Origin of the sequence: Streptomyces afghaniensis (genome assembly GCF_044327915.1) — a bacterium.
GTDB classification, from domain to species: Bacteria; Actinomycetota; Actinomycetes; order Streptomycetales; family Streptomycetaceae; genus Streptomyces; species Streptomyces afghaniensis.
In genome coordinates, this window is record NZ_JBIRGJ010000015.1 from 1 (window position 1) to 46,264 (window position 46,264).

38 protein-coding genes and 5 pseudogenes are annotated in these 46,264 nt (G+C 69.0%); 19 read left to right on the forward strand and 24 right to left on the reverse strand.

Annotated features, from left to right (window positions below; genetic code table 11):
• Positions 1 to 132 precede the first annotated feature (132 nt).
• From ACH4G3_RS41485 to ACH4G3_RS41500, 4 genes and pseudogenes are all read right to left on the reverse strand, one after another.
• Positions 133 to 366: pseudogene (locus tag ACH4G3_RS41485) on the reverse strand (thiamine pyrophosphate-dependent enzyme); the annotation flags it as partial.
• Between the two features lie 375 nt (positions 367 to 741).
• On the reverse strand, positions 742 to 2,217 hold the full coding sequence (locus tag ACH4G3_RS41490; RefSeq protein ID WP_397629341.1) for a class I adenylate-forming enzyme family protein: 1,476 nt from the start codon (positions 2,215 to 2,217) through the stop codon (positions 742 to 744).
• 37 nt (positions 2,218 to 2,254) lie between these two features.
• Positions 2,255 to 3,178: an alpha/beta hydrolase gene (locus ACH4G3_RS41495; RefSeq protein WP_397629342.1), complete on the reverse strand. Its 924-nt coding sequence runs from the start codon at positions 3,176 to 3,178 to the stop codon at positions 2,255 to 2,257.
• A gap of 7 nt (positions 3,179 to 3,185) precedes the next feature.
• Positions 3,186 to 4,154 (reverse strand): enoyl-CoA hydratase/isomerase family protein, encoded by a 969-nt coding sequence (locus ACH4G3_RS41500; protein ID WP_397629343.1) that lies wholly within the window; start codon positions 4,152 to 4,154, stop codon positions 3,186 to 3,188.
• Positions 4,155 to 4,416: 262 nt separating this feature from the next.
• Between ACH4G3_RS41500 and ACH4G3_RS41505 the strand changes: the two genes are divergently transcribed.
• Positions 4,417 to 5,100, forward strand: a complete 684-nt coding sequence (locus tag ACH4G3_RS41505) for a TetR/AcrR family transcriptional regulator (protein ID WP_397629376.1) — start codon at positions 4,417 to 4,419, stop codon at positions 5,098 to 5,100.
• Between the two features lie 34 nt (positions 5,101 to 5,134).
• Here the strand turns inward: ACH4G3_RS41505 and ACH4G3_RS41510 are convergent, their stop codons facing one another.
• The 3 genes from ACH4G3_RS41510 to ACH4G3_RS41520 all read right to left on the reverse strand — a co-directional run bounded on the left by ACH4G3_RS41510 (position 5,135) and on the right by ACH4G3_RS41520 (position 8,218).
• Complete coding sequence (locus ACH4G3_RS41510; RefSeq protein WP_397629344.1) at positions 5,135 to 6,031, reverse strand: short-chain dehydrogenase/reductase; 897 nt, start codon at positions 6,029 to 6,031, stop codon at positions 5,135 to 5,137.
• A 316-nt stretch (positions 6,032 to 6,347) separates the two neighbouring features.
• Complete coding sequence (locus ACH4G3_RS41515) at positions 6,348 to 6,842, reverse strand: MarR family winged helix-turn-helix transcriptional regulator (protein ID WP_397629345.1); 495 nt, start codon at positions 6,840 to 6,842, stop codon at positions 6,348 to 6,350.
• Between the two features lie 149 nt (positions 6,843 to 6,991).
• Positions 6,992 to 8,218, reverse strand: a complete 1,227-nt coding sequence (locus tag ACH4G3_RS41520) for an acyl-CoA dehydrogenase family protein (protein WP_397629346.1) — start codon at positions 8,216 to 8,218, stop codon at positions 6,992 to 6,994.
• Positions 8,219 to 8,281: 63 nt separating this feature from the next.
• On the opposite strand from ACH4G3_RS41520, the gene ACH4G3_RS41525 reads away from it, so the two are divergent.
• Positions 8,282 to 9,109 carry an SDR family oxidoreductase gene (locus ACH4G3_RS41525; RefSeq protein WP_397629347.1) on the forward strand — a complete coding sequence of 276 codons (828 nt, stop codon included), beginning with the start codon at positions 8,282 to 8,284 and terminating at the stop codon, positions 9,107 to 9,109.
• Between the two features lie 347 nt (positions 9,110 to 9,456).
• Here the strand turns inward: ACH4G3_RS41525 and ACH4G3_RS41530 are convergent, their stop codons facing one another.
• A complete protein-coding gene (locus ACH4G3_RS41530) occupies positions 9,457 to 10,452 on the reverse strand; it encodes a LacI family DNA-binding transcriptional regulator (protein WP_397629348.1) in 996 nt (331 codons plus the stop codon).
• Positions 10,453 to 10,685: 233 nt separating this feature from the next.
• Between ACH4G3_RS41530 and ACH4G3_RS41535 the strand changes: the two genes are divergently transcribed.
• Genes ACH4G3_RS41535 through ACH4G3_RS41550 form a run of 4 tightly spaced genes read left to right on the forward strand, consistent with a single transcriptional unit; the run spans position 10,686 to position 15,715 of the window.
• Entirely contained in the window at positions 10,686 to 11,969 is a 1,284-nt protein-coding gene (locus ACH4G3_RS41535) for an MFS transporter (RefSeq protein ID WP_397629349.1), read from the forward strand.
• A 15-nt stretch (positions 11,970 to 11,984) separates the two neighbouring features.
• Positions 11,985 to 12,800, forward strand: coding sequence for an alpha/beta fold hydrolase (locus ACH4G3_RS41540; protein WP_397629350.1), 816 nt, complete (start codon positions 11,985 to 11,987; stop codon positions 12,798 to 12,800).
• Positions 12,801 to 12,813: 13 nt separating this feature from the next.
• Complete coding sequence (locus ACH4G3_RS41545) at positions 12,814 to 13,959, forward strand: serine hydrolase domain-containing protein (RefSeq protein WP_397629351.1); 1,146 nt, start codon at positions 12,814 to 12,816, stop codon at positions 13,957 to 13,959.
• A 58-nt stretch (positions 13,960 to 14,017) separates the two neighbouring features.
• Positions 14,018 to 15,715 carry a CocE/NonD family hydrolase gene (locus ACH4G3_RS41550; RefSeq protein ID WP_397629352.1) on the forward strand — a complete coding sequence of 566 codons (1,698 nt, stop codon included), beginning with the start codon at positions 14,018 to 14,020 and terminating at the stop codon, positions 15,713 to 15,715.
• Between the two features lie 221 nt (positions 15,716 to 15,936).
• On the opposite strand, the gene ACH4G3_RS41555 is transcribed toward ACH4G3_RS41550, so the two are convergent.
• Positions 15,937 to 16,446 carry a winged helix-turn-helix transcriptional regulator gene (locus ACH4G3_RS41555; RefSeq protein WP_397629353.1) on the reverse strand — a complete coding sequence of 170 codons (510 nt, stop codon included), beginning with the start codon at positions 16,444 to 16,446 and terminating at the stop codon, positions 15,937 to 15,939.
• 160 nt (positions 16,447 to 16,606) lie between these two features.
• Between ACH4G3_RS41555 and ACH4G3_RS41560 the strand changes: the two genes are divergently transcribed.
• Positions 16,607 to 17,620, forward strand: coding sequence for an NADP-dependent oxidoreductase (locus ACH4G3_RS41560; RefSeq protein ID WP_397629354.1), 1,014 nt, complete (start codon positions 16,607 to 16,609; stop codon positions 17,618 to 17,620).
• Positions 17,621 to 18,117: 497 nt separating this feature from the next.
• On the opposite strand, the gene ACH4G3_RS41565 is transcribed toward ACH4G3_RS41560, so the two are convergent.
• The 3 genes from ACH4G3_RS41565 to ACH4G3_RS41575 all read right to left on the reverse strand — a co-directional run bounded on the left by ACH4G3_RS41565 (position 18,118) and on the right by ACH4G3_RS41575 (position 22,071).
• The gene (locus tag ACH4G3_RS41565; RefSeq protein ID WP_397629355.1) at positions 18,118 to 20,007 is read right to left on the reverse strand and encodes a propionyl-CoA synthetase; all 1,890 of its coding nucleotides are present in this window, start codon (positions 20,005 to 20,007) and stop codon (positions 18,118 to 18,120) included.
• A 184-nt stretch (positions 20,008 to 20,191) separates the two neighbouring features.
• Positions 20,192 to 21,103 carry an alpha/beta hydrolase gene (locus ACH4G3_RS41570; RefSeq protein ID WP_397629356.1) on the reverse strand — a complete coding sequence of 304 codons (912 nt, stop codon included), beginning with the start codon at positions 21,101 to 21,103 and terminating at the stop codon, positions 20,192 to 20,194.
• Between the two features lie 362 nt (positions 21,104 to 21,465).
• Complete coding sequence (locus tag ACH4G3_RS41575; protein ID WP_397629357.1) at positions 21,466 to 22,071, reverse strand: CGNR zinc finger domain-containing protein; 606 nt, start codon at positions 22,069 to 22,071, stop codon at positions 21,466 to 21,468.
• Positions 22,072 to 22,134: 63 nt separating this feature from the next.
• On the opposite strand from ACH4G3_RS41575, the gene ACH4G3_RS41580 reads away from it, so the two are divergent.
• On the forward strand, positions 22,135 to 23,007 hold the full coding sequence (locus ACH4G3_RS41580) for an alpha/beta fold hydrolase (protein ID WP_397629377.1): 873 nt from the start codon (positions 22,135 to 22,137) through the stop codon (positions 23,005 to 23,007).
• A gap of 300 nt (positions 23,008 to 23,307) precedes the next feature.
• On the opposite strand, the gene ACH4G3_RS41585 is transcribed toward ACH4G3_RS41580, so the two are convergent.
• A complete protein-coding gene (locus ACH4G3_RS41585; protein ID WP_397629358.1) occupies positions 23,308 to 23,940 on the reverse strand; it encodes a TetR/AcrR family transcriptional regulator in 633 nt (210 codons plus the stop codon).
• A 91-nt stretch (positions 23,941 to 24,031) separates the two neighbouring features.
• On the opposite strand from ACH4G3_RS41585, the gene ACH4G3_RS41590 reads away from it, so the two are divergent.
• Both ACH4G3_RS41590 and lpdA read left to right on the forward strand, forming a co-directional pair.
• Entirely contained in the window at positions 24,032 to 25,210 is a 1,179-nt protein-coding gene (locus ACH4G3_RS41590) for a saccharopine dehydrogenase NADP-binding domain-containing protein (RefSeq protein ID WP_397629359.1), read from the forward strand.
• Between the two features lie 187 nt (positions 25,211 to 25,397).
• Positions 25,398 to 26,810: a dihydrolipoyl dehydrogenase gene (gene lpdA, locus ACH4G3_RS41595; RefSeq protein ID WP_397629360.1), complete on the forward strand. Its 1,413-nt coding sequence runs from the start codon at positions 25,398 to 25,400 to the stop codon at positions 26,808 to 26,810.
• Positions 26,811 to 27,264: 454 nt separating this feature from the next.
• Here lpdA and ACH4G3_RS41600 read toward each other — a convergent pair whose 3' ends face one another.
• Positions 27,265 to 27,870, reverse strand: coding sequence for a TetR/AcrR family transcriptional regulator (locus tag ACH4G3_RS41600; RefSeq protein WP_397629361.1), 606 nt, complete (start codon positions 27,868 to 27,870; stop codon positions 27,265 to 27,267).
• A 308-nt stretch (positions 27,871 to 28,178) separates the two neighbouring features.
• Between ACH4G3_RS41600 and ACH4G3_RS41605 the strand changes: the two genes are divergently transcribed.
• The gene (locus ACH4G3_RS41605; RefSeq protein WP_397629362.1) at positions 28,179 to 28,313 is read left to right on the forward strand and encodes a hypothetical protein; all 135 of its coding nucleotides are present in this window, start codon (positions 28,179 to 28,181) and stop codon (positions 28,311 to 28,313) included.
• Between the two features lie 29 nt (positions 28,314 to 28,342).
• The gene (locus ACH4G3_RS41610; RefSeq protein ID WP_397629363.1) at positions 28,343 to 29,194 is read left to right on the forward strand and encodes an alpha/beta fold hydrolase; all 852 of its coding nucleotides are present in this window, start codon (positions 28,343 to 28,345) and stop codon (positions 29,192 to 29,194) included.
• A 506-nt stretch (positions 29,195 to 29,700) separates the two neighbouring features.
• On the opposite strand, the gene ACH4G3_RS41615 is transcribed toward ACH4G3_RS41610, so the two are convergent.
• Complete coding sequence (locus tag ACH4G3_RS41615) at positions 29,701 to 29,841, reverse strand: hypothetical protein (RefSeq protein ID WP_397629364.1); 141 nt, start codon at positions 29,839 to 29,841, stop codon at positions 29,701 to 29,703.
• A gap of 1,085 nt (positions 29,842 to 30,926) precedes the next feature.
• Here ACH4G3_RS41615 and ACH4G3_RS41620 point away from each other — a divergent pair.
• The gene (locus ACH4G3_RS41620) at positions 30,927 to 31,793 is read left to right on the forward strand and encodes an alpha/beta fold hydrolase (RefSeq protein WP_397629365.1); all 867 of its coding nucleotides are present in this window, start codon (positions 30,927 to 30,929) and stop codon (positions 31,791 to 31,793) included.
• 270 nt (positions 31,794 to 32,063) lie between these two features.
• On the opposite strand, the gene ACH4G3_RS41625 is transcribed toward ACH4G3_RS41620, so the two are convergent.
• Entirely contained in the window at positions 32,064 to 32,657 is a 594-nt protein-coding gene (locus ACH4G3_RS41625; RefSeq protein WP_397629366.1) for a TetR/AcrR family transcriptional regulator, read from the reverse strand.
• Between the two features lie 215 nt (positions 32,658 to 32,872).
• On the opposite strand from ACH4G3_RS41625, the pseudogene ACH4G3_RS41630 reads away from it, so the two are divergent.
• Positions 32,873 to 33,130: pseudogene (locus tag ACH4G3_RS41630) on the forward strand (AMP-binding protein); the annotation flags it as partial.
• Positions 33,131 to 33,339: 209 nt separating this feature from the next.
• Here the strand turns inward: ACH4G3_RS41630 and ACH4G3_RS41635 are convergent.
• From ACH4G3_RS41635 to ACH4G3_RS41650, 4 genes are all read right to left on the reverse strand, one after another.
• Positions 33,340 to 33,660 (reverse strand): nuclear transport factor 2 family protein, encoded by a 321-nt coding sequence (locus ACH4G3_RS41635; protein WP_397629379.1) that lies wholly within the window; start codon positions 33,658 to 33,660, stop codon positions 33,340 to 33,342.
• A gap of 124 nt (positions 33,661 to 33,784) precedes the next feature.
• Entirely contained in the window at positions 33,785 to 34,498 is a 714-nt protein-coding gene (locus tag ACH4G3_RS41640) for an SDR family NAD(P)-dependent oxidoreductase (protein WP_397629367.1), read from the reverse strand.
• A 206-nt stretch (positions 34,499 to 34,704) separates the two neighbouring features.
• Entirely contained in the window at positions 34,705 to 35,772 is a 1,068-nt protein-coding gene (locus tag ACH4G3_RS41645) for an alkene reductase (RefSeq protein WP_397629368.1), read from the reverse strand.
• A 204-nt stretch (positions 35,773 to 35,976) separates the two neighbouring features.
• Positions 35,977 to 36,816: an alpha/beta fold hydrolase gene (locus tag ACH4G3_RS41650; protein WP_397629369.1), complete on the reverse strand. Its 840-nt coding sequence runs from the start codon at positions 36,814 to 36,816 to the stop codon at positions 35,977 to 35,979.
• Between the two features lie 129 nt (positions 36,817 to 36,945).
• Between ACH4G3_RS41650 and ACH4G3_RS41655 the strand changes: the two genes are divergently transcribed.
• Positions 36,946 to 37,554: a TetR/AcrR family transcriptional regulator gene (locus ACH4G3_RS41655; RefSeq protein WP_397629370.1), complete on the forward strand. Its 609-nt coding sequence runs from the start codon at positions 36,946 to 36,948 to the stop codon at positions 37,552 to 37,554.
• Between the two features lie 398 nt (positions 37,555 to 37,952).
• Here ACH4G3_RS41655 and ACH4G3_RS41660 read toward each other — a convergent pair whose 3' ends face one another.
• A complete protein-coding gene (locus tag ACH4G3_RS41660; protein WP_397629371.1) occupies positions 37,953 to 38,783 on the reverse strand; it encodes an enoyl-CoA hydratase/isomerase family protein in 831 nt (276 codons plus the stop codon).
• A 257-nt stretch (positions 38,784 to 39,040) separates the two neighbouring features.
• Positions 39,041 to 39,739 carry an SDR family oxidoreductase gene (locus ACH4G3_RS41665; RefSeq protein ID WP_397629372.1) on the reverse strand — a complete coding sequence of 233 codons (699 nt, stop codon included), beginning with the start codon at positions 39,737 to 39,739 and terminating at the stop codon, positions 39,041 to 39,043.
• A 472-nt stretch (positions 39,740 to 40,211) separates the two neighbouring features.
• On the opposite strand from ACH4G3_RS41665, the pseudogene ACH4G3_RS41670 reads away from it, so the two are divergent.
• A pseudogene (locus tag ACH4G3_RS41670) lies at positions 40,212 to 41,087 on the forward strand (UvrD-helicase domain-containing protein); the annotation flags it as partial.
• Positions 41,088 to 41,264: 177 nt separating this feature from the next.
• Positions 41,265 to 41,792, forward strand: a complete 528-nt coding sequence (locus ACH4G3_RS41675; RefSeq protein ID WP_397629373.1) for a hypothetical protein — start codon at positions 41,265 to 41,267, stop codon at positions 41,790 to 41,792.
• 46 nt (positions 41,793 to 41,838) lie between these two features.
• Here the strand turns inward: ACH4G3_RS41675 and ACH4G3_RS41680 are convergent.
• Positions 41,839 to 43,041, reverse strand: a pseudogene (locus tag ACH4G3_RS41680) (IS110 family transposase); the annotation flags it as partial.
• 603 nt (positions 43,042 to 43,644) lie between these two features.
• Between ACH4G3_RS41680 and ACH4G3_RS41685 the strand changes: the two are divergent.
• Positions 43,645 to 43,857, forward strand: coding sequence for a hypothetical protein (locus tag ACH4G3_RS41685; protein ID WP_397629374.1), 213 nt, complete (start codon positions 43,645 to 43,647; stop codon positions 43,855 to 43,857).
• A gap of 88 nt (positions 43,858 to 43,945) precedes the next feature.
• Positions 43,946 to 44,107: a hypothetical protein gene (locus ACH4G3_RS41690; RefSeq protein WP_397629375.1), complete on the forward strand. Its 162-nt coding sequence runs from the start codon at positions 43,946 to 43,948 to the stop codon at positions 44,105 to 44,107.
• Between the two features lie 171 nt (positions 44,108 to 44,278).
• Here the strand turns inward: ACH4G3_RS41690 and murJ are convergent.
• Positions 44,279 to 45,956 (reverse strand): annotated as a pseudogene (gene murJ / locus ACH4G3_RS41695) (murein biosynthesis integral membrane protein MurJ).
• Between the last annotated feature and the right edge of the window lie 308 nt (positions 45,957 to 46,264).

The window sequence follows — 46,264 nt, forward strand, 5'->3', positions numbered from 1 at the left end:
GCACCGCTCGCCGCAGTGCTGACGGACTTCTACCTCAAGATTCAGGAGGAGAGCAGGGAGAGCCCGTACCCGTTGAAGGCACTCCGCCGGGTCCTGGAAGCGGACAGGTCACGTCGTAGCTGAGCAGGCCTACGGCGCGGAAATCGCCCACTGATTGTTCTGGCAGAAGAAGACCACGGGGAGTTGCTGGGCGGCGGCCCATACGAACGCCTCGTTGGTCTCTCCCTCACTCAGCGCGCCGTCACCGAGGAAAACCAGCAAGGGCCACAGTCCAAGCTCGCCCTGCCGCTGCAGAGCGATCGCCTCGGTGTCCACCCTGCGCGCCAGCACCATGTCGCGGTAGGCCGAGCGCAGATCCAACGCCGCTTCTCCCGTCGGCACGCCGTCGGGTCGAGCACCGACCACAGATCGGCGGGCCTCCCATCGTCTGGAACGCAGTCACCGTGCCTCGGCTTCCCCCCTGGCCTCCGACCCGGTTTCCACCAGTCGTTGCTGAGGTTCCCCGACGGTATCCGACCTGGGAGCGAGCGCACCGGTCAGGCTGGGCGGCGACGGCCCTCACCGTCGCCGCCCAACCGCCAAGGGCCTGAGCCACCCTTGCGGGCAACTCCGCGGACGTCCCCGGCAGGCCGGGCACGTGGCGAAGCTCGCGCAGTTCCGGGGAGCCGGAACTGCCACTCGGCCCCTGGCACGGAGCTGAGGGCCGCCGCCGCAGACAGCCCACAGCGCCATCCATGGAGGTCAGGACCGCGCAGAGACCTCGGCGTGGGCAGCGCGCAGCGAGACCTTGTCGATCTTTCCGACCGCGTTCTTCGCGATGGCATCCACCACGAAGAACGCGGTCGGGCGCTTGAAGCCGGTGAGGCTGTGCGCGCAGAGCTCCTGCAGTGCCGTCGGATCGACGGTCCGGCCCGGTCGGGGCTGGACGTAGGCGACGACGACTTCTCCCCATTTCTCGTCGGGCACGCCGATCACGGCGGCCTCGAGCACCGACGGGTCACCGACGAGGACGTCCTCGATCTCCTTGGGGTAGATGTTCTCCCCACCCCGGATGATCATGTCTTTCGAACGTCCGACCAGGGTCAGGTATCCGTCGGCGTCGAGCCGGCCCACGTCGCCGGTGTGCAGCCAGCCGTCGACGATGACTTTGGCTGTTTCTTCCGGGCGGCCGAGATAGCCCCGCATGACGTTGGGGCCCCGCACGACTACCTCACCGTCCACGCCCGGCGGCACCTCGCTGCCGTCGGCGTCGACGATCCGGATCTCCTGGCCGGGGAAGGGCAGTCCCACGGTTCCGGCGCGTCGAGGGCCCGCGACAGGATTGATGGTGGATGCGCAGGTTCCCTCGGACAGGCCGTACCCCTCGACGAGCGGAAACCCGTAACGGGCCTCGAACCGGGTCAGCAACTCGGCGGAGGCGGGTGCCGCGCCGCAGACTCCGAAGCGCAGGGACGAAGTGTCGGGGCGGACCTGCTCGGGGAGCGCCGCGAGCATGGAGTAGATCGTCGGCACGGCGCTGAAGAAGGTGGGGCGCTCGCGCTCGACGACATCGAAGAAGGTCTCGGGATGGAACCGGTCGGCGATGACGACGCTCGCGCCCGCCAGCAACGGGATGAGAGTGCTGACCACGATGCCGTTGACGTGGAAGAGCGGCAGGATCAGCAGGCACCGGTCGGCCGGACCGACCTCCAGCGCCCGACGCCCCATGTCCGCCATGGCGTCGATGTTGGCGTGATCGAGCATCACCCCTTTGGGAACCCCGGTCGTGCCGCTGGTGTAGATGAGCAGGGCCAGCGCGGACGGGTCCGGAAGGAGGGCTTCATCCGTCTCCGCCGCTGCGTCGTCGTGCAGTTCGCCGACGGCGAGGACGGCGGTCCCGTCCGCCGCTGCGGTCCCGCCGTCCTCGCCCACCAGCAGGCGCGCGCCGGAGTCCTTGAGCTGTCGGGCCACTTCGACGTCGGTCATGCTCGGGTTGACCGGCGTGATGGTGGCCCCGAGCCGCCAGGCGGCGAACAGCAGGAGCACGAACTCGACGCGATTGGTCAGCTTGAGGGCCACGACGTCGCCGGGGCCGACCCCGAGGTCCTTCAGGTGACGTGCCGCCGCCTGGACGCGGCGCAGCAACTGGACGTTGGTGAGGGCCTGGCGGCCGTCCGAGACCGCGGCCCCATCGGGGTCGAGGGCCGCGCGGCGGTCGGGCAGAGATGCGAAATTCATGGCGAGGGCGTACCTGTCTCGGTGTGATGCGGTCCGGTCACGCAGCTGACGCGGCGGCTGCCGGGTTCAGCTGGCGGGTGAGGAACTCGATCTGGTCGCGCACCAGTACTTCGAAGGTCTCGCCGGTGTAGAAGTCGAAGTGGCCGGCGTCGTACCTCTTGATCTCTCCCTTGGGTGCGGTGCGCGCGTAGCGGAGGGTCTGGGCGGGAGGCGTGACGGAGTCGGTGTCGCTGACGCAGAAGAGGATCGGCATGGCGATCTTCTTGGCCGCGCGCCCGGGCCGGTAGGTGAGGATGGTCGGGATGACCCTCGCCGCCACCTCGTTGCGGAACGTCGTTCCCGGTGGCTGGAGCGCCTGGTATCCGGGCAGGGCGTCCGGGGCGTTCATGAGGGCCGACGAGCCGGGGGTGGCGGCGATCGGCACCATCACGGGCGGCTTTCCGCGGCCTCTGGCCGCCAGGTCGCGGGCGACCACGGGGAGGACCTTGAGTGAGGCGACAGGGCCCAGCGCGAGCGCGGAGGCGAGACCGTCGGTGAAGGGGCACTGAGACACTGCCGCGCGCAGTTCGGGATGGCGGGAGGCGACGGTGATGGCATGGCCGCCGCCGAACGAGCTGCCCCATACGGCGATGCGGGTGCGGTCGACGTCCGTGCGTGCCTTGACGTAGGCGATGGCGGCGTCCCAGTCGGCGAGCTGACGCCTGATCGACAGGAGCTGGCGAGGGTGGCCGCCGCTGTCGCCGAAGTGCCGGTAGGTGAAGGCCACCGCGGCGATGCCGGCCTGCGCGAAGCGCTCGGCGAAGGCGTCCAGGCGCATCTCGCGGACGGCGCCGAGGCCGTGCCCGAGGATGACGACGGGCGGAGACGTGACGCCTGTGGGGAGGTAGAGCCAGCCGGCGCAGTTGCTGTCGCCGGAAGGGAACGTGATGTCGTGACGGGTGAAGGACTGCTGAGTGGTCATCGTCGGTTCACCGCCCGCTCGTCGAGCGACGGCCCGGCACGCTGCCCGAGGCGAGGGCTCGTGCGTAGGTGCCCGGTGTGTAGAGCGGGAGTTCGCCGGTGGCGGCGGTTGTGGCCTGGTAGTCGAGCATCAGCCTCTGGCCTTCCTTCGACATGACCTGGGCGAAGAACTCGGCGCGTTCGACGTGCAGACCGTCCTCCAGTGACATCGAGCCGCCGAAGTACACCGACCTCTTGGCGGCCGCGACCGACGCCTTCGACCGCTTCCCGAAGTGCTCGGCGAGTTCGACCGCCTGCGCGACCACCTTGTCCTGCGCGACGACTTTGTCCACCGCCCCGTTGGCGAGGGCCTCCTCAGGCGTGAACGGCTTGCCTTCGAGGATCGCGGCCAGGGACCGGTGGGTGCCGATCAGGCGGGTCAGCCGCTGGGTGCCGCCTCCGCCCGGGATGATGCCGAGGAGGATCTCCGGCTGGCCGATGAAGAAGTCCCCGTCGGCCATGACCCGCAGATCGCACGCCCAGGCGAACTCCGCGCCGAGGCCGAGAGCGGAACCGTTGAGGGCGGCGACGTAGAGCACACCGCTGGCGTTCATCCGCAGAAAGGTCGTGTGCAGACGTTCCAGCTGCAGGGCACCGCGCATCGGGGTCCTGCGCATCAGGGGCCCGAGGAGGCGGGACCGGTCCACGTGCTTCGCCATGCGTACGACGGCCGCGGCACCGCGCCGGCCGACCGTGGGGCTCGCGGCGCCCTCCTCCTGCAGCCACCGGACCGCGGCATGGCTGACGAACCGCTCGGGATGCGCCCCGGTGAAGACGACGGCACGGACGTTCGGATCACCGTCGGCTCGGGCCACCACCTTCTCCAGCTGACGGGCGATGTCGAGGCCGAACTCCTGGTGCGGACCGCCGTCGACCCGGACGATCAGGACGGCACCGCGATCTTCGATCGTCAGACGGCCCTTGTCTTTGTATGGCATGAGTTCTGCTCCCGTGCTGAGTTCATGGGGGTGGGGAAGTGCGTGGGGACAGCCGCGGATGCGTGCCGCAGCGATGAGGTCGGGTTGGCCCCGACACGCTGTGCCCGCACGGGCGGCAGGAGACTGGACCAGCGCGTGATGACGTGTCCACGGGTGGACGCGTCTATCCGAGACGGCACGTCACGTGCGATGTGTACTATTGCCGTGAAGAATTACATAACCAAGTTATTTCGGGTGTGTCAACGGTGGAGGCGTGCGGGACATGGCAGGGCGGGCGAGAGTCGATGACGCACCGGAACGGCTTGTGCGGGCAGCCATCGGGCTACTGGCCGAGCAGGGTCCGTCGGCTCTGAAGGTGCGTGCGGTGGCGTCCGCGAGCGGACTGTCGACGATGGTGGTCTACAGCCACTTCGGCGGGATCCCCGAGCTGATGAGCGCTGTTGCCGACCACGGGTTCAAGGAACTCGGCGCAGCGTTTGGCAGGGTACCGGTGACGGAGGACCCGATCGCGGATCTCTTCGCCATGGCCTTGAGCTGCCGTCGGCAGGCCCGCGAGAACCCTCACCTCTACGACCTGATGTTCGGCCTGTCCACTCGGGCGACGTACCGGCCTCTGCCGGATACGGACCGTCGCCTGAGCGGGCATTCCCCGGCCTTTCGGGAAGCCCACGCCCATGTCACCGCGGCGTGCGAACGGCTCGTGCACTCCGGCAGGGTCGAGCGACAGGAACCCGAACTCATCGCCGCCCAGCTGTGGAGTTTCGTGCACGGTTACATCACCCTTGAACTGGCTGAACACTTCGTCGAGGTCGACGATGCCGTGGCGCAGGTGCTCCTGCCGATGGGCGTGAACTTCGCTGTCGGACTGGGGGACCAGCGGGAACGCGCCGTGGCCTCCCATGAGGCCGCCGCGCGCCTGTACGACTCGATCGTCCAAGGCCGCTGAGAAGCCGGGCGGTTGGGCGCTGCCCCGTGTGCGGCTAGGACGACCTGGTCTCCGCGGCAGGGGCATCTGCGCCCGGCGTGAGCTGGTCCTGCCTCCCCAGCGCCGCGACCTCCCGTTCGAGGGACGGCACCGCCCGGGCTGCGAAGCGCCTCGCCCAGGGCCAGGCCAGCGGTGAATTCAGCGCCGCTTTGGCCCAGTTGGCCACGGCGACCGCACGCGGGACGTACACGCGGCTGCGTCGGGGCACGAGCCCGTCGACGATCGCGGCGGCCGCCCGGTCGGAGCTCGTGGTGACATTGCCCGGATAGGGGAGTCGCGCGCGCAGGTCCTGGAACGAGGGGAGGTCCGCCTCGGCGCCTCGGACGAGGTCCGTGTCGATCCAGGAGGGGTGCACCACGCCGACCGTGACCCCGAGATGCGCCACCTCCTGACGGTAGGTCAGGGCGAGCAGCTCGGCCCCGGCCTTGCTCGCGCCGTAGGAGGCCATCGCGGCCAGCGGCATGAACGACAGCGCGGACGCCACGACCAGCACATGGCCCCGGCTGCGCTCCAGGTGCGGCGTCGCGTACTTGAGGGTGCGGAACACACCGTTCAGATTGATGTCCAAGACCCGCTCGAACGACGCCTCGTCCGTCTGCCGCACCGTCCCGTACGCCACGACGCCGGCGTTGGCGACCACGAGGTCGATGCCGCCCATGACCTCGGCGGCCTCGTCGATCGCCGATCGCAGAGCGGCCCCGTCGCGCACATCAGCCTCACGCCACGAAGCGGCGGGACCCAGCTCGTCGGCAAGAGCCCGCAACCGATCCGCTTCGAGGCCGATCACGGTCACTCGGGCCCCTCGGGCGGCGGCCAGGCGGGCCACCTTCTCGCCGATGCCGCGTGCCGCACCGGTGACAACCAGTTTTCTGCCCAGCAAGTCACGTTTCATGGCGGCAACATAACTTCGTTATTGATGGAGCACAAGAGACCGCGCACCTCGGTTACCTACGCCCGGACCGCGCGAAGTTGACGGGGCTCGCGGTCGGTGACGGCTGCATGGGCCTACGACGTGGCAACAGGGCGCTGAAGCCTGGGAGTTCGTCGCCGTCGTGACGACCTGGAAGCGGGCAGACTGCCTCGAAGCCGCCGACGACCGCGAAGGCGAGCGGCCTCGAATCAGTGGACCGGGGCGGCTGACTGGCCATGCAGCCCGGCCGTCACAGCCGAGGCGTATCGCCCCGGACTGTCGAGATCTCCTACTGCCGTTAAGCCCTTTTCGCGCCGCTCTGCTCGCGGACGGCATCGAACATGGCGGTGAGGGCGGGACTCCCGGCGAGGCTGCCCAGCAGGGCGTGGAGCGAGTGCCGCTCAGTGGTGCCCAGGTCGGCGAGGATTTCGCTGTCGAGACCGACGAGTGTGCGGTTGAGGTCGGCCAGGACCTTGCGCCCGTCGTCGGTGATGTCGACGGCGTACCGGCGTCGGTCCTGCGGATCGCGTGTCCGCTCGGCGTATCCGGCCCGCTCCAGGTCGTCGAGACTTGTCACCATCGTCGCCGGGTCGATGCGCAGGAACGAGCCGAGCGCCAGTTGCGGCATGGCTCCACTGTCGGCCAGGGCCTGCAGCACGCTGTAGTGACGCACTCGCAGGCCGGTACCGCTGAGGCCGTCCTCGGCGATCCTGAATGCCACCTGCCCGAGTTTGACCAGCAGGCAGATGGTGTGTTCGGCCACTGTCCCCGGTACCAGCGGAGCCTCGGACATCGTTTATCCCGCCTATGGTTAGCCCTGCGTATCGTCTGGGTCCATCGTACGAGAGGGCCTGAGGTGGCCGGACCCATGAGGTGACCGGACCGGGGCAGCGATCTCGGTGCGCTGAAGCGGGGCTCGAGGGCAGGGAATGCGCGGGGCCGTCAGCCGACGATGGTCCGGCCGAAGATCTGCCGGGCGATGACCCACTTCTGGATCTCGTTGGTGCCCTCGTAGATCTCACCGATCTTGCTGTCCCGGTAGATCGCCTCGACGGGGCCGGGGCTTCCGTCGGCGCCCAGTTCGCGCGCGAAGCCGAGGCCTCCGAAAGCCTGGACGGCGTCGCGCGCCATGTCCACCGACAGCTTGGTGGCGTAGTACTTCGCCATCGCGGCCTCCGGTTCCGGGGACGGGTTGCCGGCGTCCAGGCGCAGGGCGGCCTTGGTGACGAGGGTGCGGGCGTTGTCGATCTCGGTGGCCCGCTCGGCGAGCAGGAACTGCCAGTGCTGGTTGGCCGCCACCGGCTTGCCGAAGGCGTGTCGCGTCGACAGGTGGGCCACGGTGTGGTCGAAGGCGGCCTGTGCCATGCCGACCCCGGCGGCCGCGATGCCGATCCGGCCGTAGGTCAGTGTGGACAGTGCGTGGCGCAGTCCCTGTCCCTCGGCGCCGCCGAGGAGGTCGTCGTCGGACAGGTGTACGTCCGTGAAGCGGACGTCCGCGGTGAGCTGGCCGCGGTTGCCCATCTTGCGGTCGGCGAGGCCGACTTGAACGCCCGGAAGGGCTGTGTCGACGATGAACATGCTCAGCCGCTCGCCGGTACGGGCGAGAACTACCACGAAGGCGGCCACGGGCGAGTTGGAGATCCACCGCTTGTGGCCGTTCAGCACCCAACCGGTCTCGGTGCGTACGGCCTCGGTCTGAACGGCCTGCGGAGACAGGTCGCTGGAGGCGTCCGGCTCGGTGGTGGCGAACGCGCCGACCACTGAGCCCTCCGCGACCTTGGGCAGCCAGCGCCGCTGCTGCTCCTCGGTGCCCTGCCGCAGGGCGTTGCCCGCCAGGATGCAGTGCACGTCGAAGACGGCCGCGACGCTGCTGGAGTAGTAGGCCAGTTCTTCGATCGCCGCGGCGGTGGCGGTCGCCGGGTGGGTCAGACCGTCGCCGCCGACCTCGCCGGGGAAGGGGATCCGGAAGACCCCTGCCGATGCGAGCGCGTCGAACACCTGCCGGGGGAAGCCGTCGGTGCGCTCGTCGCCGTTCGCGATCGCTGCGGCGTGCGGAGCCACTTCTTGCTCCGCGATCCGGCGCACGGCGGCGCGCACGGACTGGGTCTCCTTGGGGGCGAGGAGCTCGTGGTAGAGCCGGTCGCTCTGGCGTGCGGGAGTGAAAGTCATGCGCGGACCATATCATTCGTACCACATATGATTAGTTCACCAACTTATTTTGGAGGTTCGACCATGACACGGACGCTGGCCGGCAAGACCGTCCTGATGTCGGGAGGCAGCCGCGGCATCGGACTCGCCATCGCCCTGCGCGCGGCCCGCGACGGTGCGAACGTGGTGATGCTCGCCAAGACCGCTGTACCGCACCCGAAGCTCGAAGGCACGGTCCACACCGCGGTCGAGGAGATCGAGCGCGCGGGCGGCAAGGGGCTGGCCGTCGTAGGTGACGTCCGCAACGAGGACGACGTACGCACTGCCGTCAACGCTGCGGTCAGTGCCTTCGGTGGCATCGACATCGTGGTCAACAACGCCAGCGCGATCGACCTGTCGTCGGCGGAGCAGCTGGAGATGAAGCGGTACGACCTGATGCAGGACATCAACACGCGAGGCACGTTCCTGCTGAGCAAGGCCGCGATCCCACACCTGCGCGCGGCGGACAACCCGCACATCCTCACGCTCTCGCCGCCGTTGAACCTGGCGCCGCGCTGGGTGGGCAAGCATCTGGGTTACACGCTGTCGAAGTACGGGATGAGTCTGTGCACCATCGGGCTCGCCGAGGAACTCGCCGCCGACGGCATCGCCGCCAACTCGCTGTGGCCGCGAACCCTGATCGACACAGCCGCCGTGCGCAACGTGGTCGGCGGCGCCGGACAGGCCCGCAGTCCGCAGATCATGGCTGACGCCGCGTACGCCGTCCTCACGCGTGACGCACGCACGTGCACCGCCAACCTGTTCATCGACGACGAGGTCCTGCTCGACGAAGGCGTCACCGACCTGTCCGTCTACAGCCCGGCCGGCTTCGAGGGCGATCTCGCGCTCGACATATTCGTCGATCCGGCCTGATCCGGCTCAGTTTCGAGGCGTGGGCGGGCCTCAATTCCCTTGTATCGCGCGAGGGCCGGCGCATAGCGCGGCGTCAAGCCGCAGCGGTGAGTCGGAGGAGAGCGCGGTGTTTTCGTCGAACAGGCTGCGGTGCTGGAGGCAGTGGTAGAGCTGGTCGAGCATGTGGTTGAAGGGCGAGCCCGTCACGGACGCCTCCCGCCCCTGACCTTGATCGGCAGGCGCCGCATCGATGCGGCGCCTGCCAATTCGGGGGACCGCGCCTGGATAACCGCTCGGCACTCGGCACGGACGAGAATGGACGTTCCCCTCACACCGGCCGGCGCTGTATCCCATGACAACGACCGCGGCTACGTCGTCTCGCGCTGGATGAGGGCGAGGATGTCGCCCGCGTCAGGCCGGCTCCCGACTGCCGGGGCCGCAGCTCCGACCGTTGAGAGGATGCCGGCGGTGAGATTGCCGGCCGCCGCGGTCAGGTCCATCCCTATGGTGGTCAGGGCCGGTACCGCGAGCGAGCTCACGGGCAGGTCGTCGACGCCGATGAGCGCCAGGTCGTCCGGCACGTCGATGTGCTGCGTGCGGCAGCTGGCCAGGACGGCGAGAGCGGTCAGGTCGTTGAACGCGGCGACCGCTGTGACCGGGGTGGCGCCCCGTGTCCACTCCGCGACGGCGTCCCGGGCGCTGGCCCGCGAGTAGCGCATGCTGACCACCTGCGGCGCGGGCAGTCCCAGATCACGGCAGGCCCGGGTGGCTCCCTCCAGGCGCGGCAGACAGAACGGCCGCTCCCGGGGGTCGTCCAGCGCGGCATAGCCGATGTGCCGGTGTCCTCGTGCCGCGAGATGCTCGATCTGCAGCCATCCGATGTCTTCCTGGTTCAGCCCGGTCAGGCCGGTGCCATCCGGGGTGAACACGCCATCCAGCAGGGGGATTTCCGCCCGGCGCAGCAACTGTGCGTCGGCAGGCGGCAGGCTGCCGAACGCGACGACCACCGCAGGCTGGACGTGCTGCCACAGCTCGGCCAACGGCGTGGCCGTCCCGGCGTGGTGCAGGTACACGCAGGCGTACCCGGCCTCGCCCAGCGACCGGCCGAGGGCCAGCTTGAACTGCTCCATGGCCTCCGCAACGGGGAAGTCAGGAACAACGCAGAGCACGACATTGCTGCGGCCCTTGCGCAGCGCACGGCCGGCCCCCGACGGTACGTAGCCCAGCCGCTCCGCCGTCTCCAGCACGCGACGACGGGTCTCCGCGGAGAGACCGTGCTCCTCCCTGCCGTTGAGCACGAAGCTCACGGTGGTCTGTGAGACCCCGGCCTCGCGCGCCACGTCCTTGCTGGTGACTCTCGGCAACGCCCCTCCCCGCCTCTTGCCACGACTTCCACCTCTTGCCACGACTTCACACACAGGCTACGGTACGGCGATCAGCGATCTAATACGTATTAGATTCCATTAGATCGCCGCATCGGTCGCCGCAATGGCCTGCCGGGGACACCCCGCACCCGTTTTGCCCGAGCCGCCCACCCCAGCCCATCGCCGCCTTCCTGCACGCCCACGGGGTGGATCCACACGAAGAGAGATCTGTCATGGACGACACGATCCCCGTCAGCACCGACACGACACCCGGCCGCGTTCTCGCCCCCGCCGATCCGGTCCGCCTGAGCCGCCTTCTCGCCTTCGTCTTCCCGGCGACCACCGCGATGTACGCCCTGTTCAACGGGATCGGGGTCATCCTGCTCCCCGCGCAGGTGGCCGACCTCGCGCCCGACTCCAAGGTCGGTGTGCTGGCGCTGCTGACGACACTGGGCGCGGTGGCCTCGATGATCGCGCTGCCCGCCGGCGGAGCGCTGTCGGACCGTACGCGCTCCCGGTTCGGACGGCGCGCCCCCTGGCTGGTGCTCATGGCGGGCGTGTCCGCGCTTCTGACGATCGCCATGGGTCTGAGCACCGGACTGGTCACTCTCGCGATCCTGGTCCCGATCCTGTGGTTCACCTCGAACTTCTACGGCGGGGCGATCTCGGCGATCCTGCCCGACCGCGTGCCCGTGGCCAGGCGGGGCATCGCCTCCGCTGTCATCGGTCTCGGCACCCCCGTCGGCATCCTCTTCGGCGTCAACCTGGCCGGCCGGGTCAGCCAGCTCTGGGCGTACACGGTGCTCGCGCTGGTGCTGTTCGTCACGACGCTTGCTCTCGTGGCCGGCGCGCGCGAACCGTCCTCCCTCGGCCTGGTGACAGAGAGACCGAAGGAGCGGGGCAACGTGGTCGCGGCCGTCCGCGCGTTCTTCCGCGCGTTCGGCCACCGGGACTTCGCCCTGGCCTTCGCCAGCAGGTTCGGTCTGTTCCTGGCCTACTTCACCGTCTCCGGCTACCTCTTCTTCGCCGTGCAGGACTACGTCGGCGCCGAGAACGTCCCCGGCGGCGATGTCGCCCTCGCAGTGAGCACTCTCTCGACCGTCTCGTTCGGCACCTGGATCGCCGTCGCCACACTCTGCGGCTGGCTCGCCGACAAGCTCGACCGACGCAAGCTGTTCATCGCGGTCAGCGCGATCGGCCTGGGCCTGTCCCAGGTCATACCGATCGTCAGCCACAGCTGGGGCGCGATGCTCGTGTACTCCGCGGTGTCGGGCGCTTCGCTGGGGACGTACTTCGCGGTCGACCTCGCCGTCATGTCGCTGGTCCTGCCTGACAAGGGGAGCGAAGGACGCGACTTCGCGATCCTCAATGTCGCCACCGGCCTGCCCCAGCTCGCGGCGCCTGCCATCGCGGGTTCCCTCATCGGGCTCGGCGGCTACGGCTCACTGTTCCTCGTCAGCGGCGTGTCCGCCCTGGTCGCCGGTGCGCTGGCCATGGCCATCCGTTCGATCCGATAACCGTAGGGACCCCCCATGACCATCGTCACCACACCCGCCGGGGTGACCCTCGACCACGACACCTTCGGCGACCCCGACCACCCTCCGCTGCTGCTGATCCAGGGCCTCGGGGCTCACATGCTCGGCTGGCGCGTGGACCTGTGCCGGCAACTCGCCGACCAGGGCTTCCACGTCCTCCGCTTCGACAACCGGGACGTCGGCCTGTCGCAGAAGTTCCCGCAGGGCGGCTACACCCTGGCCGACATGGCGAACGACACCGCGGGTCTCCTCACCGCGCTCGGCATTCCCGCGGCACACATCGTCGGACAGTCGATGGGCGGTATGGTCGCCCAGCAACTCGCCCTCGACCACCCCACGCGCGTGCTCACCCTGGCCCTGGTCTACACGGCTCCCAGCACGGCCTTCATCGCCGGCCGTGACCTGGTCGACGAGCGGACGCAACGCCCACCGGCCCGCAACCGCGACGAGGCGATCGCGCTGTACCTGGACAACGAAGCGGCGTGCGCCTCCCCCGGATACCCCCAGGACGTCGCCTGGCTGCGCGAGCTCGGAGGCCAGATGTACGACCGCGACTACGACCCCGACGGCATCCTGCGGCAGATGGAGGCGCTCGACAACTCTCCCGACCGCACACCTCGACTGCACCGCATCACCGCGCCCACCACGATCCTGCACGGTGACGGCGACCGTTTGATCGACCCCGAGGGGTCCAAGGTCCTGCACGAACTGATCGCGGACTCGAAGCTGACCCTCTACCCCGGCATGGGCCATGAGCTTCCCCAGCCGCTCTGGCCTCAGATCATCACCCAGATCCAGGACAACACGGCATGAAGGAGCGCCTGACATGCCAGCAGCACTGGTGAAAGGCCACGTGGCCGGCGGCTTCGAACCGGTCGCCGACGCCTTCGCCGACAACTTCCGCCACCGCGGCGACACAGCCGCCGCCTGTGTCGTGTACGCCGGGGGAGAGCCGGTGGTGGACATCTGGGCCGGGCGGACCGCCCGGGGCGCCTGGACGCCCGACGCCCGCACCGTCATGTTCTCGGTCAGCAAGGGCGTCACGACCGTCTGTCTGCTGATGGCCGCCGAGCGCGGCCTGATCGACCTCGACGCCCCGGTGGCGAAGTACTGGCCGGACTTCGCCGAGAACGGCAAGGGGGCGACGACGGTACGGCACCTGCTCGCACACCGGGCCGGCCTGGTGGCACCCGAGGCGGATCTGACGCTGGGGGATCTGCGTGCCTGGGAGCCGGTGGTGAACGCGCTGGCCCGGCAGGCGCCGGCCTGGGCGCCCGGGACGGCGTACGCCTATCACGCGCTCACGTTCGGCTGGCTGGCCGGCGAGGTGCTGCGCCGGGCCACGGGCCGGCGCCCCGGTCAGTGGCTGCGCGAGCACATCGCCGATCCACTCAGCCTGACGATGACGTACGGCGCCGATCCCGCGTCCGCCGACTTCCATCCCCTGGCGGACCCGCTGCCCAGCACCGACCCCGACGCCATCGCCATGATGGCCGAAGCCCTCGCCGCACCCATGGTCGAACGCTCCATCAGCCTGGGCGGACTCTACGACGTGACCCGGATCGCCGAGATAGCCAACACGGAAGCGTGGCTGTCGGTCGAGATACCGGCAGGCAACCTCGTGACCGACGCCCGCAGCCTGGCACGGCTGTACGCGGCCACCGTCGGCGAGGTCGACGGGGTCAGGCTGCTGGGCCCGGACATCGTCCGCGATGCCCTCGTGGTGCGCTCCGAAGGCCCTCCGTTCGTGGGCGCCGACGCGAACAGCGGCTGGGGCACCGGCTTCATGACCAGCTCCACCCACCGCCCGATGATCGGCCCCGGCAGCTTCGGCCACGACGGCCTGGGCGGCTGCCTCAGCTTCGCACACCTGGAATCAGAGATCGCCTTCGCCTACCAGACCGCACAGCCCGGCGGCCTCCCCGACGACCGGGCCAACGCACTCAGCCGCGCGCTGCGCGACTGCCTGTGACGCCCGACTCCGCCCCTTCACGCCCGAACCAGTCCACCGAAGAACCAGAAACCAGGACATGACCACGACACTTCCACGTCACACCACCTTGGCACCCCCGGGCCTGGCCGCCCGCACGGCCGACCGGCTCCTGACCCGCCTGATGCGGTTGCCGGGCACCCGGCACGGCTACCGGGTCGAGCGGAACCTGCCGACGCCCGCGCGCGACGGCGCTGTCCTGATGACGGACCACTATGCCCCCGTCACCGGCCGGCCGAAGGGCACCGTCCTCGTGCGCACACCGTACGGGCGCGGCTTCCCGCATGACCTGGAGGCAAGGGCCTACGCGGACCGCGGGTATCACGTCGTACTGCAGAGCTGCCGCGGCACCTTCGGCTCCACGGGAGCCTTCTACCCGATGGCGAACGAGGCCGACGACGCCCAGGACGCGGTGGCCTGGCTGCGGACCCAGCCTTGGTTCGACGCGCGGCTCGCGACCGCCGGGTCGTCCTATGTGGGCTGGACCCAGTGGGCGCTGCTGATGGATCCGCCCCCTGAGCTGCGGGCCTCCCTGATCGCCGTAGCCCCGCACGACGTGCACGACGCGGCCCACGGAAGCGGAGCGTTCCGCCTGGGTGACTTCCTGACGTTCGCGGAGATGGTGGTCAATCAGGAGAGATTCCCCGGGCTGCGGGGTGTGCCCCGGCTGCTCACTCTGAACCGGCGGCTGGCCCCGGTCTTCGGCGCCCTCCCGCTGGCAGACGCGGCCGACGAGGCGACCGGCCACCGTGCGCCGTGGTTCCGGGAATGGCTGACCACCCCGCAGCGAGACGACGCCGTGTGGGACCGGCTCACACTCGGCGACGCCCTTGAGCGGGCGAACGTCCCGGTGCGGCTCACCGCCGGCTGGCAGGACCTCTTCCTCGACCAGACCCTGCACCAGTACGAGTCGCTGCGTACCCGCGGGGTCGACGTCTCCCTCACCGTCGGCCCGTGGACCCATCAGGAACTGGGCCAGAAGAGCATGGGGCGTCTGCTCCGCGGCAATCTCGCATGGCTTGAGACGCACCTCGCGGACGAAGCGCCGGCACAGCCACGGTCCGCGCCCCCCGTCGAGGTGTACGTCACCGGGCAGGGCGCCTGGCGACACCTGCCCGAATGGCCACCAGCGACGGGCGAGACCGTGCGCTACCTGCAGCCGGGCGGCAGGCTCCTGGCCGACGAGCCGAGCGACGGAGCGCCGTCCACGTACGTCTACGACCCGGCGAACCCCACGCCGACGCTCGGCGGCCCGCTGCTCACCCTCGACGGCGGAAGCAAGGACAACGCGAGACTGGAGAGCCGCTCCGATGTACTCACCTTCACCACCGACCCACTGACCGCGCCGCTGGAGATCATGGGAACGCCCGTCGTCGAGCTGGCACACACCAGGAGCAACCCGCACGCGGATGTCTTCGTACGGCTCTGCGACGTCGACCTCGAAGGCGTGTCCCGCAACTTCGCCGAAGGATTCCTCCGGCTGGGCCCCACCTCGCCCCTCGACCAGGTGCAGTCCGTGCGCGTGCGGCTGGACGCCTGCGCACACGAGGTGAAGGCCGGACACCAGATACGCCTGCTGATAGCCGGCGGCTCCCACCCGCGGTACGCACGCAACGAGGGCACAGGTGCGGTGCCCGGCACCGGAAGCGAGCTGCGGTCGTGCACGCACACCATCCACCACGACACCGGCGCGGTGTCCCGCGTGGTCCTGCCGACACCGTCCGAGCCAGGGGATTGACAGCTGACCGCACTCTGCAGTTGCCCGGTGCACGCCGTTCCAGAGGGACTCTCCGGTGAAGAAAAGAACGGGGCGGGACTACGCGGAGCTGACGATGAACGAGATCGCGGCGCGAGCCGGAGTCACCCCGAAGCGACCGCCGAGCTGCGCGAGAGGTACATCGACGCCCAACGCGTCGGCGACTGAGCCCATCACGAGCTCCTGACACCACCGCGCTCGGTTCACTCGGCGGGCCTCAGACGAAAGGCCGGGCCGGGGATGCTCTCGATGTCTTCCGGCTGTACGGCGTGGCCCCGGTCGCAGCGGATCTGGGCGTCGACGTGCGCGCCGCATCCACGGTGCCTGGAGAGCATGGCCGGGCCCTCCGGGTCGGCGCGGTAGCGGTCGCCCCACTGCAGGAGCCCCATCACGGCCGGGACCAGATCCACACCCTTGGGGGTGATCACGTACTTCGGCCGGCTCCGCGAGCCCGGCTCCTTGTAGGTCTCGGTGGCCAGGATCCCTTCCTCCACGAGCATCTTGAGCCGCGCCGCGAGGAGGTTGCGGGGACAGCCGAGGACGCGTTCGAACTCGCTGAAACGGGACGAGCCGTACCAGACCTCGCGCAGGATCAGGATCGTCCACTTCTCGCCCACGACCTCAAGGGTCCGGGCGATCGAGCAGTTCGACGTGTCCCGGTCGAGACGGGGGTCCACGCCGGCGTCCTGCAGAGCTTCGGTCGTTGCGTCCATGGGGTGATTCTAACCTCATCTGAGTTTACTTTTCCATACTCAGCCAGTAGCGTCATGGGTGGCACATCAACCCGGCCGCACACGAGAAACGGGCGCGCAGGGGGACCTGCCGGAAGAATCACATCAACCACCCGGACACCCACACAGGAAGGCCGCCGGCATGAAGGCGTTCGTCGTCGAGAAGTACGGCAAGGACGGCGTACGCGCCGCAGAGGTACCCGAGCCCACCGTCGGAGACCGCGACGTCCTGGTCAGAGTGAGCGCCGCCAGCATCAACCCGCTGGACAAGATGGTCCGCAACGGGGAGTTCAAGCAGCTGCTGAAGTACAAGCTTCCGTTCGTGCTCGGCCACGACGTGGCCGGCGTCGTGACGCGGGTCGGTTCCGCCGTACGCGGCTTCGCGGTCGGCGACGAGGTCTACGCCCGTCCGCGCGACCTGCGGGTGGGGGGCTTCGCGGAGTTCATCGCGATCGACGCGGACGATGTCGCGCCCAAGCCGGCCTCTCTCTCCCTGGAGGAGGCAGCCGCGGTGCCGCTGGTGGCCCTGGCCGCCTGGCAGATCCTCGTCGAGCGCGCGCACGTGAAGCCGGGCCAGAAGGTGCTCATCCACGCCGGAGCCGGGGGGCTCGGGTCAACGGTCATCCAGCTCGCCAAGCACCTCGGCGCCACGGTGGCGACCACCGCGAACGCCAGGACCGAGGAGCTGGTCAAGAACCTCGGCGCCGACCTCGTCGTCGACTACACCAAGGAAGACTTCTCCAAGGTGCTCTCCGGCTACGACCTGGTGCTGGACTCCGTGGGCGGGGCGAACCTCGAGAAGTCGCTGACCGTGCTGAAGCCCGGCGGCCTGGCCATCAGTGTCGTCGGCCCGCCGGACGCCGGTTTCGCCAAGCAGCTCGGCGCCCCCGCCGTCATGGGTCTGGTCATGAGCACGCTCAGCCGCAAGATCCGCAAGCGGGCCAAGGCGCTGGGCGTGCGCTACGAGTTCCTCTTCATGGAGGCCAACGGCTCCCAGCTGCGCAAACTCGGCGCCCTCTACGACAGCGGGAAGCTCCGCCCGGTCATCGACAGCACCTTCCCCTTCGACCAGACGCTCGAGGCGATGGCATATGTCGAGCAGGGCCGCACCAAGGCCGGCAAGGTCGTGGTCTCAATGGTTCCCGACAACGACTGAGACCCGGCCGGCAACAGCCCCTCCGTTCCGGCACGGTCAGCGACTTCTCGAGGTTCGCCCCGCCCACGGAGTCCAGCACCAGGTCGAACCCGTACACCACTTCCCTGGAGACAACCTCACGCGCCACTCCGATCGCCTCAGTGCCGGGCGGCCCGCAGGACGGGGAGGTCGCCCCCGCGGGGCCGGGTGTGCGACAGCGCAGGGACGAGCGTTCGCGTTCCCGGCCCAGGAGCTCGGCGAACTTGATTGTGGTGAGGTCACCACCGCTCGCCCCATCGCCTGCGGCCCGACGGGCAATTGCATTTGATGGTGCGAGCAAGCACGAACCGTGCTGGGCGGAGTGACCTTGGTGGGCCGGATTGTCGATCAGCGGCCTAGTAGTACTTCGGCCGCGCAGCGGCAAGTTCCCGTCCGCTGATCCGGGTGGTGATCAATGTGTCCGGAGGCCGGTGGTGCGCCGATGCCCCGCCTGCGACCGGGCAGCCGTCAATCGATGGTCATACGGCGCGGCCTTCGCGTCGAAGGACAGGGCGCAGGGTTTCGATGACGCCGGGGTCGTCGACGGTGGAGGGGATGGGTTCTTCGTGGCCGTCGGCGATGCCGCGCATCGTCTTGCGCAGGATCTTGCCGGAGCGGGTCTTGGGCAGGGCGGCCACGACCGCGACGTTCTTGAGGGAGGCGACGGCGCCGATGCGCTCGCGTACGAGCTGGACGAGTTCGGCCTCGACCTCTGTCGCCTCGCGACTGATGCCGGCTTTGAGGACGACGAAACCGCGCGGTACTTGCCCCTTCAGAGTATCGGCGACGCCGATGACGGCGCATTCCGCGACATCGGGATGAGCCGCCAGGGCTTCCTCCATGCTGCCGGTGGACAGCCGGTGTCCGGCGACGTTGATGACGTCGTCGGTACGGCCCATGACGAAGACGTAGCCGTCGTCGTCGATGTGTCCGCTGTCGCCGGTGAGGTAGTAGCCGTCGAAGGCGGAGAGGTAGGAGGCGACGTAGCGTTCGTCGTCGTTCCAGAGGGTGGGAAGCGCGCCCGGCGGTAGGGGGAGTTTCACGACGATCGCGCCGTCGACGCCCGGGGGCACCGGCTCGCCCGAGGCGTCGAGGACGCGGACGTCCCAGCCCGGGAGCGGGCGGGTGGGGGAGCCGGGCTTGACCGGTGCGGCTTCGATGCCCACCGGGTTGGCGACGATGGGCCAGCCCGTCTCCGTCTGCCACCAGTGGTCGATCACCGGGATGTCCAGAAGGGCGCTCGCCCAGTGGTACGTCTCGGGGTCGAGGCGCTCGCCTGCGAGGAAGAGGTGGCGCAGGCCGGACAGGTCGTGGTCCGCGGTGAGCAGACCCTTGGGGTCCTCCTTGCGGATGGCCCGGAAAGCGGTGGGCGCGGTGAACATCGTCTTGACGCCGTACTCGGCGGCGACGCGCCAGAACTGGCCCGCGTCCGGGGTGCCGACGGGCTTGCCTTCGTACAGGACTGTGGTCGCGCCGACCAGCAGCGGGGCGTAGACGATGTACGAATGGCCGACGACCCAGCCGACGTCCGAGCCGGTGAACATCGTCTCGCCCGGGCCCACGTCGTACACGGCTCCCATCGACCAGTGCAGGGCTACCGCGTAGCCGCCGCTGTCACGGACCACTCCCTTCGGTTTCCCGGTCGTTCCGGACGTGTAGAGGATGTACAGAGGGGCGTTCGCCGGGACGGGAACGCAGTCGGCCGGTGGTGCCGCGGCGACCAGGTCGGTCCAGTCGAGATCGTCGGCCCCCAACTCGGCCCGCTCCTGGGGACGTTGCAGGATCACGCTCTTCTCCGGCTTGTGGACCGCGAGTTCGATGGCCCGGTCGAGCAGGGGCTTGTAGGCGATGACCCGCTTGCCCTCGATGCCGCAGGAGGCGGAGACGACGACCTTGGGGGTGGCGTCGTCGATGCGCAGGGCGAGTTCGTGCGGGGCGAACCCGCCGAAGACAACCGAGTGCACGGCGCCGATCCGCGCGCAGGCGAGCATCGCGATGGCGGCCTCGGGGACCATCGGCATGTAGATCACCACTCGGTCGCCCTGTTCCACACCGAGTTGCGCCAGCCCTCCGGCGAAGGCCGCCACCTCGTCCCTCAGTTGGGTGTAGGTGTAGGTGCGCCGGGTGCCGGTGACGGGTGAGTCGTAGACGAGCGCGGGTTGATCGCCGCGGCCCGCGTCGACGTGCCGGTCGAGCGCGTTGAAGCAGACGTTGAGCCGTCCGTCGGGAAACCAGCGGTAGAAGGGTGCGCTGGAGGCGTCCAGGGCGCGTTGCGGAGCGACATCCCAGTCGATGCTCTCCGCCGCCGTCAGCCAGAATTTCTCCGGGTCTTCGGTGCTGGCGCGGAAGACGTCCTTGTACTTTCCCATTGCGCACTCCTTTGTGGCATCCAGGGACCGGGGGAGGGGGCGGCGTGCAGAATGCCGCCTCAACGCATGCCTCAGGTTGGCCGAAGTGGCCGAGCCGGATGCCGAAGACCGGATTCCGGTCACCGGCATCGCGTCGCGTTGCTGTCGGCGAGCCCTGTGGGCGGGCCCCGTCCTCAGGCCCTGGTCAGGCGCCGAGGTGCGTGCGGAGCCACTGACCCATCCGCCCGATCGCCTCGTTCACCTCGGGCACGCGGCCCGCGCCCAGGACGAACGAGTGCTGACCCTCGGGAACCCCGTGGGTCTCGGAAGTGACCTTGAAGTCGGCGAGCCGGCGCCCGAGTTCGGCACCGTCGTCGGCAAGGGTCTCGTACTCGCCGTAGTAGACGAGCGTGGGTGGCAGGCCGGTCAGGTCGGCGTTGGCGATGCTGATCCGGGGGTCGGCGGGGTCGATGGCGGGGTCCTGAACCCAGGCTCCGCGGAAGAGCTCGAGGGTGGCGCGGCTGAGCATCTTGTCGTTCGCCTCGTTGGCGTCCACCGACTTGTTCTGGAGGGTGAGGTCGGTCCAGGGCGAGACGCTGACGATCGCACCGGGGGTGGGCTCGCCGTTGGCCAGCAGACGGAGCGCCAGCATGATCGCGAGCGTGCCGCCGATGGAGTGGCCGGTGCTGCCGATGTTGCGGGGCTCGTAGCCCTGGGAGAGCAGCCACCGGTAGGCCGTCTCGACGTCGTCGAGCTGAGCCGGATAGGGGTGTTCGGGTGCCAGGCGGAAGTCCACGACCAGCGAGCGGGCGCCGGCCGCCTTCGCGATGTGTCCCGCGGCCTTGCGGTCGGAGTGCATGGAGGCGGTGACGGATCCGCCGAAGTGGAAGTGCAGCAGCGCGCGGTCGGGATCGGCACCCTCGGGGATGGCCCACAGCGCGGGGACGCCGCCCGCGTCCACTTCGGCGTAGGTGACGCCTTCCGGCTCGCTCGACGCCTTGTGGTTGGAGTCGACGATGTCACGGATGACGGCCAGGTCGAGGCCCGGTGTCGACGACTTCGCGCTCACGCTCGCGAGGAACTCCGCGAACTCGTGTGCCTCTGGGCTTACTCCCATGGTGGTGCTCCTTCTCAGGCGGGTGCCGTGCCGGGTTCGCCTGCGGCAGCCGGGTCGATGTGCCGGTCATGACGCTACTGGCTGAGTATGGAAAAGTAAACTCAGATGCGTGATATCAGCCTCATGGATGCGAGGAAGCCCTTCAGGGCATCGGAGATGGGCCCTGTAGTCGTTGAGGTGCTCGGTCACAAGGCGGCTGCTGGAGGGAACGCCGATGACGAGAGCAGGATCGAAACCGGACGGGCGCAGGGCGAGCTGCCGTGTCGGCAGCCGAAGGACATCGAGAGCGTCCCCGGCCCAGCCTTTCGTCTGAGGTCTGCCGAGTGAACCGAGCGCGGTGGTGTCAGGAGCTCGTGATGGGCTCAGTCTGCCGGGGTGTGCTCACTCCGCCTGGCTCGGGCCTGGTGGAGGCGGACCTTTGTGCGGTTGCCGCAGCGGGACATGGAGCACCAGCGGCGGTTGCGGGCGGGGGAGCGGTCAACGAAGCGCAGGGCGCATTCGTCAGCGCCGCAGACGCGTACCCGCTGGATCTCGGCGGACAGGAGCAGTTCGACGGCGTCCTGGGCGATCAGCGCCAGAGCGGCTGAGGCATCGGTGGCGATGTTCGCGGTTCCGTCGGGCTCCAGGCGCCCGTCCGTGACGGCGATCTGCAAGGCGGGTCGAGGAGCCCTCGCTGCTGATCGGTTGAGCATGGTGATGTCGCCGGACAAGGGCAGCCGGTTGTCGGCGACCGCGAGTACGGCCCGGTCGACCGTCTCGCGCAGTCGTCGGCCCGACGCCAGGACGGCGGCAGCGCCGGGGTCTGGGATGTCCGGTGTGAGCAGGCCAGCCTGCTGAAGCCAGAGAGCCAGGTCGCCCGGATTCCGGAGAGTCTCCTCCGGCGTGGTCCGCCACCGGTAGCGGAGGGTGTTGGTGAAGTCCAGGCAGACCCGCCCGCCGTCCCAGATCCACATGTCGTCCGTTGCCACTCCTTCATTCTGCACGTTAGCTTAACCGTCTAAGACGGTTAGTCATGCCGAGGAGGCGCATTGATGGGACAGCCGACAGCGACGACCGGGGTGAAGCAGGTGGACGGGGTCCGCCTGCACTACGTCCGGGCGGGATCCGGCCCCCTGCTCGTGCTGCTCCACGGCTGGCCGCAGACCTCCGACTGCTGGCGGCCGGTGCTGGCGGATCTCGCGGCCGACCACACTGTTGTGGCGCCCGACCTGCGCGGCTACGGCCTGAGCGACAAGCCCACGGCGGGTTATGACAAGTGGCGCATGGCTGCCGACATCGCCGGTCTCGTTGAAGCGCTCGGCTTCGAGAAGGCCGCGGTCGTGGGGCACGACCGCGGCGCCCGTGTGGCGCACCGTTGGGCGCTGGATCGCCCGGAGCAGGTGGAGCGGCTGGCCGTACTCGACATCGTGCCCACCCGGGAGATGTTCCGTCGCTTGGATGCCTCCCTCGCCTCCGGGTACTGGCACTGGCTGTTCCAGATGCAACCCGACCTTCCAGAGCGCCTCGTGGGACGCGACATCCGCGGATATCTCGAGTACTTCTTCGAGCGGTGGACCTACAACCGCCACGGTCTGACATCCGAAGCAGTCGACGCCTACGTCCGGGCGTTCTCCCGTCCGGGTGCCCTGCGCGCGAGTTTCGACGACTACCGCGCCATGGAGCAGGACGTCGCCCTCGACGACATCGACGCCGCCGAGGGTCGTCGTCTCACGATGCCGGTACTGGCGCTGTGGGGTTCCGTGGGGCTGCCTTCCCGCCTGCCGACGCTGGAAATCTGGCGCGAGTACGCGGACGACGTCACCGGTGCCGAGATTGCGGAGTGCGGCCATTTCATCCCGGAGGAGCAGCCGACAGCGCTGCTGGCGCATCTGCGGCCTTTCCTGGCTGACGGAAGGGCTGTTTAGCGGTCAGCGCTTGGGGTGTCGGGTTCCCTGTGTGAGGTCTCGGGGAGGACGGCGATGCCGTAAGAGCTTCCTGCGCACAGGCCGATGCTTGCGCCCATGCCGAGACTGCCGCTGAGGAAGCCTACGAATACCGGGATGCCGGCGCGACCATGCGGCACCTCGCCGCGAAGAACGTGATGTTCCTCCGGCGGCCCATGCGGTCGGCCAGGGTTCGCGGACGAGGCGGCACGCTGACGACAGGCCACCGCGGCCGAGGCGGGTCGTCATACGCCGACGCCGCCCGTCAGGCCTCGGTTCAGGTCAACCGCGGGCGCTGATGTTGTCGGCCGCCAGGCCCGACATCAGCAGGGTGAGTGCATGGAATGTCCTGGTCAGGGCTTCCTCCCGGTCCGCCGAAGCGGCGATGATCTGGTTGCCCTCGCACAGGCCGGCCAGCAGCAGCCGGGCGACAGTGGCGACGGGAACGTCTGGTTGCAGTTCACCGCGTTCGGCCAGAACGGTCAGCAGCCGTTCGATCGGCGGCTGGGCGACAGTGTCGTTGATGTGCCGGTACTGCCCTCCCAGGACCGAGGGCGCCTGGGCCATCAGCTCCCGGTGCAGGGGGTCGTCGATGGTCCGCCGCAGGAAGGCGTGCGTGAGGTCGGCGACCGCGGTCATGGCGGGCTGGTTCGGCCTTGTCGCACGGATCGCCTCGCATGTCGAGTCGCTCAGGGTGCCGACCTGCTCAAGCAGCTCCGTGTAGAGCTCGGCGAACATCGCCTTCTTGTCCGGGAAGTGGCTGTAGAAGGTGCCCTTGCTCACCCGCGCCGCCCCGGTGATGGCCTCGACCGACGTGTTGGCGAACCCGTTGTCCACGAACAGTTTCCGTGCGGCCGTCACCAGGTCCGCCCGGGTCTGCTCCGCATACATCTGGCGTCGGTTTGGCCCTCGCATGCGCACCATCGTATATTCAATGACCCGAGGTCAGTGAATGACCTAGGGTCAGTGGAGTCGTGACAGTGCCCTCCGGAAGGCAGGCGGAGCCGTGGAAAAGCGCAGGATCGTGTTGCTGGGTGCGACGGGGTACACAGGGCAGCGCGTACTCCGGGAACTGCTCGCACGAGGCGAGAAGCCGACCTTGGTCGGGCGGAGCCGGACCAGGATGCTGGCCCTGGCCGACAGCTTCGAGGCGGACCTGCCGGTGGCCGAGGTCGACGTCACCTCGACGGCCGACCTCACGCGCCTCCTGGAGCCCAGCGATGTCGTCGTCTCCACGATCGGCCCGTTCATGCGGCTCGGTATGGCCGCGGTCACGGCTGCCGCGAGGGCGGGGGCCCACTACTTCGACTCGACAGGGGAGGGGACCTTCGCCCGCCGCGTCCTGCTTGAGCTGGACGCCGTCGCGGCCGTCCGGGGAGCGACCCTCGTCCCCGCGTTCGGCTACGACTACGTGCCGGGCAACCTCGCCGGCGCGCTCGCCCTGACGCGGGCGGGCGAGCGGGCACGCCACGTGGAGGCCGGCTACTTCATCACCCGCTCCGGACACGGGGACGAACTGCTCTACCGGAGCACCCTGCGCGACGCGTACACCCTGACCACGGGAGGCACACGTCAGACGCTGGTCGCCGCGGCGGCCGAGGACGGGTTCGCCTACCGCAGCCCGCGCCCCTGGGAAACCGCCCGTGTGGTCGACGAGCGCGTAGGCAAGCGGGTGCGTACCTTCCACTACGGCGGCGTGAAACGTGCGGCCATGACCGTCCCGGGCACGGAGCATCTCGGACTGCCGGAGGTCTTCCCCCAGTTGGAGAGCGTCGAGGTGGGCCTCGGGTGGTTCGGACGGTGGACGCGCCCGGTGCAGATCGCCGCCACGATCCAGGCACCCCTGCTTCGCTCGGCGAAGGTGCGGGCCGCCCTGGAGCGGTGGTCCGAGCGGCTCCCGGGATCCCAGCGCGAGCCGGACCCCGACGGGCGTTCCCTGGTGATCGCCGTCGCTCGCGACGGCCACGGCCGCCCCCTGGCCACGACGGCGCTCACCGGACCCGATCCGTACGAGATGACGGGATCCCTCCTGGCATGGGGCGCCGTCCACGCGGCTCAGCCGGATGCCGTCCTCAAGCCCGGTGCGCACGGCCCGGTCGCCGCCTTCGGCCTCGACACTCTCAGGCTCGGTGCCGCCGAGGCCGGAGTACACGAAGCCGACGGGGCGTCGGCCCGCCGTCGATGATGACTGGGCGGGCATAGATCGCCGCGCCGCGGCGCTGAAGCCGCTGCCGAGATGGATACGGTCGCCTCCACCGGTTCCTCGCGGCGGGCGGCGGCGGATGCCGCCGGCGTGTGATGAACAGATGGTTCGATCGGGAGCGCGTCCGCCCTCGCGGGGGCGGGCCGCCCAGGCGGAAAGGAAGCCGTCCATGGACGAGCAGGGTGAGCACTTCGACGTAGTCGTACTCGGCGCGGGCCCCGGCGGATACGTTGCCGCCATCCGGGCCGCCCAACTGGGCAAGAGCGTCGCGGTCGTCGAGGAGAAGTACTGGGGCGGCGTCTGCCTGAACGTGGGCTGTATCCCCACCAAGGCCCTGCTGCGCAACGCCGAGCTCGCGCACATCTTCACGCGCGAGGCGAAGACCTTCGGCATCAAGGTCGAGGGTGAGGTCTCCTTCGACTACGGGGAGGCCTTCCGCCGCAGCCGGAAGGTCGCGGACGGCCGAGTAAAGGGCGTCCACTACCTGATGAAGAAGAACAAGATCACGGAGATCAGCGGTCGCGGCACGTTCGTCGACCCGCACACGCTCCAGGTGGCCGACTTCGACGGCAACACCCGCACCATCGGCTTCGACCACTGCGTCATCGCCGCCGGCGCGACCCCCAAGCTGCTGCCCGGCACCCGCCGTACCTCGCGCGTCGTCACGTACGAGGAGCAGATCCTCGCCGAGGACCTGCCGCAGTCGATCGTCATCGCGGGCGCCGGCGCGATCGGTGTCGAGTTCGCGTACGTGCTGCACAACTACGGCGTGAAGGTGACGATCGTCGAGTTCCTCGACCGTGTCGCCCCGCTGGAGGACGCCGAGGTCTCCGCGGAACTGGCCAAGCAGTACCGGAGGTTGGGCATCGACGTGCTCACCTCGACCCGCGTCGAGTCGATCGACGAGTCCGGTCCGCAGGTCCGGGTCACGGTCACCGGCAAGGACGGAACCCAGCAGGTCCTTCAGGCCGACAAGGTCCTCCAGGCGATCGGCTTCGCGCCGAACGTCACGGGATACGGCCTGGAGAACACCGGCGTGCGTGTCACCGAGCGCGGCGCGATCGACGTCGACGGCCGCTGCCGCACCTCCGTGCCGCACATCTACGCCATCGGCGACGTCACCGCGAAGCTGATGCTCGCGCACGCCGCCGAAGCCATGGGCGTGGTCGCGGCCGAGACGATCGCGGACGCGGAGACCATGGAGCTGGACTACGCGATGATCCCGCGAGCCACCTTCTGCCAGCCCCAGATCGCCAGCTTTGGCTACACCGAGGCGCAGGCACGGGAGAAGGGCTTCGACGTCCAGGTCGCCAAGTTCCCGTTCACCGCGAACGCCAAGGCCCATGGCCTGGGCGACGCGAGCGGGTTCGTGAAGCTGATCAGCGACGCCAAGTACGGCGAGCTCCTCGGCGGTCACCTCATCGGCCCCGACGTCACCGAACTCCTGCCCGAGCTGACCCTGGCCCAGCAGTGGGACCTCACGGTCCACGAGGTCGCCCGCAACGTCCACGCCCACCCCACCCTCGGCGAAGCAGTCAAGGAAGCCGTCCACGGCCTGGCCGGCCACATGATCAACATGTAGGGGGATGCTCGCCGCAGCGGCAACAGGGCCCGTTGGGGCTCGGACGGCTTCGCGCCCTCGAGCTTCCGAGGGCCCTGATCCTTTGGTGCGGCGCGATCCGGGGCGGGGGTTCTCGGAGGCATTTGAGAAGCTCAACGCCGAGACGGCTTCGGGCCCCTGCGGGAAGGCGCGTCCGTACGGGTGTGGCGCACCGAAATGCCGACGGGGCGAGGACGGTCATGGTCGCACCCTCACGGTCGGCGGCGAAGTCCACGAAACCCGGACCGGTCGGCTGGTCCTCGCGGCAGACGACGCCCGCGATGTCGTGCCTGGGCGTAGGGGGTGGACGGGGCCGCGTGCAGGCTCCGGGTGTCGAGTGGACGCCTTTTCCCGTAGGGGTGTCGCGCCGCAGGTGAGGGGTTGGCGCGGGGTGGGCGGTGCGCAGGGCGCTCCGCGGTGTCGGTGTGTACGCCGGTCAGTGTGCCGTCCTGGTGTCCCCTTCGTGCTCGATGCCCAGGAGCGCAAGGGCGTTGTGGATGCCCTGATCCAGAACTTGGTCGGCGAGCTGCGGGTCGGCGAGGGCCCGCGAGAGCTGGAGTGTGCCGGCCATCATGGCGTAGGAGCTGAGTGCCATGGGGCGGACCGAAAGCGGGTCGTCGGGCGCCAGGCGGGCGGCGATGCCGTCGGCGACCACCAGTACGCCCTCGGTGTAAGCCTGCTTGGTCGGGTGTGTGCAGCGCCCTATCTCGTCGAGCAGGGCGGCGGAGGGGCAGCCGACGTCACGGCTGTCGCGGTGCCAGGGGGACAGGTACCAGCGCACGATCTGTTCGAGGCCGGCGCGGCCCGGTTGTGCGTGCGCGACGATGCTCGCGTTCTGGGCCTGCAACTGGTCGGCGATCGTGGTGGCCACGAGGTTGTCCTTGGATGTGAAGTGGGTGTAGAAGGCGCCGTTGGTCAGCCCGGCGTCCTTCATGAGCGCTGTGATGCCCGAGCCGTCGATGCCGTCCTCCTTGAAGCGGCGGCCCGCCGTCTCGATGATCCTCCGCCTGGTGGCCTGCTTGTGCTCTTGCCTGTATCGCACCGCACACTCCTCTGCGCGCCGGGTGGGCTCGCCCTCCGCCGGCTCCTCCAACGTATTGTATTGTGAACGTAATTCAATCATCCCGGATTCCGGTGCCCTCGCGGCCGGTGCGGCACCGCCGCCCCTCGGCCCCCGCCGCGCCGGACCGCTTGCGCCGCCGGCCCGCAGGCGGTTCCGCGGCCGGGCCGCGGGCTCCGCTCACCATGGGAACCCCCTTGCGCGCCCGAGTCGTCCTGCTTAGTATTATGAGCATAATTTAATTGTTCTGCGGCTCGGCGCGGTGGATTCCGGGGTGATCGGAGCGAGCCGTGACCGAGCGATCCGAGCAGATCGTCGGCCTGATCCACAACCCTGGCTCGCCGCATGGGGCGCCGGCCGAGGGCAGCGACCCCGCAGACCCGGCATGTCTTGGTGTGCTGCGTGAGCAGACCCGCGAGACATGACGAGCACCCGCCCACAAGAGAAGGACGTCATGAGCACCTATCTGGCAGACAAGGCCGAGAACCTCACCGTGGAGGGGCCCTCCGCGACCTTCACCTACCGGCGCATGGGTCCGCAGGGCGGTGTCCCCCTGGTCCTGCTGCAGCGTTTCCGGGCGACCATCGACTGGTGGGACCCGGAGTTCCTGGACTACCTGGCCGCCGACCACGACGTGATCGTGTTCGACAACGTCGGCGTCGGCTACACCACCGGCGAGCCGCGCGACTCCCTCGACGGATTCGCCGAGGGCGCCGCCGAGTTCATCGAGGCCCTCGGCCTCGCGCGGGCCGACGTGCTCGGCTGGTCGCTGGGGGGTTTTGTGGCCCAGCGCCTGGCCGCGCGTCGCCCGGAGCTGGTGCGCAAGATCATCGTGGCGGGCAGCGGCCCGACCGGCTGGGTGCCCGGTGCGCCGGAGGCGAGCGAGAAGGTCCTGGGCATCATGGCCAAGCCCGACGCCGACCAGGAGGACATGCTGTACCTGTTCTACCCGGAGACGGACGCGGCCCGCGCCTCAGGGCACGAGCACTTCGCCCACGTCGCGACCCGGCTCGCCGCCGGCGGCCCCGCGGTCTCCGAGACGGCGGCGCAGGGCATGCTCGCCGCGATCGGCCAGCTCCTGGCAGCCCCCTTCGACGAGGTACGGGCCGAACTGGAGTCCATCAAGCACCCCGTCCTGTACGCCAACGGTCTGCACGACGTGATGGTCCCCGCCCACGCGTCCTACGTCGCCGTCCAGCACCTGGCCGACGCCACGCTCCTCCTCTACGGCGACGCCGGCCACGCCTTCCTCTTCCAGCACGCCAAGGCCTTCACCAAGCAGGTGGCCGACTTCCTCGCCGCCTGAAGACGCCGACCGCGCCGCCGATCCCGACCCCCCGGGCGGCGGCCGGTCAGTCACCGTGCAAGGGCCGCCTCACAGCCGTGAGGCGGCCCTTGCACGGCTCCGGCCGTCATCACCGCCGAGCCTGGGCAGTCGGTGCGTACCGGCGACGTGACCTCGTAGCGCTCCTCGACACGACAGGCGGCACGCATTACTGGTCGTCCGCCGCCGTCCCCCCGCGCCTGTCCTGCGGACAGGGGTCCGCGGGTCTGCTCCCGTCGTCGGCGGTGTCCGGCGACCTGGACTCCCGGCGGCACGCAATTTTGTCTCGGTGCCGGGTCTCGCGAAGAGACCGTGAAGCGTCCCGTCCCACGCGCTCACAGTGAAACGATCACACGCTTCGGGCATCACCGCGTTGCCGGGCCCGTCCAGAGGATGCCGTAGCGCTCGCTCCGCGCAGGTGGTCGACGGTGAAGGCGGCGGCGCGGAGGTCCTCGATGCGTGAGCTGCTGCCGAGCAGGAGATCGAACTCACCCGGTCCGACGACGCGGCGTCCCGAGCGACGACGACGGTGCAGGCACCGGCGAGAACGAGGTCATCACCTCGACCCATTCGCCCGGCTCGACGCCGCCCTGGGTGAAGGCCTTCACTTCGCGATCGGTCCACGTCACGCTCGTGACGCGGTCGCGGGCATACGCCTGCACAGTCTCCCGTGCCGGACAGCGGCCCGCCCTGGTCAGCGTCACCGGGGCCCGCAGCGCCCCGTGGACGTGACAACGGATTCTGGATCGTCGGGTCCGAGTCGTGCACCGCTGTGCAGCTGAGGCCCTCGCCGAAGGCGAACGGCGGATCCTGTGTCAGATCGGCGCAGCTGTAGTCGTGCCGCCCCCGGCCCTGGTTGGTAGTGGACCGGCGGCCGCCCGCTCGGCTCGGTGCGCCCGAGCAAGAGCTCGGCGACCGCCCGACGGCCTGCATCCCCGGGGTGAAGGCCTGGACGATGGCGTCGGCGCCGAGTGCCCGGGCGGGCAGGGTCGAGGGCTTGCCCTGGACCAGGACGACGAAGGGCCGGTCGAGCTTCCGGAGGGCGTCGAGGAGTGCGATCTGACGTCCCATGAGCTCCAGCGCCATGGAGCGGCCTTCCGCGGTCAGGCCTGCGGTGTTGCCGACGAGCGCCGCAAGCGCTGCACCAGGTCCGCTGCGGGTGCAGGCGGGAGTTGCGCCGTACCGGTGGCCGGGGGGGGGCGGGGCTGAGGCGGGCGTCGTCGTGGTCCACGGTGTGCACTCCGGCCCAGTCCTCGTCCTGAAATCGGGGGCGCAGCCAGGCGTCGTCCTCACGCCGGGCATCGAAGTCCTGAAACCGTCGTACAGATCGTCGGCTGTCCCCGGTCCGGGGCCGGACCGCCACGACTTGCCGGTCACGACCAGCGTCTCGTGGCCGCCGGCGTAGGTGAGCCGCTCTGCCCTGGTGGTTCGCTGTGCTGGTGCACCCCGACGCCCGGGGAACCCGTGATTCCGCCGCTGTGCATTCCGTTCGGCCCGCCCACTTGCACCCTGATGGAATTATGGTCATACTTCAATGGTCGACGGGTTGTTCAGGGACCTGATCCAAGGGGTTTCCCGCTTCCTGGGCCTCCTCTGACCGCCGACCCCGGGCTGCGGCCGCAGCCGGGAGACCCGGGAACCGCTCTGCGCCCACCTGCGAGGAAGCAGAGGTCGGCGCACAGTGGCGGTAATCCTCACATCGAAGGGCACGACCATGAACGCACGCGAAACACGAGGCGACGTGGTGACGTCGTACAAGAACGCGCAGACCCGCACCGTCACCGCCGATGGAGTGACCTTCGCCTACCGCGACCTCGGCCCCCGGACCGGCATGCCGGTCATCTTCATCACCCACCTCGCCGCGGTCCTGGACAACTGGGACCCCCGGGTCGTCGACGGAATCGCCGCCAAGCACCGGGTGATCACGTTCGACAACAGGGGCGTGGGCGCGTCCAGCGGCGAGACGCCGAAGACCATCGAGGAGATGGCCAAGGACGCCGTCACTTTCATCCGGGCGCTGGGGTTCGAACAGGTCGACGTCCTCAGCTTCTCGATGGGCGCCATGATCGCCCAGGTGATCGCCGAGACCGACCCGCAGCTCATCCGCAGGCTGATCCTCGCGGGCACCGGTCCGGCCGGCGGCGAGGGCATCAAGAACGTGACCCGGATCTCGCACTACGACACCCTCCGGGCACTGCTCACCCTTCAGGACGTGAAGCAGTTCCTCTTCTTCACCCGCACCCCGAACGGGATTCGGGCCGGCAAGGAGTTCCTGGCCCGCCTGAAGGAGCGCACCGAGGACCGGGACAAGGCGATCCGCCTCACCTCCTACTTCTCCCAGCTCAAGGCCATCCACCGCTGGGGGCTGGCAAAGCCGCAGGATCTCTCCCGCATCCAGCAGCCCGTACTCGTCGCCAACGGCGACAACGACAGGATGGTTCCGACGTCGAACTCGCACGACCTGGCCCGGCGGCTGCCCAATGCTGAGCTGGTGATCTACCCCGACGGCGGCCACGGCGGCATCTTCCAGTACCACGAGCAGTTCGTGCCGATGGCTCTCGAGTTCTTCGGCCGGCCGTAGGGCCGCGGTGCGGTCTGCGTACGGGCCGAGGACGTTTGACTCAGAGCCGTGACGCCCGGCGGGCGCCCACGGCTCTCGTCACCTGTTCGGCGTAACTGACCTGTTCGCTTCTCGGCCATACGCCGCCGAGGCGCGCCATCGGCGGTACGAACGGGGGAGCGCCGCGTCGGTGTCGCTTCCGAGATTGCAGTTTCCCCCAGGGACCACCCGCTCACGCTGACGGCGGAAACGCGGGTGCACAGCGCCGGCATCCTGGCTCTTGCCAGGTGGTCACCCAGCCGGTATCGACCGGCACCGCGCCAAGGCGAGGACGTTCTCGACTCCCTGCTCGAGGACCTCGTCGGAGAACTTCCGGTCGGAGAGCGCGCGGGACAGCTGCAGCGTTCCCACGGCCATGGCGTAGAGCCCGATGGCCTGACCGCGGGCGGACTGCGGATCCTCCGGATTCAGGCGGGCGGCGATCTCGTCCACGATGGCTTTGGCGCCGTCGGTGTAGGCGTCCTTGGTCGCGTCGCCGCAGCGGCCGATCTCGTCGAGCAGGGCTGCGGACGGGCAGCCGTCGCCGGGGTTGTCCCGGTGCTCGGGTGACAGATACGCGCGGATGAGGTCTTCGAGTCCCTCGCGGCCGGGCCGCAGCGTGCTGTACTGCTCGACCTGCGTGCGCAGCTGCTCGGCGACGACGTTGGCGACGAGGTCGTCCTTGGATTCGAAGTGGGCGTAGAAGGCTCCGTTGGTGAGTCCGGCGTCCGACATCAGCGTGGAGATGCCGGAGCCGTCGATGCCGTCCTGCTTGAACCGGTGGCCGGCCCGCTCGATGATCCGTTGCCGCGTCACCTGCTTGTGCTCCTTGGTGTAGCGCGCCACAGGGTTCCTCCCTCAACTCCGCCGGCCATTGCGTCGTGTTCCATCCTAATCTGTGATCTGACGCATGTAATATTACGGTCGACAGGTGATGGTGGGACCGATCTGCCGCCCATCGGACGGCAGGCCCTGGGCCCACGTGGCGGCCTCGTCCGTTGCCCGGCTCGACCGCCCCCACCCGCAGATCAGGAGCAATGATGCTCAGCCCGAGCCGCAACATGTCACGACTGCTGACGGAGACCGCGTCCCGACACCCGGAGCGCACCGCGATCGTCTCCGGTGACGACCGCATCACATACGCCGCCCTCACCGCCGCCAACCGTGTCGCGAACCTGCTCGCCTCGCGCGGGATCCAGCCGGGCGACAAGGTCGCGTTGTCCTGCCCCAACTTGCCCTAGTTCTCCAGCGTCTACTTCGGCATCCTCAAGGCCGGCGCCGCGGTCGTGCCGCTGAACGTGCTGCTGCGGTCCCGCGAGATCGCCTACCACCTCGCCGACTCGGACGCGAAGGCGTACTTCGCGTTCGAGGGCACGCCGGAGCTCCCGATCGCGCAGGCCGCGCAATCAGGCGGCCGAACCTGGGGTGTGTCCGGATGCGATGGCATCGCGCACGGACCCAGCTCGGGGAGATCACCCGGTACCCGGTCCCCGGTGCAGCGCTCACGCGGCTGGGTGGGTCTGTGGCGTCAGAACATCGTGTTGTCGTTGGCGGAGGCCTCCGGCACGTTCTGTCCGGCGAGCCAGTGCTCGACGGTCTTCTGGTCCCGCACCCGGAAGAGGCCGACGACTGCCCGCCCGCGCGTATCCGGCGCCGCGGTGCAGGGGCTGTGGTACTCCGAGCCCACGTACGCATCGACGGCGGTCAAGTCTTTGCGGAACGGCAGCTGGTCGACGTAGGCGGTGACCAGTTGCTTGTTGTACGAGGTGAGCCACCGTTGTCCCGGCGACGAGGTCTGCGGATGGCTGAGCGTGGCGCACACGTCTTCGCTGTCGGTGGCGGTCGGCACCTCCTGGAGGACGTCCTCGTGCTCGGCGATCCTCCCGTCCTGGAAGCGGAAGATGTCGAAGACGGTAAGGCTGCCGACATGGCCGCCCTCAGCACGGACAGCGGGGCCCAGCGAGCCAGCCGGATCAGGCGGGGTGAACGGTGTTCGATGGTCTGCACGACGGCTTCGGCGGCCTGGTCCGGCTGCAGGCGCTTGAGCAGCGGCCGCGGCGATGTCCTGGGGGCATCTCAGTGATCGCGGGATCCGCGTCGACGCCGTTTCTGATCATGTCCGTCTGGATCAGAGAGAAGTAGGCGGTGGTGGCGGAGGCGCCGTGGAGGGTGAGTTCCACGCGCAGTCCGCGCCCGAGCTGCTCGACCGCGGCCTTGCTCATGGAGTAGGGAATGGCCCCCACGCCGTTGAGGAAGGCGAAGACCGAACTGATCAGGACGACCTGGCCCTGGTTGGCGATGATCTGCTCCATCGCCGCGTTGACGGTGTTGACGACTCCGTTGATGCTCACGGCCAGCACCTTGTCGATCGCGGGTGCGGGCGTGGCACGAAGTGTGGAGCCCTGCCCCATGATGCCGGCGTTCGCGATCGCGATGTCGACCCGCCCGAACCGCTCACACAGGTGGGCCACGGCATCGTCGAGCGCGCTGCGGTCGCAGACGTCCGCGGTGAACCCGACGACGTTGGACGACGAGCTGCGGGCTGCGATCTCCGGCGTGTCCGGACGCAGATCCACGATGCCGACCCGGGCGCCGCGGGAGAGGAGGGTTCCGGCGGTGGCGCTGCCGAGTCCGCCGGTGCCGCCGGTGATGAGGACGACCTTGTCGGCGAGTTCGTACGCGGTCATGCGGATGCCTCGTCTTCAGTCATGGGACGGGGCCGGGTCCACGTCCGGTGCGGCGAGTCCGGATTCAAAGCCGCGGGGCGGGACCTCGTGGTCACTCGACGGCATACCGCTCGCGTCGCGAGCACATGTTCACCCCCGCCTGGCTGTGGCGTGCGTACGCCGAAGCGCCCGAGGAAGGCGATTGCCTCGGGCGCCGGGCGCTTGGGTCAGGCGGCGTAGGTGGGGTAGTCGGTGTAGCCGGCCGCGCCGCCGCCGTAGAAAGTGGCGGGGTCGGGGGTGTTCAGGGGTGCGCCGGCACGTACGCGCTCGACCAGGTCGGGGTTGGCGAGGGCCATGGAGCCGACCGTGATGACGTCGGCGATGCCGTTCTCGATGTCCTTGGCGCGGGTGGCGATGTCGGTGCCGGCGCGGTTGAGGAGCAGCGTGTTGGGCCACAGCTCGCGCAGTGTGCCCAGGAGTTCCTCGTCGCCGCCGTGGCCGATGTGCAGGTAGGCGAGGTCCAGGGGCGCGAGGGCGCGCACCAGGTGCGGGTAGAGCTCGTGAGGGTCGTTCTCCACGAGGTCGTTGAGCTGGAAGGGGTTGCCGGGGGAGATGCGGATGCCGGTGCGGCCGGCGCCGATCTCGTCGGCCACGGCGGTGGCGACCTCGACGGCGAAGCGGATGCGGTTGTCGAGGGAGCCGCCGTACTGGTCGGTGCGCTGGTTGGCGCTGGGGAAGAGGAACTGGTTGACCAGGTAGCCGTTGGCGCCGTGGATCTCGACGCCGTCGGCGCCGGCCGTGATGGCGGCCGCGGCGGCGCGCCGGAAGTCGTCGACCGTCGCGGCGACCTCCTCGGTGGACAGTGCGCGCGGTACCGGCATCTCCTGCATCCCGGAGCCGGTGAAGGTGAGGCCCTGCGGCTTGATCGCGGAGGGAGCCACCGGCTGCCGGTGGTGCGGGGTGTTGTCCGGGTGGGAGATGCGCCCGGCGTGCATGAGCTGGATGACGATGCGCCCGTCGGCCTTGTGCACGGCGTCGGTGACCTTGCGCCAGCCGGCGATGTGCTCGTCGGTGTAGATGCCCGGGGTCACCGGGTAGCCCTGGCCGTCGGCGGAGGGCTGGGTTCCCTCGGTGATGATGAGGGCGTGCGAGGCGCGCTGGGCGTAGTACTCGGCGTTCAGCTCGGTCGGCACGCCGTCCGGGGTGGCCCGGCTGCGGGTCAGGGGGGCCATGGCCAGCCGGTGCGGCAGGGAGATCTTTCCGGCGACGGTCGGGGTCCACAGGCTGTCGAGCATGCGTGATTCCTCAGGTTGTTGGTGGCGGACATCCGGCAGACCTGCCTTCCGGGCGGTGTATCCGATGAGGCATGTGAATCCGATGAGGCATCCGCCATGAGCATGGCAAATTAAATTACGTATGTAATGCTTTACTGGTGGTGGGCGGCGCAGGAATGCCCGGGGCGACCGCCGACCGGGGACGTGCCGTTCGCGCGCAGCCGCCTACTCGTCGAGGAACTGAAGGGCGTGCTGCAGGAACCGCTCGGGATACTGGAACTGCGCTCCGTGCCCGGCGTCGGGGTAGATCAGCAGTTGGGCGTCGGGGATGTTCTGGGCGAGGTGCCAGGAGTTGATCGAGGTGATCATCACGTCGTTCTCGCCGTTGAGGACCAGCGTCGGCTGGGTGATCGCGTTCAGGTAGGCGTAGGGGTTCTCGCCCGGCAGCGGCTCCGCATAGGCCATGGACGCTTCGAACTGCGCCTGGGCGACTGCGGGCGAGCTCGGCGGGTCCTGGTCGGCCCGCTGGTGACGTCGCTCCCAGAAGGCCCGGCCCGCTTCGACCGCGGCCTCCGAGCGGCCGAAGAACAGGAAGAGGAAGTCCTCCAGGGTGGGGACCGGGTTCAGCGCCACCTCGGGCACCTTGGGGTCCATCGTCGGGTCCCCGCCGCGGAGGCCGGTGCCGAGCAGGAGGAGCTTGCGCACCAGCTGGGGGTGGCGCAGCGTGACCTCCTGTGCCTGGTAACCGCCGAGCGAGAAGCCGAGCAGATCGACCTTCTCCAGCCCCAGCGCCCGGATGACGGCGGCGATGTCGTCGGCCATGTCCTCGACCCGGTTGCGCGGCGTGCCGGATGACGAGGCGATACCGCGCCCGTTGAACAGGATGACCTCACGGCCTTCGGCCAGGCCGTCGGTGAGCAGGGGGTCCCAGTTGTCCATTCCCCCGCGGAAGTGCTGGACGAGGAGGATCGGGACGCCGGAGGGCTTGCCCCAGCGGCGGTAGGCGAACCGTTCACCGTCCACCTCGATGTACTGGGTCGGTGCGGTCACATGCGTGTCACTCACGGCCTGAGCCTTTCAGGAGGGGGTGAGCAATACGATGACGGTCGTAATTTAAAAAGTCAACCTCATAGATGTCGATCGACATCTATGTATGCTTGACCGTCGAGCGTCGACCGTGGAAGGGAGCTGGACATGCGGGTCACCAGGGCCCAGGCGGAACAGAACCGTGCGCACATCGTCGCGACAGCTGCCAGGCTGTTCCGCGAGCGCGGCTATGACGCTGTCGGCGTGGCGGAACTGATGGCAGCCGCCGGGTTCACCCATGGCGGGTTCTACAAGCACTTCCGCTCCAAGGCCGACCTGATGGCCGAAGCGTCCGCGAGCGGGCTCTCGCAGACCGCGGCACGGACAGAAGGCCTGGATCCCGCCGAGTTCGTCGAGAGCTACGTCTCCCGGGAACATCGCGACGGGCGCGGCGACGGCTGCACCATCGCGGCCCTCAGCGGCGATGCCGCACGCCAGCCGGCGGACATCAAAACAGAGTTCGCAGCCGGGATCGAGAACCTGCTGACGGCCCTTCAGGCCCCAAGCGACACGCCGGGGGACGCGAACCAACGCGCGGCCCGCACCATGGTGATCGACATGCTCGCCCATTCGGTCGGAGCGATCATGCTGTCGCGGGCGTGCCCGGACGATTCTCCGCTGGCGGACGAAATCCTCGATGCCTGCCGCAAGGAGATTCTCGCCTCGCTGGCGCACGACAACAGCGATCAGCCGGCAGCACTGGGCCCAGAAGCCTGACCGCCGCCGACCGACGCAGGGCCGACCGCCCGAGAGTCAGACACTGACGCAAAAGCCTGCGATTTCGAGCCGTTGGTGCGGCATCGCAGCAGAAACCCTCTCAAAGGATGGTCTGCGCGGCTGCCGAGAGCTGTTCATGTGCCGTCGGCGAAGTCACGGCACCGGACGCGAGAACGGTCGGTCCACTTGCACGTGACGACGGTGGGGCATTGGCCGTCACGTTTTCCGTGTTCGGACCCCGGCGGGTGCGGCGGGGCCCTCCGGGAGAGCCGGCGACCGGGCTGCCGTTGAGACGTGCCCGGCCGCCGTGGGAACCCTGATGGGTGGGGGATGGAAGCTGCCCGGGGCGTTGCGGCGCCTACGGGCCCCCTGTGGGGCGCTGCGGTCGTCCGGGGTGATCAGAGGGCTTCGTTCACCCGGCCGATGTACTCGCCCAGCTGGTACTCGACGTCGAGGCCCTTTTCGGCGGCCAGTGCACCGAGCCCGACCGCACGCGCGGCGAATCCCGGCTGCGTCAGGGTGCCCGCGAACTCGCCGAAGGAGGCGACCAGGTGGGCGTCCGGCGGCAGTGTCGCCCGGTTGACCTGGGACTTGGCGGTCGCCAGTGCCTGCCGGTCGAAGGAGGCGAGGCGGGCGACGGTCGCGTCGACGAAGGCGTCGAGTTCGGCGTCGGGCAGGGTGCGGGTGACCCATCCCCAGCGTTCGGCCAGGTCGGCGTCGTAGTCGGCACTGCCGAGGATGGCCTCGAGCGCCCGGTCGCGGCCGATCGAACGGGGCAATCGCTCGGCTCCCCCTCCGCCGGGGACGAGGCCGAGGCCGACCTCGGGCTGGCCGAAGAACGCCTTCTCGCGGCTGGCGTAGCGCAGGTCGCAGGCCAGGGCCAGCTCGTTGCCGGCGCCGCGGGTACGGCCCCGGATGGCCGCGATGCTGACGAACGGAGCCTTGCTCAGCCGCAGGACCATGTCGGTCCACAATGGGTTGTCGTCCTCGTGCTCGGGCACGGGAAGGTCGGCGGCCGCGGCGGCGTCGAAGTGGTTGATGAAGAAGTCGGGAAGTTCGCTGGCGAAGACGACGACCTGGATGTCCGGGTCGTTCTCCAGCTCCGAGACGATCTTGTGCAGCGTCACGATCGACTCGGGAACCACCAGGTTCACGGGAGGATTCGAGAACGTGATCCTCGCGGTCCGCGGAGTCGTCCGCTCCAGGCGGATCGTGCTGGGCTGGCTCATGGCGTGGTTTCCATTTCCTGAGGGGGTGGGCTTGCGTGGCCGTGATCGCGTCCGGCGACCACGGAGCTGTTGCGCCTGGTGGGGTGCGGGTGTCGCCGACTTGTCACTCGGAGCTGCATCGGCTGGGCCGGCCCCGCCTGCACTTGCGCGGCATGGTGTGGGCTCAACGCATGGCCGACCGACGAACCGTAGATGCTGTGCCGTGGCGTTCCCTTGGCGGACGTGCCTGGCGGTTGGCCCGTGGGGGTGGGTGCTCCTCAGGGGAGCTGCGGGTAGAGCACCGAGACGCCCCCGGACAGTGCTGCCTGGGCCTGGCGGGCGGCGTTGTCGGCGAGGATCTCGTAGGAGCCGGCGGCGATGCCGTCCACAGCGATGCGCGCGATGTCGGCCGGGTCGGACTTGGCCGCGTCGACGGTACGGACCATGTCGGTGTCCATGTAGCCCACATGCAGACCGGCCACGCGGATGCCGTGGTCGGCCAGTTGCAGGCGCAGGGTGTTGGTGAGCGACCACTCCGCGGATTTGGCGGCGCAGTAGGCGCCGAACTCCGGGAAGCTGACCCAGGACAGGCCGGACAGGACGTTCAGCATGGCCCCGCCGCCGTTGGCCGCGATCTGGGGTGCGAAGGCGCGGGCCACCGTCAGGGTGCCGAGGTAGTGGGTGTTCATCTCCAGGCGGATGTCGTCCAGGTCCGCGGTGAGCAGGTCGGCGCCGGTGGAGGAGCCCGCGTTGTTGACCAGGATGGTCACGTCGCCGGTGGCCGCGGCGGCAGCCGCGACGGAGGCGGGGTCGGTGATGTCGAGTGCGATCGGCTTGGCGCCGAGCAGGTCGACCTTGTCGGGATTGCGGGCGCCGGCATAGACGGTGGCGCCGCGGCTGAGCAGTTCGGCGGCGAGGGCCCGGCCGAAGCCCCGGTTCGCTCCGGTGACAAGGGCGGTGCTGGCGGAGAGGTCCATGAAGGTTCCCGGTGAAGTGGAGAGGAGATGACCAGAGCACGGACGGCGTGGTCCGATGCGGCCCAGGTCCATTAAATTACGATCATAATAGTAAGTAGGTTGAGTCAGTGATCGCAACCAATCCGCCTGGTGAACGACGCTGCGCCAGGCACCTTGGCCGGAGCACTGTCAAGGAGACGGGCGGATGGCGCCCTAGATCCGCCGCGCTCTACCGCGACATAGAGGACCCGGGCAAGGCGCCCACCGAGCCCGTGGCGGACCTGATCCTCAATCCGGGGAATGTCCGTACGTCCCGCGAGGCCTGTGGCACGCGGCTGTGAGGTCGCACTGCTGTTGCGGTGGCTGCATGCCGTTGGCCTGCGGTGCCGCAGATGGATTCGTGCCTCGTTTCTCACCGCGATGCCGGTCATGCCGCGTTACCGCATCACGTCGCCGCCAGCCTCCGCCGCCCTGGCCGGGCCGCTTGCTCCGCGACGCCGACTTCCTGCTCCTGGACGAGGCCCAGGACACCAATCCCGTCGTCGAACAGAGTTTCCTCAATCAGCGCAGCCACGCCCAACTCGTCATGGTCGGCGACTCCGCCCAAGCCATCTACCACTGGTGCGGAGCCAAAGACGTCATGACGGACTTCGACGGCACCCAGCTCACCCTCTCGCAGTCGTGCCGCTTCGGACCCCAGCTCGCCGCGGAAGCCAAACGCTGGCTTGACCTGGCCAACGCCCCCATCCGCCTGACCGGAGCCAAGACCGTACCCACAGAACTCGGCTTCGTCGCCCAGCCTGACGCGGTACTGTGCCGCACCAACGTCGGCGCCATGACTCAAGTCATGGCCCTGATGGACGCCGGATGCCACGTCGGCTTGGTCGGAGGAGGAGACAGCCTGCGCGCCCTCGCCCAAGCCGTCCGTGACCTGAAAGAAGGCCGCCGCACTCTTCACCCCGAACAGGTCCTCTTCCCCACTTGGGGTGAACTGCAGGACTACGCTGCCCACGACCCAGCTGGACGAGACCTGCAGCCGTTCGTCGATCTCGTCGATACCCACGGTCCGGTCGCCATCCTCGCTGCCGTAGCCCGGCTCGTCCCCGAAACACAGGCTCAGGTCAGCCGACTCCACCGCGCACAAGGCCAAAGGGCGCGAATGGGCGTGTGTGAAAATTGCCGACGATTTCACCCCACCCCGGGAAACAGGCCCACCAGACCCCGGCCACACATTGCCCCGTACCATCGACGCCAGTGAAGCCCGTCTGGCCTATGTGGCTGTCACCCGTACCCGCAGCCCCTCGACCTCGGTGGCCTGTCCTGGATTGACCAGCACCAAGGCGGAACTGGAACCTGCCTAGTGCTCTGACCGCATAGACACCTCAGGCGCCTAACTCGTCAAGCCGAGCAACTGTGGGCGCCTGAGGAATCGAACACATCGGCTCGCCGTCTTGGCTTGCGTGCGCGTCTCCGGTCGCGCAAGAGTGCGGTTGACGCGGAGCTTGAAGCTCATGGCGACGGGACGGGGGACAGACAGGTGTGCGGGATGGACCTGGCCGCCAAGGAGGCGGCGATCGCTCGGTTTCTCCACGAGTACCCGCAGGCAGCTGATGCTGGCTGTGGGCATCCTGCCCTCCACGGGTGTGAGGAGGTCCGCTGGTCCGAGTTTCCCGGGTGTCCCGCCGCGATCCCGGTGCTGCTGCATGCCCTTCTCGATCGGGCTGCCGCGGCCGAGGCCCAGCGTGTGCTCACCAACACCATGTTCAGCATCGCCGAGATGAACGCGGCCATGCCGGAAGTCCTGCCGTTTCTGCTTCGTCTCGCAGGCGACCCTCAGGTTCCTGAGCGGTCGGGGTTGCTGGAACGTCTGATCACGGTCGCCGAGTTCTCCGAGCCGGTTGAGGTGGGCAACGAGGCCATGGTGCTGTGGTTTGGCAGCGATAACGATCACCTTGAGCGTGAGCGGTGCAGGGCTGTGTTCGCGGAATACGCGAGTGTGGTGGCGATGCTGCCGGAGGGCCTGATCAACTCTGCCGGTCAGGCGAAGCTCCGGCAGGCCGCCGGACTCGTGTGAGGTCTCCGCGTTCAGGCCACCTGCGCGACCGCAGAGGTGGGACGGGAAAGGCCACGGCCTCATCGAAGCGGCGGCCGTGCTGAAGGCAGTGGTAGAGCTGGCCCATCATGCGGTTGAAGAGGTTGCGCTGGGCGGCTGCGTGCCAGTCCCCGTGGTCGTCGCGGCGGCGCCGGTAGTGGGCCTTGGCGCCGGGTGAGGCGGTGATCGCGGAGAGGGCGCAGAGGTAGCCGGCGTGGTTGAGGCGGTCGTTCTTCACCCACCGGCGGGTGATGCTCGACTTCTTGCCGGAGGCCCGGGTGATGGGTGAGGCGCCGGCGTATGCCTTCAGGCCGCGGGCGTCGGCGAACCGGTTGCGGTCGTCTCCGGTCTCGGCGAGCACCCGGGCGCCGAGCTGGATGCCGAGGCTGGGGAAGCTGAGGATGATCTCAGCGTCCGGGTGCTGGGGGAAAGCTTCCTCCACCGCCTCGGCCAGATTGTCGGCAGCGGTGCAGGCGGCCTCCAGCTGGACCAGGAGCGCGAGCATCTGTTTGCCGAGCGCGTCCTCCACCAGCGATGGCTGGTGCGCCCAGTCTGCGCGGAAGATCTCCCGGAGCCGTTCGGCCTCGGCTTCGATGCCGCGTTGGCGGCCGGCGCTCTTGAGGGCGGCCTGCAGCTGCGTGCGCGTCAGCCGCGAGGCCCGCGCCGGTGTCGGAGCCGCCTTGAGGAGTTCGTGCGCCTCCCGGCGGCACAGGCCGTTCTTCCAGCTCTCGAAGGCGGCCAGCGCGGATGGGTAGTACTCCCGCAGCAGCGACCGGAGCTGGTTGGAGATCTGCTGCCGGTTCCACGTTGCGTCCTGTTGAGCCCTGGCAAGGACGGCGACCGCGCGGGCCAGGTCACTGTCCTGAGGCAGCGGTCGGTGGGCATGCATGTCGGTGCGCAGGATGTTTGCCAGGACCAGAGCGTCTCCGGGGTCGGACTTCTTGCGGGAGACGGAGTGCCGGTCGCGGTAGCGGGCGGCGGCCATCGGGTTGATTGCGAACACCTGCCGCTTGCCGGTCCGCAGCACGGCGACGACCAGGCCGCGGGAGGTCTCGATCGCGACGGGGATCGGGTTCTCCTCGGTGTCGCCATGTTCGGCGAGCAGGTCCAGCAGGATCTTGTAGCCGGCCGCGTCGTCGGTGATGTGCCGCTTGGCCAGTAACTGGCCGCTGTCGTCGACCAGGGCGACGTCGTGCGTGCGTTCGGCCCAGTCGATGCCGCAGTAGATCAAGTCTTTCCCCTCCAACGTACCGTTCCTGCTGGTCACGAGCTCATGTGCGCCACGCAGCGACCTAATCCCAGGACTCAGCCCTGCGGCCGGTCCGCCACCTCAGTAGCCGTTCGTGGCACCAACTCGTCCCACGGGCCTCGGTCTCTGCGGGAGCTCGTCTGGCTCGGGCTTCACAAGAGGTCACCGTGGAGCGGGCTCGGACCACCATCACCAACGAGTGGTCTTCCGGCGGGTGTTGACGCCAGGCGGCGCTGGACGGCGCCGATCTTTCGGGAGGCATCGCGTGCCGGGAGGTCGCCCGGCTGGGTTGGTAGAGACATCCGTTCGGCACCCGCGCAGCCCCCACGCCGCTCAGTGGATCCAGCGGTGGCAGCTGCGGAGACGCCGGATGCTGCCTCTCTATGACTAGGCGTACGTCGGGCCGGCGTGCTCAAAGGCATACGTCCGGCGCCCGCGCAACTGCCACGACCATGAGTACGAGGACCGCGCGCCGCTCTATGCGGAGGTCTCAGCAGACCCGGTTCGCCGTAGGCGTCGCAGCCTCTACTCGAACATCCCCAGAAGCTTCCGCTCCCTCGGGACGCCCTTGACTACGGATTAGGAGTGCTCACCGAGCCCCCGACTCCGACCTGGTGGAAGGTCAACCGCCACAAGGTCTTCGGCGCCACCGGGCTGCTGATCGGCTACCTGATCGGCACCCACCTGCACGGCGGCCCCGAGCAGCAGCCGGACACGCCCCGGCCGGGCCACACCACGCCCGCGCCGGACAAGCCCGGTGAGCACCCCACGCGCACGGCCCACGGCCTCGCCGCATGACTCAGCCGCACCACCCGCTGTGCCCCGCGACGCCAGCACGACGTCGGCGGGGCTCAGCACTGTCTACCGACGACTGGAGGAACTGCTCGTGCTCATCCCCCGCTCCTACCGCCGGATCGGCCGGCCCCGCCCGCAGCGTCCCGGCCCCCGCTACCCGCACCGCCCCGACCGGCTGCCCGGCGCCTGGGCAGGTGATGCCGCGCCCGAGGAAGAAGCGCCGCCGCGAGGTGAAACGGGTGCCGCGCAGTGACGCGATGCTGCCGGAGTTCGACCGGCGCTTGTCCTCGCCGACTTCACCGGCACCAGCATCAGCAACTCCACTCGCTGGACCGGATATACCAAGCGGGACTGGCTCGACTACATCGCCAGCCGCGCGCAGGACCGTCCATGAAGCACGCCTGCATCCATCGTCTGCCTGGACTCAGCGCATCCCAGGCAGGCGACGCAACTCGTTGACCTTCATCAGCCGGGCGAGAAGGAGGTACCCCACGACTGTTGCCAGCGCCCCAGTAGCCAGCGCGACGGCCGTAGGCCACGTTCCACTTCCCAGGCCCGCACCCGCAGGCGCTGCAGCCCAGCCCAGCCGCCGAGCCCGCGGCGCAGAACAGTTTCACGTAAGTGCGGCGCAGGTCGCCGTCGTCGATGCGGCCCTCAAGCCTCCTGCGCAGCAGATGCGCGGTGAGTGCGAGACCGGCCACGTAGGAGAGGGTGTAGGCGCCGGCCATCCCGACGACCGCCCAGCGGGCGGGCAGGAGCAAATGACACGCGGTGGCCAGGGCGATGTTCACGCCCGCGATCCAAGCCGCCATGAAGAACGGCGTGCGCGTGTCCTCGAAGGCGTAGAAGCCATGCAACAGCAGGTACTGAGCGGAGAACGGGATGAGCCCGAGTCCGAACGACTGCAGCATGTACCCCAGCGGTCGGACCGAGTCGGCGTCCGCCGCCCCGTGGGCGAACAGCAGCGTGGAGATCTGCGGCTCCAGAGCGAGGAAGAGGAACGCGGTGGGCACGATGACCACGCCGCTGACCCGTAGCACCCGGGACAGGTCCGCGCGTAGATCCGGGATACGCCCCCCAACGACGGCCCGGCTCATACGCGGCAGCAACGCCGTCACCAGGGACACCGTCACGATCGACTGCGGCAGCATCCAGATGGTCTGCGCGTAGGTGTAGGCCGAGTAGCCCGCACCGGCCTGCGGCAGCTCCTGGTCGGCGGCATTGGCGTAGTTCGTGACCACCGTCATGGCGACCTGGTTGGCCAAGACGAACAGCAGCGTCCACTTCGCCGCGTGGACGCTGTTGCCCAAGCCGGTGCCCCGCCAGTCGAACCGCGGGTGGAAACGGAAACCGGCCGCCCGCGCGAACGGGAGCAGCGCCAAGGCCTGCACGGCGATGCCTGCCGTCGTCCCGATCCCCAACAACTGCACCTGGTCGGCGGTGATGTCCTCCACCCGGTCGGGAACCGTCATCAGCCCCAAATAGGCGGCGAACATGCCGACCAGCACGACATTGTTCAACACCGGGGTCCACATCATCGACCCGAACTTCTCGCGGGCGTTCAACACCTGCCCGTAAATGCTGAAGAGCCCATAGAAGGAAGATCTGCGGCAACAGGAACCGCGCAAACGTCACCGTCAGCTCGAACGCCTCATGACTGTCCCGGGTGTCCCGCATATACAGGCCCACGATCTGCGGCGCCGCCCACACCGCCAGCGCCGTCCCCACACCCAGTACACAGACCACGAGCGTGACCAGACGCTGCTCGTAAGCGCGTCCGCCATCGGGCTGCGTTGCCCTGGCTCGGACCAGCTGCGGCACCAGCACGGCGTTGAGCGCGCCACCGATCAGCAGCGTGTACAGGCTCGTCGGCCCGTGTTCGTCCTGTTGTACGTACTCGCCAGCAAGCCTGTTCCCAGCGCTGCGGCCTGCAGCACTTGGCGGATCAGTCCCGTCGCCCGTGACACCACCGTGCCAACAGCCATCAACAAAGACGAACGAACCAGCCCGCCCTTGTCCTTCTTCCGCCGGGCGGCATGCCGCCCCCTTGTCTGCAGCTTCTGCGGCATGGTCTGCGCCGCGGAGTTCGCCCCCTCCACCATGCCGTCAACCTCTGTCCTCAAGGTTCCACGGCCCCAATCTGCCGACGTCACGCAGCAGACCTCATCCCTGGTGCTGCTGGCCATTCGCGGCAGCACTGGCGATGCTCTGCGCCAGTAAAACGGGAGCTTCGTCAGGCGCAACCGGACTGACTACATCGCCAACCGCAAAGACCGCTGAGGCCTGCTCAGCTACGACGTGACCTGTCCGCTTCGAGGACCCGGCGGAGTGCCTTCAACGGGTACGGGCTCTCCCTGCTCTCCTCCTGAATCTTGAGGTAGAAGTCCGTCAGCACTGCGGCGAGCGGTGC

What these genes read in the sequence shown, in the direction of transcription:
- ACH4G3_RS41545 (WP_397629351.1), top strand. Translation starts at nt 12,814, where the DNA reads ATGCCAGCAGCACTGGTGAAAGGCCACGTGGCCGGCGGCTTCGAACCG.
- ACH4G3_RS41495 (WP_397629342.1), bottom strand. Translation starts at nt 3,178, where the DNA reads ATGACCACTCAGCAGTCCTTCACCCGTCACGACATCACGTTCCCTTCC.
- ACH4G3_RS41640 (WP_397629367.1), bottom strand. Translation starts at nt 34,498, where the DNA reads ATGACCGCGTACGAACTCGCCGACAAGGTCGTCCTCATCACCGGCGGC.
- ACH4G3_RS41510 (WP_397629344.1), bottom strand. Translation starts at nt 6,031, where the DNA reads ATGAAACGTGACTTGCTGGGCAGAAAACTGGTTGTCACCGGTGCGGCA.
- ACH4G3_RS41500 (WP_397629343.1), bottom strand. Translation starts at nt 4,154, where the DNA reads ATGCCATACAAAGACAAGGGCCGTCTGACGATCGAAGATCGCGGTGCC.
- ACH4G3_RS41665 (WP_397629372.1), bottom strand. Translation starts at nt 39,739, where the DNA reads ATGGACCTCTCCGCCAGCACCGCCCTTGTCACCGGAGCGAACCGGGGC.
- ACH4G3_RS41550 (WP_397629352.1), top strand. Translation starts at nt 14,018, where the DNA reads ATGACCACGACACTTCCACGTCACACCACCTTGGCACCCCCGGGCCTG.
- ACH4G3_RS41585 (WP_397629358.1), bottom strand. Translation starts at nt 23,940, where the DNA reads ATGCGAGGGCCAAACCGACGCCAGATGTATGCGGAGCAGACCCGGGCG.
- ACH4G3_RS41515 (WP_397629345.1), bottom strand. Translation starts at nt 6,842, where the DNA reads ATGTCCGAGGCTCCGCTGGTACCGGGGACAGTGGCCGAACACACCATC.
- ACH4G3_RS41620 (WP_397629365.1), top strand. Translation starts at nt 30,927, where the DNA reads ATGAACGCACGCGAAACACGAGGCGACGTGGTGACGTCGTACAAGAAC.
- ACH4G3_RS41565 (WP_397629355.1), bottom strand. Translation starts at nt 20,007, where the DNA reads ATGGGAAAGTACAAGGACGTCTTCCGCGCCAGCACCGAAGACCCGGAG.
- ACH4G3_RS41645 (WP_397629368.1), bottom strand. Translation starts at nt 35,772, where the DNA reads ATGCTCGACAGCCTGTGGACCCCGACCGTCGCCGGAAAGATCTCCCTG.
- lpdA (WP_397629360.1), top strand. Translation starts at nt 25,398, where the DNA reads ATGGACGAGCAGGGTGAGCACTTCGACGTAGTCGTACTCGGCGCGGGC.
- ACH4G3_RS41505 (WP_397629376.1), top strand. Translation starts at nt 4,417, where the DNA reads ATGGCAGGGCGGGCGAGAGTCGATGACGCACCGGAACGGCTTGTGCGG.
- ACH4G3_RS41490 (WP_397629341.1), bottom strand. Translation starts at nt 2,217, where the DNA reads ATGAATTTCGCATCTCTGCCCGACCGCCGCGCGGCCCTCGACCCCGAT.
- ACH4G3_RS41675 (WP_397629373.1), top strand. Translation starts at nt 41,265, where the DNA reads ATGGACCTGGCCGCCAAGGAGGCGGCGATCGCTCGGTTTCTCCACGAG.
- ACH4G3_RS41655 (WP_397629370.1), top strand. Translation starts at nt 36,946, where the DNA reads ATGCGGGTCACCAGGGCCCAGGCGGAACAGAACCGTGCGCACATCGTC.
- ACH4G3_RS41525 (WP_397629347.1), top strand. Translation starts at nt 8,282, where the DNA reads ATGACACGGACGCTGGCCGGCAAGACCGTCCTGATGTCGGGAGGCAGC.
- ACH4G3_RS41570 (WP_397629356.1), bottom strand. Translation starts at nt 21,103, where the DNA reads ATGGGAGTAAGCCCAGAGGCACACGAGTTCGCGGAGTTCCTCGCGAGC.
- ACH4G3_RS41555 (WP_397629353.1), bottom strand. Translation starts at nt 16,446, where the DNA reads ATGGACGCAACGACCGAAGCTCTGCAGGACGCCGGCGTGGACCCCCGT.
- ACH4G3_RS41610 (WP_397629363.1), top strand. Translation starts at nt 28,343, where the DNA reads ATGAGCACCTATCTGGCAGACAAGGCCGAGAACCTCACCGTGGAGGGG.
- ACH4G3_RS41580 (WP_397629377.1), top strand. Translation starts at nt 22,135, where the DNA reads ATGGGACAGCCGACAGCGACGACCGGGGTGAAGCAGGTGGACGGGGTC.
- ACH4G3_RS41660 (WP_397629371.1), bottom strand. Translation starts at nt 38,783, where the DNA reads ATGAGCCAGCCCAGCACGATCCGCCTGGAGCGGACGACTCCGCGGACC.
- ACH4G3_RS41540 (WP_397629350.1), top strand. Translation starts at nt 11,985, where the DNA reads ATGACCATCGTCACCACACCCGCCGGGGTGACCCTCGACCACGACACC.
- ACH4G3_RS41560 (WP_397629354.1), top strand. Translation starts at nt 16,607, where the DNA reads ATGAAGGCGTTCGTCGTCGAGAAGTACGGCAAGGACGGCGTACGCGCC.
- ACH4G3_RS41520 (WP_397629346.1), bottom strand. Translation starts at nt 8,218, where the DNA reads ATGACTTTCACTCCCGCACGCCAGAGCGACCGGCTCTACCACGAGCTC.
- ACH4G3_RS41535 (WP_397629349.1), top strand. Translation starts at nt 10,686, where the DNA reads ATGGACGACACGATCCCCGTCAGCACCGACACGACACCCGGCCGCGTT.